The sequence below is a fragment of the Flavobacterium arundinis genome, from assembly GCF_038289855.1.
GTDB classification, from domain to species: domain Bacteria; phylum Bacteroidota; class Bacteroidia; order Flavobacteriales; family Flavobacteriaceae; genus Flavobacterium; species Flavobacterium arundinis.
On the sequence record NZ_JBBYHR010000014.1, the window covers coordinates 1 to 41,537 of the forward strand.

Here is a 41,537-nt window from a genome sequence, read left to right on the forward strand (position 1 = left end):
CTCTTCCCATCCCGAACAGAGTAGTTAAGCCCGCCTGCGCAGATGGTACTGCAATTTGTGGGAGAGTATGTCATCGCCTTTCTTTAAGAACCCTTCATCTAACGATGAAGGGTTTTTTGTTTTGGTGCGATGCGGTTCGCTCCGCCCGGGACATAGCCTTTTTTTAGAAACCCTTCATCGTTAGATGAAGTTTATATTCTTTTGAAAATTTATGTTGTTCTGTACCGTTCTCAGCGCGAGGGATAGCAGCGGCATCCCCCACTTTTTTCGGTGGGGATACAGCGGATAGCCCGGCCACTACGTTGGGTGATGAAAGGGTGTGGCGCGCCAAAGGAAAATATTGAGTGTTATCAAATAACCCGATTCTCTCTTAAAAAGTCTTTGCATGTCTCTTCAAGATCTGCTGCAACACCGGGTTTTATAGAGATGCCCGATGATTGGGTAGTCCAATGCTGGGCGGCAAGGCTTCCCGACTCCAGTATATCCATTGGCAGGATCGGGCTTTTATAAGGATCTATCAATATTTCGAAATTGATGAGCACCCGAATCCGTTGCTTACCCTGCCAGTCCTCATCGGTAAACGGTTCGGATGATACAAAACCCGAACCCATAATCCCTCTCGGCTCTTTTCCCAGTTTTATAATATAGGCTTTGTCGCTTATACGGATCGACCTGTGGCTCGCACAACTCCATGAATCTACAAATACCCCTGTGGCTTTCAGCTCAGCGATATCCTGTTTCAGTTCCGGCCACTTCCATTTATCAGGATTCCAGGCAAAGAGATACGACTTCATATAAAGTAAAATTTCATCTATACAATTTAATGATTTTAAACAAAAAAAGGCTTATGCTGAATAACAGCACAAGCCTTTAATGAAAGAAAATGGTTTTTACAGGAATATCCCGCCAGAAACTTCAATTCTTTGCCCATTGATCCAACGTGCCTCTTCGGTACATAAGAAAGCAACAACACCTCCAATATCATCCGGGAGTCCAACGCGGCCCAAAGCAGTGAGGCCTGATATATGATCGTTCATTTCTTTGTTGTCACGCACACGTCCTCCGCCAAAGTCAGTTTCGATAGCACCTGGTGCCACTACATTCGCTGCAATGCCGCGAGAGCCGAGTTCTCTTGCCAAATAGCGGGTAAGCACTTCTACAGCGCCTTTCATTGAGCCGTATGCTGACGAACCCGGAAAAGAAAAACGTGCCAATCCGGAAGCGATATTGATAATACGTCCGCCATCATTCAGGAAAGGCAACGCCTTTTGGGTCAGGAAAAACACACCTTTATAATGAATGTTAAGCGCAGTGTCAAACTGTTCCTCGGTTGTTTCCGCAAAGGGAGCATATAGCGCAGTGCCGGCATTGTTGATAAGGAAATCGAAGTTGGCGCTGCCTGTATTTTCTTTTAAATGCGTTGTTACTTGGCTGAAAAAGCTATCGAATGATGATACATTCCCAGCATCGAGCTGTAAAGCAATAGCTTTTTGACCAAGGGACAGGATCTCTGTAACAACCTTATCGGCTTCCTCTTTATTACTGTTGTAAGTTAAGATTACATCAATGCCCTTTTTGGCGAGGCTTATTGCCATATTCCTACCCAGTCCGCGACTTCCGCCGGTTACCAGTGCGATTTTGTTTATTGTACTCATTTTATTAAATTTTATAGTACAAAGGTCATCCAATTTGCTATGCCTCTAGTTGCAATGTTCAATCTATTATTTGCAAAAATCAAATCTGACTAAGTACGAAACGCAAGTGGTGATATACCGGATTGCCTTTTGAAGAAATTGGAAAAGTGTGCTACTTCCTCAAAGCCTAGTGAATAGGCGATTTCAGAAACGTTCCAGTCGGTTTGCTTAAGCAGTATTTTTGCTTCCTGGACAATCCTGCTGCTTATGAAATCTGTTGTGGTTTTTCCGGTATTTTCTTTAAGGACCTTATTAAGGTGGTTCACATGGATGGCCAGTTTTTCGGCATAGTCCTTTGCAGTGCGCAATTCCAGTTGCTGCGCTGTTGATGTTATAGGAAACTGCCGCTCGAGCAATTCCACAAACAATCCGGCAACGCGCGTAGTAGCCTTGTGCGAAGTATATAACGCAATATCCGGCTGTAGTTTCTGTCCGTAATGGATCAGCTCCAATACATAATTGCGAAGCAGGTCATATTTATAAGTATAATCTGAATCCAGTTCGGCCACCATCTTCTTAAATAAGGATTCCAATTCTTCTGCCTGGCTTTCATTTATTTGGAATACCGGATAACCTCCCGGCCGGAATATCGGAATTTCATCCAATGCAATACTATTGTGTGAAGCAGCAAGAAACTCATGTGTAAAGATGCAAAAGTAACCTGATTGCTCCTCATCCAGAGGAATATAGTTATAAGGTACTTTTGGCGACGCAAACAACAGCCCGTTCTTTGGAATGTCGATGACTTTATCGGCATATTCAGCACGGTTACTGCCGTTTATGAGGCTTATCTTGTAATACGTGCGCCGGTTATAAGGCATCGTTTTGGTTTGCTTTACCTGTTTCCGCACATTCGCCGTGCTGAACACATTGAAATGCCCGATCTCTTTATCAATTCCTTCGGGCAAAATGGCCGTCAGTTCATTGTCATTAGCAAATCCCATTTCCCTGTAAAAATCTTTTAGCGACATTATTTCCATCTTATTTCGTTTTGCATAATTCAAATATACTTATTATTTGCCCATTCCAATTCATTTGTACTTTTCGGACATTTAGAAATTTCAATTTATCCAATAGCGTAACTATTGTTCCATTAAGGTTTTAAAAATACCCATCAATGGGTATTTTGTGACAGTATTTTATCCATACTTTTAACATACGTTTAACTAATGCAATCAACGTTATGAGCGATGAAATTTTACAGTTAGCTATAATCCTGTTCTTACTCAGTATGATATGCGAAAGGATTGCCGATTTCCTGAAGCATTATTTATGTGGAAATAAATTTTTAGGGATAAATGATACGCTTACAAGAAATCCCGGAAACGACATCGAAGAGAAAGCCAGGGAGTATCGTATAATGAAAATAAATGTCTGGAGCGGCATCTTAGTAGCAGCGATAATAAAAGCTGATATGATAATGATATTCAGTAAAATGAAAAATCCGGGCGAAACTCTGGGATGGAATACTTTTGGACAATTCTATGAGGATCCACTGGATAAAGTGCTCCTTGTGCCGGGTATTCTTTTAACAGGCTGCTTTATAAGTTTCGGCTCTAAGTTCTGGCATGACCTGGTAGATATATTATACCAGATAAAAAATGCAAAGCGGGTTGCTTCGGACTCCGAAACATATAAAATCGATGCCACTACAGATTTGGAAAAGGCTGCAATAACATACCAGTCCTCTTTTATTCAATCCGCCTATATTGATGCTAAAATTATTTACATGGCCCATAAAAACGTGAAGGCCATCAGCTTGAAAAGGAATGAAAATGGTTACTATCTTGAGGTGACTGTTAGTAATGCAGACGCTCCAACAGATCCCTACTTTACCTACCGGTCTCCTGAGGGATTATACCACACAATTCCCGTAAAAACCATATTTCTGGGCGAAGGCGACATGATCATGGCGCATAACATAGACCTGTCTTCAAAAATATTTGATACAAACCAGTCGGGTAACTGGGGAACGCTCGGTATAATAGTGAAGCCTTTGGAAAAAAATTCTGCTAAGCGATACCTGCTTACCTGTTGCCACAATGTAATAAAGCCGCTAAGCAACCTTCCCTATACTGATGACCCGGCAAAAATTGTTACTGCTGCTACCACTGATAACAATACGAAAATCGGGATTGGGAAAGTATATAAAGCAGTACGGGACAGAGAAGCTGATGCCGCCTTGATAGAAATTGATCCTGCAATGGTAAACAAAATTTCCAAATATATCCCCAAAATAGGAACGCCCCTTAAACCGAGGATAGTGACTGATGACGATGAGAATAAGGTAATGGCTTATATGTTTGGCGCGAAGACCGGCCCCCAAAGTGGGCGTACACAAGGTATGGTGACCAGTGCGCACAGCACCATAAAAGTGACCTATAACAGTACGGAAGAATTTGAGATTATCAATACTATTGCTATTTCAAATAACGGCAAAGCTATTTCGGAGCCCGGAGATTCCGGCGCGTGCGTGGTAGATGGAAAATACAATGTACTGGGCATCGTTGTTGCAGGCAGTTCGGAAGTTACTTATATATTACCAATCAGGACTTTATTGTCAAAATTTGAAGTACAATTAGCTTAATAATAGACTTATGAAGAAATATTTACTACACTTGTTTGTATGCTGCTGCGTAGCGAACTCATTTGGTCAGGATGTGACTTTAGATAAAAATTTTAAAGATTATACTGCCGACCAGATTATTAAAACCATTACGGAAGGTAAAATAGCTATCCAGATAGATACTGCAACATCTGATATTGAAAAATTACAGATACGGGGGATTGATGGGGGATTTAAAGATATTCCTGCGGCGTTAAAGGTTAATGCTACAGGATATTACAGATACGAAAACGTAGACCCCCAGGCGGAAGGTGGTTCTTTTGATTTACAAATTACCAAGGGCGACTCAACAAAAACAGTTAAAGTAAAAGTTGATAAAAAGCTGGACGATAAACCCGGGAAAGGCTGTACTCCCATTACATTGCCGACTGGTAGTAAATGCAAGGCACGGGATTATGCCCATGATTTTGGTGAAGAAATTTCCAGTTATACCGACAAAACCATCGTTTACATTTATGACCTTGATCCAAAAGTGAAAAGTGCTTTTTGGAAAGTTCGAAAAAAGGATGGTGCGCTCCAAAAAGAAAGGGTGAAGTTCAACAGGGAAACACTTACCCCGGGAAAAGATGTCCAGTTCCGTATAGTAAATGTAAACAGGCTTATGTATGATGTTTCGGTTACCGACAGCCTTATTAGCTATGACAGCGAGCCGCCGGCACTGCTGAAAAGGATGCTTATTGGAGATGATACATTGCTTGGTGGGCTTATGGATACTTATGAGGAAGGAATTGATTCTCACAGTATGAACGAATCCCAAAAGAGCACATTCGAAACACTAAACAGAGACGTGGCGTGTTTTATTGAAAATTACAATATGCTTCAGGAAAAAATGCTGGATGCCTTCGACCCATGCGCAGAGTTTCCGTGCTGCTACTCGGTTGGTTATCTTGAAATCGCTAACAGGCTTGCCAATATCCGTAACCAGGCAGGCAAGTTACAGCTAATGATGGAGGAAGAAAAAAAGGAATTGGCTAAAAATGAGAAAAATGTTGCTGACTGCAAGAAGCTTGCTGAAGACCTCAAAAAGAAAACGGCCGAAGTTGCGGCTGCAAAAGCAATAGCGGCTCCGGCAGACGCAGAAGAAAAGAAAAAATATGATAAAAAAATTAAAGATTTAGAAGCCAGTGAAGCTGAGCTTACAAAGGGATCAGGGGAATGCGACGTTAAGAAGACAGATTATGAGGGTAAAATTGCCGCATCGAAAAATAACCTGTTGGAATTAGCTGCAGTCACTGCATCGGTGGCAAGCCTGCCTACAGATGCAGAACTGAAGGAAACCATTATTTTCCTGAGGAATATGACAGACCAAAATTCCTATTACTCCTTGGATTATATCCCGTTGGACGGGAATGTGCTTGACCTTTGGGTAAGGATAGCTAAAATGGATATTGCATCAAAAAAAGAGGCTCCTAAAAAAGATAGTCCTGAAGAGGGTGCCAAAAAAGAGGCAGCTTCTGGTGAAACGGCCCCCGAAGCAGGCACTAAAGTAAACGAATCCGGAAAAGGGGTAATGCAGTACCATATCAATATTCCTATACTATGGCGCCCCTTTGTAAATTTCAGCTCGGGCTCATTCGCTGCAATAGGCAGGAACCTACAGGAAAAAACCTATTCTTGGCAGGAGGTTGGCAACAACGGAGGGTACACCCTCACCGAAAGTGGTTATAGCAACCCTGCTGCAGGATTTTCGGCATTCGCCAACCTTGAATGGAAGGTAAGCTGTTCTGTAGGCTTTGGGCCTTCGGTAGGCGTGGGGATTACAGTTGAAGAAAAACCAAAGGTGGCCTATTTGGTTGGTGGTTCCCTGTTCCTGGGCGATAAGCACCAGCTGGCAATAACAGGCGGGGTAGCCTTCCTGCAGGTAGACAGGATTTCTAAGAACTTCAGTGAATCTGCTGCTAACCAGGTTGTTTATACTGAAACACAAAACCTGGATTATTACAAGGAATTTAAGGCGGGGCTGTTTGTTTCGCTAACCTATACCGTTTTCAACCTGACTAAAAAAAAGTAATATGAAATATATATACACCCTTCTTTGCCTTGCCCTAATAGCATGCAGTGACGAACCGGAACCTTTAAAAAGCGCACAGTCTATACAGGGCGATATTGCACTCGAAGCAACGGTGAACAATGCACCTGCCGATAATTATTCTTATGCGGAAGTGACCGCCATGATAACCGGCAGGCTGTCGGCAAGTGATCAGGTCATTTTTACGGCAGAGAATGGCCTTTTCGCCAATGGAGCTGCCACCTATACCGTTACGGCTGTTTCCGGCCAAGCCGTAAAGGCATATCTAAAATATGACAGAGCCGGACAGGTACGGGTTACGGCGGCGGCATTTGGTAAAACAAAAGAAGTATTCCTTAATTTTGTGCCTGCATGGCCCGATGCCCTCATGTTGAGTCCTGATACAGGCAGCCTCGCTTCTGAATACACATCGAATAGCCTTATAACCACACGCCTTTTAAAAAATACAGGTGTCCCAACACAGGGTCTCTTGATCAGCTATCGGGATTCCATTGCGGGAGGAGGATCCGTGGGGACATTTCTAAATAACACGCAGTCGGATGCTAACGGAAATGCAACAGTGCGCTACTGGGTGCAGGACACTACCCATCACGGCTTTGTTTACATAAAAGGCGAGATCAGCACACCAACCGGAGTAAAAAAGGCCGAAAACCGTATTTACATAGATTAGTTATTTCTTAATTTTTAAAATCTATGAATATATATGCTTTAAAAGGGCACAAGGTTCGTTGTTCTGATCTCGATAATGGTTACGAATACCAGCAGGAAATTGCCCGCAGGCATCTCGTACTGGGAGAGGTCTATACTATCGACAAAACTGAAGTAGGCAGTTCGTCTACAAAAGTAATGCTTCAGGAAGTGCCGGGCGTTTTTTTCAATTCGGTTTTTTTCGATGATGTTGTGCCGCAAGGTCAAGCCGATGACAAAGCACACCCGGACTATTGGCGTTACAATTAAATTGCCTGTTTCCCCCTGCTGTTTGTCACATTACCATCCCATTTTATTGCTGCCCCTGCTGTAATTTTACAATATTAAACAGATAGTCATGATACGGACTGCATTTACAGCGCTTTTCTTCACGATAACCACATCAGCATCAGCACAGGGGAAGTATGCCGAAGTTAATGGGCTTAAATTATATTACGAGATACACGGTAGCGGCAGCCCGTTAGTACTGCTCCATGGTGGCGGGTCGACAATTGAGTCAAATTACGGGCGCATCCTGGCACAATTGGCCCTTACGCATAAAGTTATTGCCGTAGAGCTGCAGGCGCATGGCCATACTCCTGATAGAGACAGGCCATTAAGCTTTGAGCAGGATGCCGACGATGTTGCTGCATTACTAAAGAAACTTTCTATAACTAAAGCTGACATCATGGGCTTTAGCAATGGCGGCACTACAGTCATACAGGTAGGCATCCGTCATCCGGAGATAGTAAATAAGCTCATACTGGCCTCTGTCATCTACAGCCGCGAAGGTATGTTTCCCGGTTTTTTCGACTATATGAAAACTGCAAAGTTCGAAGACATGCCCCAGCCGCTAAAGGATGCCTACCTCAAAGCCAATCCCGGAAATACTAAAGGGTTGCTGGTAATGTTCAATAGGGATGTAGAGCGGATGAATAATTTTAAGGACATCAGCGAAGAAGCTGTAAAGTCCATCCAGGCAACGGCGCTGGTCATTAACGGGGACAAAGATGTTGTGCAGAATGCCCATGCAGTGAGATTATCGCAGCTGCTCCCAAATGCCAGGCTGCTGATAGTGCCATCCGGACATGGTGACTACATTGGCGAAGTGTGCGCGCCCGATAAGGACAGCAAAATGCCCGACGCCGTTGTGGTTACGATAAATGAGTTCCTTAAGTAAACTTTATCCTCCATTTAACCTATCACTAACACAGGTACTTTGTTTTTTAGCGGAACTTTATAAAAAAGGAATAGTATTTCCAATAAAAAATAATACGATGAGTAAAGTACAAAATCTTTTAGCGGGGCTTGGCGGAGCTATCGCCCTGAATATCCTTCACGAAAGCTTAAAGAAAACAGGCAGCGACATGCCCCGCGTCGACCTTTTGGGTGAAGAAGCATTACAAAAAACGCTGCAGCATTTTGGTGGAGGCATAGACGATGATAACACGCTATATGCTGCTACACTGGCCGGCGATGTAGTAAGCAATTCCTTGTACTATAGTATGATAGGTAAGGGCAATCCGGATTATATTTGGGCAAGGGCAGTGGCTTACGGCCTTGCCGGGGGTGTAGGCGCGGTAACACTTCCAAAGCCAATGGGTCTGGACGAAGAGCCGGTAGCCCACAGCAACAAGACCAAAGTGCTAACGGTTAGCTACTACCTCGCCGGTGCATTGGTAACTGCAGGTATATTGGCTGCTTTGGCTAAAAAGAATCAGTAAAATTTTTAGGGCGTGCCGGCTCCGTGCCTGCGCCGTCAGGCTTTCGGCTGTATCTGCCTTCGTGCCTCGGCAGGATGCCGCCTCTATCCTTCACGCGAGCTTCACTCAGACGTATTATGCTGCATGGCTAATTTTTCCTTAAGCATTCTTGCCGCCTGCGTATAGCCGCCTTCACTGCCGTCTACAAAATGGATGTGGCCATCTTCAAGATTGCGCACATAGCACGACATGATAGATGCAGTACTAACGTGTAGCCCGTAAAGAACCGCGCCATCGGCTTCCATTTTATCAAGTAGCTTTTGCAGCGCTTCCCGTTGTTTTGAAGATCCGGTTATCACGGTATTTATCTTTCCGTCGATAACCAGCGTGTCCGACATTTCCACCAGGCTTTTCAGGTACTTTTTGCCTCTTTTGGTACTAAACCAAAAATAACCATACAGCCCCACCAGCCAGGTGCTTAACAGCCTGAACCATTGTATGCCGCCCAGCCGTGCCCGCATTTCGGTGCCCAGTCGGCTAAAGGTGGTTTTTAGTTTCAGCTTCGCGACCGATATGGGCTGCCTGTTTTCGGGCGGGCCATACAGCTCGTCCATCTTTTCGAGTACTTTACTGAAAACCGTGGGCTGGTGCTCCACATTGCGCGAGACAACCAGCAATGTTACAATTTCTTCTTTGTCAAAAGGTGGGGGTATTTTGTCCCAACGGCACTGCATACCGGTAAGATCCAGTTCGGCTGCCTCTTTTCCATTACCTGAAAGCAGGTAGTCGTCTCCCTTAATTATTTTTTCTGCATAGTCCAGCCCGCTGCCCAGGACAACAGGGATAAAAAAGGTTTTAGAACTGCTGAATTTAGCAATAGTGACGGAATGCCCATTGGCATAAATTTCCCTTACGGATACCGTACCGGTGCGGAGATCGAGGTTAAAGTTGTTCAGTGTAGTTATCCTGTAAAGCGCGAGTGCCTGCATTACTTTATTGATAAGGCTGCCGGGAATGAGAAAGGTAGCGCCATCGCCCCCAAAAAAGAAAGGTACGGTAATATCCATACCGTATGCGATATTGAGTACCGATACAATACTGCCGGTAGCAATCAGGTTCACATCTTCGTGCCGCCCTGTCAGCACCGCCTGGGTAGAACTTTTGATATCGGTGATCACTACATGCCAGTCGTCGGGAACACGGCTAAACAATTTTTCGTTTGCGATCAGGCTGCTCAGCCGCATCGTGTTTAAATGTAGCGCAGAGTAAAATTGTTCGGTAGAGGCTTGCATTATTTGCTATTAGGGTCATTATAAAAATAACCAAATAAACCCAAATGAAATCTAAAGTTATGTTAGATTTTGAAAAGCTGCCTTCCTCTTTGGAGTGCTGTTGGTTACAATAATTCCAGCACCCGTTCCAGGGCCATACCGCGCGAACCTTTTATCAATATGGTTTTGTTTTTTAAACCGGTTGGCGGAAAATGATTTTTAAGATCGTCATAGCTTTCAAAAAAGTGCAAATGGGATTTTTCGACACTGTTAGCATAAAAATCCTTACCTACAAAAAAGGTTTCAATGTCATCCCGGTCGGCCAATAGTGCCGCAATCTTCCTGTGTTCGTCAGGGCTTTCTGCGCCAAGCTCGAACATGTCGCCCAGGATTGCCACTTTTTCGCCTTCCATCTGCCTGAAATTGGCAATAGCAGCGGCCATGCTGCTTGGGTTGGCATTATAGGCATCGAGTATGATCCTGCAGCCATTTTTTTCAATAAGCTGCGAACGGTTATTCGATGGGACATAACCTTCTATTGCGGATTTTATTTTTGCATCGCTCACTTTAAAATAGACCCCGATGGCTATAGCGGCGCTTATATTGGCAGCATTGTATGTCCCAATAAGATTCGATCGTATTTCCATACCGTTATACAGGATCGTTACCATTTCGTTTCCGGTAATGCCTTCTATCCTCACATCGCAGTTGTAGTTTTCAACAGCAAAAGTAAACCGCGGAAGTTTTGCAGTTTTCTCATTTTGTATGGCATCATCCAGGTTCACGAAGGCCATTTTTGTGTTCTGCTCAAGGTGATGGTAAAGTTCACTTTTTCCTTTTATAACACCTTCATAACCACCAAATCCTTCAAGGTGCGCTTTCCCAAAATTTGTAATATAGCCAAAGTTTGGTTCTGCAATGCTGCATAAAAATCCGATCTCTTTCTGGTGGTTGGCCCCCATTTCAACAATGCCAATCTCGGTTGCTGCCGTAAAGGAGAGTAGGGTAAGAGGTACCCCGATATGGTTGTTCAGGTTGCCAACGGTGGCTTTGGTAGTGTACTTTTTCGAAAGCACGGCATTAATAAGTTCCTTGGTGGTTGTCTTGCCGTTACTTCCGGTAAGGGCTATAACAGGCAGGCCGAGTTGTCTTCTGTGATAATTGGCTAGTTGCTGCAGGGCTTCAAGGCTGTTGTTTACAAGAAGCATCCTGTCATCCGATTTGTATTCCGGGTTATCGATTACTACATATTTCGCCCCTTTGCTAAGTGCTTCTAACGCAAACGAATTGGCATCAAAAGTATCGCCCTTCAATGCTACGAATAAGCTTCCGGGTTCTATTTTCCGGGTATCTGTCGAAAGGGCGCTGCATTGCAGAAAATAGTTGTAGAGTTCCTGGATTTCCATGAGAGTGTATAAAAAATAAAAGCCCTAAGATAGGGCTTTTATTGAATTTTATTTTAAAACTAATTTAGTTTCTTGCTGATTTTTTGCCTGATTTAGGGCCTACTTTAGACATTGCACAACGGAAACCGATATAGTCGGTAGCCATATCCTGAGGGAAATACCTCCTTTGTGCAGGGTCAAGCCAGTAAGCACGGTCTCTCCATGAGCCACCTTTATAAACCCTTACATTATCATTGATAAGTGTAGTCCTTTTTGCAGATTTGTCATAAGCCCTTACCATGTTTCCTAAACTGTCTTTAGTTACAAGGTGCTTAGGGGAGTGGTACATCCTTTCGGCATCTTTGCTGGCAGCTGTAGCTTCTTCATCAGAAGTTCCGAAGTCGAAATAACGTGTAGACTGCCTGTCACCATCCTTGAAGTTCCTGTTATCAGATTTGGTGTAGTTCTGCCTTAGGTACGTATCGTCAGATGTTACCTGAGTCTGTGCAATTTGTCCCGGCAGGTTCCTGTATTGTATCCTTCCGTTAGAAAGCGTGTCATATTCAATAGTCTCAGAAGTTACAAGTTCAGCCCTTCCGTCTTCGCCTATTTTGTTTTTCATATAAACGTTACCCCTGTAGTAGTTGAAGTCGTTTGCTTCATCATCCACTATCGGACGGTAAACGTCAGCTACCCATTCTGCAACGTTTCCTGCCATGTCATAAAGGCCGAAGTCGTTTGGTGGATAAGATTTTGCAGGCGCAGTGATATCTGCGTTGTCATCAGACCATCCTGCAATTCCGCCGTAGTCACCTTTACCTTGCTTAAAGTTGGCCAGCTGGTCACCTTTAGACTGTCTTTTAGAGTTACGTGTGTACTGGCCTTTCCAAGGGTATTTTTTATTACCCCTGTACAGGTTGTACTCACGATTGCCTACAAGTGCAACAGCAGCATATTCCCACTCAGCTTCGGTTGGAAGCCTGTACTCAGGAAGTATAAGTCCTGAAGTCCTTTGTGCATATACGTTAGTAGCGCCTTCTTTGTTTGCCAGTTTGCCTCTTGGCCCTTTTAGTACGATTTCCTCGTTGCCACCCATACTTTTGGTTGGGCTCTCAAGATACGATTCCGTGCTGAATGTAGACTCTGCACTTACATCGGTAACTTTAGCATCCCTTTTCAGGTAACCTTCTTTTTCAAGAACAGCCTCATTCACACGGTCTGTCCTCCATTTGCTGAACTCAACAGCCTGGATCCAGTTAACGCCTACCACAGGATATGCGCTATACGCAGGGTGCCTAAGGTAGTTGTTGGTCATGGTTTCGTTATATCCAAGGGCGCTTCTCCATACCAATGTATCAGGAAGTGCACCTACATAGATGTTTTTATAATTTTCTTCAGTAGGAGGGAAAACCCTCTTCAGCCAGTCAAGGTATTCCATGTACATAACATTGGTAACCTCTGTTTCATCCATATAGAAAGACTGGACGTGCTGTTGTGTTGGAGTGTTGTTCCAATCGTGCATAACATCATCCTGAACCCTACCCATGGTAAACGTTCCGCCTTCCACTTCTACAAGTCCGGGAGCAGCATCCTGCTGTTTGTACTTGGAGTTGTGCTGGAAACCACCTTTCTTGTCGTTGATTTTCCAACCCGTAGCAGTGGAAGTGTTACCGCTGTTGCCTTTCTTGCTGCATCCGGTAAAACCAACAGTTATCGCTAGTGCGATTAACAATTTTAAAGCCGTGATTTTGTTAACTTTCATCTTTCTGTAGGTAAATAAATTTCGTGGCGCAATATAATAATTAACCATTAAACTGCAACACGTTTTGAAAATTTTTAATTAAATTCCAAAATTAAGTTAAATGTCTTTTTCAATAACGGTCTTTTTAAAGTAATATTGCAGGTAGATTGTATAAAAAATTTTGCTTTTACAGTAATATATCACCGCGATCTGCGTTTTGTCAATGATGAAAAAGAGATTACTATTTTTTGTACTGCTTAGTTCTTTATTGTCTTTCGGGCAGCAAAGGGGTGAAGTGGTTTTGGAATGGACGGATAATGTAAAGTCCATCATTGGTACTGCCCAAATTTCCATTCCCCAGTTTCAAAACGAAACTACGAGCTACGATGCTTCCAAAAACCAGCTTTTCTACCAGAATAACCTGCCCGTTAGTGCGCCGGCCAATCCAAATTCCCTTACGATTACCAATATAGTTTATGAAAGCATTACCGCGGCACAACTCGGTACGCTGTCAACAGCGCTTCCCGCATCCATAAATGCAAAGCTTGCTTCTTCAAAAGCCAGGGAACAATGGTATGCCTCGGTTACGCTTTCTCCTATTATTAAGGAAGGAGGCAGCTACAGGCGTGTGAAATCGTTTACCTACGCATTCGATTTTAATGCCGGGCGCCCTGCATTCAGGGATGGGGCCGATTTTGATGTGGTTACGAACTCAGTGCTTGCAACCGGCGACTGGTACCGTTTTTATGTTGAGAAATCAGGGGTATATAAGGTTACACGTTCCTTTCTGCAAAGTTTAGGGATGAATGTAAATGTCGATCCGCGCACCATCAAAATATACGGCAACGGCGGAAGGATGATCCCGCTGCTCAATGCTACAGAATATCCGTCCGACCTTGCCGAGAATGCAATTGAAGTTATTGGGGAAGAAGACGGCTCTTTTGGTAACAGCGATTATATCGTATTCTATGCCGAAGGGGTGGATAACTGGAATGAAGAAAGCGGTACCCACAACAACCTGTTTGCCAATAAATCTTTCTATTATGTAACCGCGGGCGGTGCAAACGGCAAACGCATAACCCAGCAGGGACAGCCATCAACTACTGCTAATGTTACCACATCATCTTTTGATGAGTACCTGTATCATGAAAAAGACCTTGTAAATATTGCAAGGCTCGGGCGCAAATGGCACGGTGAACAGTTTAATGTAGAAAACGAACAGGATTTTGATTTTAATATACCCGATATTGAAAGCGGCCCCGCAACAGTAATTGTAAGTGCTGCGGCATTTTCCAAGACGCCAACCTCAATGGTTGTTACTGCTAATGACCAAGCGGTAGGTACGATCACTTTCGGCGCGACTCCTGATGATAATGGAGCGATCGATGGAAGCCTTACGGGTACGTTCACTCCCTCAGGCAGCGCTATAACCATTGGACTTAACTTTAACAATAATGGTGTGCCCGGCTCTAACGCCTGGCTGGATTATATTATACTGAAAGCGAAGAGAAAACTACAGGGTAACGGCAGGCAGTTTCGTTTCCAGTATAATGATGCGGCCACCAATGTAGGGGTGATACAGTATAATATGAATAATGCTTCAGGAATAAGCGAGGTATGGGATGTTACTAATATATACGATGCTTCCAAAATTATAAACGATGGTGGCCAAAGCCAATTCTCGTTTAAAGCAGCGCTTGGCGAGGTACGGAAGTATGTGGCCGTTGTGCCTTCGGATTATTATAGTCCGCTTAAGGAAGCCAGGGCAAAAGTGGCCAACCAAAACCTCAAAGGTACTATATTCCGCAATGCACAAGGCGCTTTTGAAGATGTGGATTACCTCATTGTGACACCTTCGTTCCTGAATGCTTCTGCCGAAAAGCTGGCAAATTACCACCGTGTAAATTCCGGTCTTAATGTAAAAGTAGTCAACCTCGAAAATATATATCAGGAATTCTCATCAGGCAAACAGGATATCGCCGCAATAAGGAACTTCATTAAGTATATTTATTTTAACGCGTCATCAAATTCCGAAAGGATAAAATACGTCAACCTTTTTGGGGATGCCTCTTTTGATTATAAAGACAGGATACCTAATAACAGCAATATAGTGCCTACGTTCCATGGTTTTGACGGCTTTGGTACCACTGTGCCCAATTATTCGGAAGTGAATACATTTGTCTCAGACGACTTTTTTGTTCTGATGGACCCTAACGAAGGCCGTATGCTTGGGGCAAATACAGATAATGGCGCGCCGGATATTGCTATTGGGCGAATGCTGGTAAATGATAAGACTCAGGCCGATGAAATGGTGAATAAAGTGCTGGAATACCAAGCGGCTGAGTCTTATGGCAGGTGGCGAAATGAATATGTAATGATAAGCGATGACCTTGATAACGGAGGTGGACAGTTTGTACCAAAGCTTGAGGAAGTGGCCCTGGCACTTACCACTAACAGGCCTTTTGTAAACATCAGGAAGATACATTCCGATGCGTATGTGCAGGAAGCTTCTGCCGGCGGTCAGCGCTATCCGCAGGCAAAAGAGCAGATTATGAGGGCGATAAACTACGGAGCAGTCGTGGTTAACTATCTGGGGCATGGCGGCGAGGACGGCATGGCCGGCGAGCGTATTTTCGAAAAGAGTGATGCGCAAACCCTTACCAACCGTTATAAATATCCCTTGTTCATAACGGCTACCTGCCAGCTTACAAAATTTGACAACCCCTTTCGCCCAACAACAGGCGAATATTTATACTGGAACCCTGCAGGCGGTGCTATAGCCATGATAACGACCACAAGATCTATATATGTGAGCGCTGCTTTTTCTTTCAATGTAAAATTGTCCGAAAAGCTGTATGCCTTTAATGAGCCGGAATATCCTACTATGGCCGAAGCGCTCAGGATGACAAAAGTCGCACTGAACAGTTCGTATGTGCGATGTGTCGCCTTCATTGGTGACCCCGCGCTCAAACTGGCGATTCCACAGGCAAAGATAGTTCTGACCGAAATTAACGACCAGCCTGTTAGCCCAACTTCCGACGTACTCCAGTCGCTAGCCTATGTAAAATTAGGAGGAAATGTTACCGATGAAGGCGGTAGCCTGCTCAGTAATTATAATGGAGAGCTCGAAGTGACTGTTTTCGATAAACAGATGAACCGTTCAACGTTGGATAACGATCATGTAGGCCAGGTTACCCCTTTCACTGTGCTTGGTGAAACTATTTTTCGTGGAAATGCAACGGTAACTAACGGACGTTTCGAGTTTGGGTTCATTGTGCCAAGGGATATCCGCATACCCGTGGGCAGCGGACGGGTGAGCTTTTATTCCAAAAAGAATAATGCACTGGAAGATCATTATGGCTACGATACGGCAATAAAAATAGGCGGCGTAAATGTAAATGCTACGGCAGACACTGCGCCTCCAAAAGTGAGGCTCTATATGAACGATGAGTCGTTCATCTCAGGGGGAATAACAAACGAATCGCCCATATTGCTGGCATTTCTTGAAGATGAGCACGGTATAAATACCGCAAGCGGTATAGGTCACGATATTATTGGGATACTGGATGGAGATGAGACCAATCCGTTCATCATGAACGATTATTACGAGACCGAACTTGATAACTATACGAGAGGAAAAGTGAGATTTCCTTTTACCAACCTTGAAAAAGGCCTGCATACCCTTACCTTTAAGGCGTGGGATGTATATAACAACCTCGTAACTGCCGAAATACAGTTTGTGGTGATAGGTGATGACGTGCTCCAGCTGGACAAGGTGCTCAACTACCCGAATCCTTTTGTTAGCTACACCGAGTTCTGGTTTACCCACAACAGGCCTTTTGAGCCGTTAGACGTGCAGGTGCAGGTGTTTACGGTGACGGGTAAGATCGTAAAGACCATCAACCAGTCGGTTACTACGGATGGCTTTTTGTGCCGCGACATCAAGTGGGATGGGCGTGATGATTTTGGCGACCGGATAGGTAAGGGAGTGTACATATATAAACTCACTGTCAGGTCGGCTTCAGCAAATAAAACAGCTGAAAAATATGAAAAACTTGTATTGCTATAAAAAACGTTATATTTGTTACCTTTAAAATTTTTAATATAAAGAATGAAAAAGATAATTTTATTTGCCTTGTGCCTTTTAGGTGTACAGTTGGCCAAAGCCCAAAGCGACAGGGTAATTACTACAGGAGTTCCGTTTTTGTTGATAGCAGCCGATGCAAGGGCTGCTGCAATGGGCGACCAGGGTGTTGCTACATCATCTGATGTTTATTCCCAGCAGTGGAACCCTGCAAAATATGCTTTCGCACTCAAATCGCAGGGGCTTTCCGTGAGCTATACGCCTTATCTTACCGATATTGCCAATGACATTTCCCTCGGGCAGGTAACCTACTATAACAGGTTTGACGAAAGGATGGCTTTCGCAGGAAGCCTCCGTTATTTCGGATTAGGGGATATAGAGCTGAGGCAAACAGGCGACCCTAACGAGGTTCCTGTGACAAGGAATCCTAATGAACTTGCAGCAGATTTTTCATTTGCGCTGAAGCTGGACGAGCAGTTCTCCATGTCGGTGGCTGCCCGCTATATACGGTCGAATTTAAGGATACCTGAAGCATCAGGGGGTGGCGATTCAAAAGCGGCAAGTACTTTCGCTTTCGACGTTGCCGGTTTCTACCAGTCCGAAGAGGAGGCGTACAGCGATTTTAACGGACGCTACAGGTTGGGTATCAACTTCCAGAACCTTGGTCCAAAGATCAGCTATGATAATGACCCTACGCTTAGTTCGAACTTTCTTCCGGCCAACATGAGGCTTGGTGGCGGATTCGACTTCATTTTTGACGAATACAATAAAGTTGGTTTGAATGCCGAGATCACAAAACTATTAGTGCCAACTCCACAAAATCCTGATAAGAACGGCGACGGTGAGATAACTTCTGAAGAATATCAGCAGACCAACCAGGAGTACAACGATATCAACTGGGTTTCAGGAATGTTTAAATCCTTTGGCGATGCGCCTGACGGTTTAAGCGAAGAGCTTAAAGAAGTTACCTATGCGCTGGGTGCTGAATACTTGTATCAGGATTCGTTTGCGCTTCGCCTCGGTTATTTTAACGAAAACCAGCAAAAAGGTGCGCGTAAGTTTTTCTCGCTGGGTGCAGGCTTTAAGTACACTGTCGTTAAAGTAGATGTGTCTTACCTGTTCTCTGCATCACAGGTGCGCAATCCGCTCGAAAACACACTTCGTTTCTCGCTTACCTTTAACTTTGGCGACGATTACGACGAATATTAGTCAATGGAAAAAATCAATATAACTGCCTCCTTTACTGTTTACGATTCGGTATCCGATCTGCCCGAACCGATACAGTTGCTGATGCAAAAGGCGCTTGCCGTGCGTAAAACGGCCTATGCCCCTTATTCAAAATTTCGTGTAGGCGCTGCCATACAGCTCGATAATGGCGAAGTGGTAATAGGTTCCAACCAGGAAAACGCAGCATATCCGTCGGGCCTTTGTGCCGAAAGGGTAGCGGTATTCCATGCGGGTGCAGCGTATCCTGATGCTAAGATACTTAGCCTTGCCATTACCGCAGCAGCCGATAATAAAGTGGTAGATACCCCAATACCGCCCTGTGGTGCCTGCCGCCAGGCCCTGGCCGAATATGAAATGAAGCAGGATGTGCCGATAGAAATCTACTTTATGGGAGAAACAGGAAAAGTATACAAATCCGATTCCTTAAAAAACCTGCTCCCGCTGGTATTTGACAAGGAATATTTATAATATAGTAAGAGAGGCGAAAGCCTCTTTTTTATTGATTTTTGCCACGAATTCCACGAATTTCCACAAATTTAATTCTCAGGTACAGGAAACGCAGTGTCATCGCGAGGCACGAAGCGATCTTTCCAGGGATAATGAATGGCTGTGCAGAAAGATCGCCACGTCGTTCCTCCTCGCGATGACACTGCGTACTACTGCGACTTTACGGCAATTCGTGAAAATTTGTGAAATTCGGGGCTAAAAAAGCGAACAACTATGCAGGCACGGGTGACTCCTTTGGAGAGGGTTGGGGTGAGGCCTAAAAAAACACAAAATACTTCCATTAAATTTTCAGTTATTAAAGGGAAGTCTTATTTTTGCATTTCGCAAATTTGTGTGAGGAAACTTTTTGCGGTCCAAAAAAACATTTTTTACAAAAATCACATTAGCACAATAATTGAGTAATGAAAGAAATAACAAAAGAGGTTTATCTGAAGTGGTACGAGGATATGCAGTTTTGGAGAAAGTTCGAAGACAAGCTTGCAGCCCTTTACATTCAGCAAAAAGTTAGAGGTTTCCTTCACTTATACAACGGGCAGGAGGCAGTATTGGCGGGCGCATTGCATGCTATGGACCTGTCTAAAGATAAAATGATCACGGCTTACCGTAACCACGTTCAGCCGATAGGTATGGGTGTAGACCCTAAGCGTATCATGGCAGAGCTTTTAGGTAAAGCTACGGGTACATCCAAAGGACTTGGCGGCTCGATGCACATCTTCTCCAAAGAGCATGGTTTCTATGGAGGGCACGGTATCGTTGGCGCACAAATCCCGGTGGGTGCAGGTATGGCTTTCGCCGATAAATATTTTAATACGGGCGGTGTTACCCTTACCTATTTTGGTGACGGTGCTGCACGCCAGGGATCGCTTCACGAAGCCTTCAATATGGCAATGCTGTGGAAGCTTCCTGTAGTATTCATTGTAGAGAACAACGGTTACGCCATGGGTACCTCGGTAGAGCGTACGGCAAACCACACCGATATATGGAAACTGGGCCTTGGCTACGAAATGCCATGTGGGCCGGTGGACGGAATGAACCCTGTGAAAGTTGCTGAGGCGATGCACGAGGCAATGGAGAGGGCAAGAAGGGGCGACGGGCCAACTTTCCTTGAAATGAAAACGTACCGCTACCGTGGCCACTCGATGAGTGACGCGCAGCACTACAGGACGAAAGAAGAAGTGGAAGAGTACAGGAAGATCGACCCGATCATTCAGGTGCTTGAAATTATAAAAGAGAACAACTACGCCACCGAAGCAGAGATAGAGGCAATGGACCAAAGGGTGAAAGACCTTGTGGACGAATGCGAGAAATTTGCAGAAGAGTCGCCATACCCGGACCTTAGCGTGATGTATGACGTTGTTTACAATCAGGAGAATTACCCATTTTTACCCCATAAACTACAATAACGATGGCAAAGATCATTACAATGCCGCGCCTTAGCGACACCATGACCGAAGGTACTGTGGCTACATGGCTTAAAAAAGTGGGCGATACGATAAAAGAAGGCGATATCCTTGCAGAGATTGAGACTGATAAAGCCACTATGGAATTTGAGGCTTTTGATGCAGGTACTTTATTATATATCGGAATCAAGGAAGGCGAAACCGCTGCCGTTGATTCGGTACTGGCAATTATCGGTAAAGAAGGCGAAGATTACAAAGCGCTTCTTGATGGTAAGGCTACACCTGCCGGCGATGCTGAAAAGAAGGAAGAGCCGAAACAGGAAGAAAAGCCTGCTGAAAATAAAGCCGAAGAAAAATCTGAGGACAAACCTGCTGAAGAGAAGAAAGCCGCACCTGCTGCCGGACTTCCTAAAGGTGTGGTAGTAGTTACCATGCCGCGCCTAAGCGATACCATGACCGAAGGTACTGTAGCGACATGGCTTAAAAAAGAAGGAGATGTTATAAAAGAGGGCGATATACTTGCGGAGATCGAAACTGATAAAGCGACGATGGAGTTTGAATCATTCAATGCAGGTACACTTTTAAAAATAGGAATACAGGAAGGCCAGACCGCTGCTGTTGACAGCCTTCTTGCTATCATTGGACCTGCCGGTACTGATGTGTCGGGTATCACAGGCAAAGAAAGCGCTGCTCCTGCTACTGAAAGCAAAAGCGAGGACAAGCCTGCTGAAGATAAAAAAGAAGAAGTTGCAGCTGCAGCCGCACCTAAAGCCGAAGAGCTTGCAAAGGCTGCTGATGGCGGAAGGATATTCGCTTCCCCGCTTGCCCGCAAAATGGCCGAGGAAAAAGGCGTTAGCCTCAACCAGGTAAAAGGCAGCGGTGAGAACGGACGCATTGTACGGAAAGATATTGAGAATTACACGCCACAGGCTGCACAGCCGGCACAACAGGCCGCACCTGCACAACAACAGGCTGCTGCTCCGGTATATGTGCCAACAGGCGAAGTAGCTACCGAAGAGGTGAAAAACAACCAGATGCGTAAAACGATAGCGCGCCGCCTGGCCGAATCGAAATTTACCGCACCGGAGTACAGCCTTACGATAGAGCTTGATATGGATAACGCGATAGCAAGCCGTAACACGATCAATGCAGTACCTGATACCAAAATATCATTCAACGATATGGTGATCAAGGCGAGTGCAATGGCATTGCGCAAGCACCCACAGGTGAACACACAGTGGAAAGACGATGTAACCATCTACAACAAGCACATCAGCATTGGCGTTGCCGTAGCCGTAGAAGACGGACTTGTAGTTCCGGTACTTAAATTTGCCGATAACATGAGCCTTTCACAAATTGGTGGCGCAGTAAAAGACCTTGCCGGAAAAGCGAGGAACAAAAAACTACAGCCTGCCGAAATGGACGGAAGCACATTCACTGTTTCCAACTTAGGTATGTTCGGTATCCAGGAGTTTACATCCATCATCAACCAGCCGAACTCGGCTATCCTTTCAGTGGGTGCTATCATACAGAAGCCTGTTGTAAAGAATGGCCAGATCGTTGTTGGCAATACCATGATGGTAACGCTTACGTGCGACCACCGTACAGTAGACGGCGCCACAGGGGCACAATTCCTGCAAACGCTGAGACAGTATATAGAAAATCCGGTAACGATGCTGGCATAAGCCAAAACAACCCGGTTATTAATACAATACCCGTTCTGGATTTCAGGGCGGGTATTTTTAATTCCTATAATTCGTTAGCAAATTAATTCCCTACGGGAAATTCGACATGGGGTGGTTATATTGCTACCGAAATAGATCCCCTACGGAAAATACTAAATTCAGTTAGTGTCAGCGCCTATCGCGTAGCGATTCAATTTCGGTAGCACCAGATTGGGGAATAAGTGAGTTTCCCGTAGGGAATTAATTTAGGTTAGGAACAATTTTTGCACTGCATATTAAAAATGAAAGGGATACAATGAACCTGTTTAACGACACCGATATTTTCACAGGCAGCAAACCAAACAAAAAAATATTCGACCTGCCGGATACCGACCTAATGCTTTTCGAAGGCTTTTTCACAAAAGAGGAATCAGACTTTTATTATGAAAAGCTGCTCCACACTACAAAATGGAAAGAGGCAGACCTCACCATTTATGATAAGACACACATTATCCCAAGGATGGTTTCATGGTACGAAGATAAAACCAACCCCGGCGCCGACCCAACCGGAAATGACTGGACACCCGAACTGCTTGCTATTAAAGCCAAAGTAGAAGATGAGGTGTCTTTTAAATTCAACGCCGTTTTGCTGAACCTGTACCGTAATGGTAAAGACGGCGTGGGCTGGCATAGCGACCGCACGGAGAATTTCGGCAAGGACAAGGTGATTGCCTCGGTCAGTTTTGGTGAGACACGGCCTTTTCGCCTTCGCCATAAAACCCGTAAAGATATCCCGATGGTCGAGATACCGCTCACCCATGGTGCACTGCTCCTCATGGCCGGTACCACGCAAACGCATTGGGAGCATCATATCCCGAAAACCGCTAAGAACATCCTCCCGAGGGTTAACCTTACTTTCAGGCAGGTGAAGCGAAATATTGTCCTGTAAGCAATAGAAAATTTAATAAATGATGCTATTATGTTTTTTCTTACTTTAGCTAAGTAAAACAATCATTTATGAAAAAAGCATTATTGCTGTCGTTGCTTTCTTTAGGCTGTATAACTATTTCGTTCGCACAGGGCAAATCTTCAAAACCGTATAAAGTTGAAGAGAAAAGTGTAGCCGCTACCCTTAAATACCTTGCATCCGATGAGCTGAAAGGCCGCCAGCCGGGAACCCCCGAGATGGAGATGGCTGCAAAATACCTGGAGCAGTTGTTTGTAAAGAATGGTATCAAACCCTATTTTGCCACATACAGGGACACACTGAAAAATTACCCAAAAACCGCCTACAACATCGTGGGCTTCCTTGAAGGTACAGATCCGGAACTGAAGAAAGAGTTTGTAGTGATTGGGGCACATTATGACCACATCGGCTTAGCCAAACAAGCAGTCAATGGTGATGATATCTATAATGGCGCCGATGATAACGCAACAGGGACTACCACTGTAGCCGAACTGGTAAATTATTACGGCCAGTCAAAATCAAACAAGCGCAGCATTTTATTCTGCTTTTTCTCTGCCGAGGAAGCAGGTCTTCTGGGCAGCTACCATCTTTCGAAAAAATTAAAAGAGCAGGGTTTCAATATTTACACGATGCTGAATTTTGAAATGACAGGCGTTCCGCTTGGAGGCGATATGCTGGCTTTCATTACAGGGTACGGAAGGAGTAATATGGCTGATAAATTCAATGAATATGCCGGTAAAAAGATCATTGGTTCGAATGAGTTCGAAATGAAATACCAGCTATTCAGGCAGTCGGATAATTATCCGTTCTTCGTGGAATTTAATGTGCCTTCGCATACGCTGAGTACGACCGAAATGAGCACGTTTCCATTCTACCACCAGCTTGATGATGAATTTGAAGCGATGGATACTAAGCACATGACTGCGTTCATACAGCAAATGATACCGGTAGTGGATAAAATGGTGAATGCCAAAACAAAAGAGATCGTGTTGAAAAAATAACGTTACCCGGTTAGGCTAAACAGGTGATTATGGTTAACGAACAGTCGGTTAAGGAAACTATAGGATTTCTTTCGGGAGACAAGCTCAAAGGGCGCAAACCCGGTACGCCGGGGATAGAGCTGGCAGCAGGGTACCTCGAAACAAAACTCATGGATGCTGGCATACCGCCTTACTTCAAATCCTACCGTGATGCGATTAGCTACGAAGGAATAGACACCTGTAATATCGTTGGGTGTCTTGAAGGGCGTGATCCGTTGCTTAAAAATGAATATGTAGTCATTGGAGCCCATTACGATCACATAGGAACAGCCCTGGCCGCTGACAGTAAGGGGGACATTATTTTTAACGGGGCCAATGATAACGCATCGGGAGTAGCGGCAGTACTGGAACTGGCAAAATATTTTGCTTCCAATAAAAATAATTATCGCAGCATCCTTTTTTGTTTTTTTACTGCGGAAGAATATGATAAAAGAGGCTCGATACACCTGGCGGAAAAGCTACAACAGCAGGGCCTGACGCTCTATATGATGCTGAATTTTGAAATGATAGGCATGCCACTAGAGGATGGCCTGGTGTACATGACCGGGTTTAGGAAATCAAATATCATTGAAAAATTCAATGAGTATGCAGGTAAAACCTTCTTCAGGCGGATAATGCCGGGAAGTATTGATGTTTTTCTGAATATGGACTCGGATAATCATTCGTTTTTCAAAAAATTTAAAGTTCCTGCCCATACCGCTACTACTTTTAACCGCCAGAATTATATTTTTTACCATAATCTTGATGATGAAATGGAGAACATTGATGTAGCGAATATCACAAGAATAATAAACGAGATGCTGCCCGTTATCGCAACAATGGTAAGCACAAAAGATAAAGAAATCATCCTTAGATAATAATGAAAAATATCATCATTACGGGCACGAGCAGGGGAATAGGCTATGAGCTGGCATTACAATTTGCCAATGCCGGGCATAATGTGCTTGCCATATCGCGAAAGATGCCGCAGGCTCTCCTGGACAATCCTAACATAACCTGCCTGAGCACTGACCTTTCGGAAGAGAATGGGCTTCATAATATAAAAGACTTTTTAGAAAGTGCATGGCATAAAGTGGATATCGTGATCCATAATGCCGGCGCACTTATCCTCAAACCGTTTGCAGAGATATCGGCGCAGGAATTCGAATACATTTACAAGGTCAACGTGTTTGGGGTTGCTGCACTCAACAGGCTTGTGCTTCCTTATATGCAAAAAGGCGGTCATGTGGTTACTATAAGCAGTATGGGCGGTGTACAGGGAACCGTTAAGTTCAGCGGGCTGTCGGCTTACAGTTCCAGCAAGGGGGCGGTGATAACACTGTCAGAACTTCTTGCCGAAGAATACAAAGAGCAGGGGATAGCCTTTAATGTCCTGGCTTTGGGCGCGGTAAATACCGAGATGTTGCAGGAAGCATTTCCCGGGTATCAGGCACCTTTATCTCCGGTTGAAATGGCCGATTATATTTATAACTTTGCCCTTACGGGTAATAATTATTTTAACGGGAAGGTATTGCAGGTTTCCGCAAGTACACCCTAAATTGTAAGTGTGAAGAATGTCTTAGCCCCATATTTGCCGGAGCATGCTGTCGACACGGTTTTCGAAATGATAAAGCTGTATGGCGTCCATTTGAAGATCGTGAACGAGCGGGTTACAAGGCATGGCGATTACCGGCGGGACGAAAGCGGCTACCACAAGATTACTGTCAATTCGAACCTGAACAAGTACCGTTTCCTGATTACGCTGATACATGAAATAGCCCATTTGGCAGCGTTTGAGAAATACGGCCGCAATATAAAACCGCATGGCGATGAATGGAAACTGACCTTCCAGAAGCTGATGGTTCCGTTCATAAGGCCCGAGATATTCCCGAACCAGCTGCTGCCTTTGCTGGCACGCCATTTCAGGAACCCGAAGGCAAGCAGCGATACCGACGCATCTTTATCACTGGCGCTGAAGCAGTTTGACGAGGCAGAATCTGAAAAGACGTACATCTTCCAGATCCCGTACGGAAGTACGTTCAGGATATACAATGGGAAAATATTTAAAAAAGGGGCCCAGCGCGTAAAGCGTTTCGAGTGCCTGGAGGTAAGCACAGGCAGGATGTACCTCTTTAACCCCAATGCCGAGGTGGAATTGCTGCCGTAGTGTTAAATGAAAATTAAACACTTTTGAAATGTGGCGATTTATTAAAATCTTTACTCAACAAAACAACATTAGCCAGTAAAATGAACAAAAACTATTATGCAGTATTAATGGCCGGAGGTGTGGGTTCACGTTTTTGGCCGGTAAGCACTGCGCAGTTCCCAAAACAATTCCATGACATGCTGGGTACGGGAGAAACCCTGATACAAAAAACATTCAGCAGGCTGTCGCAACTGATTCCCGAGGAGAACATACTGATACTTACCAACGAGATATACAACGACATTGTCCTGCAACAGCTCCCGCAGGTAAAGCAGGAGCAGGTGGTACTTGAACCGGCAATGCGCAATACGGCGCCATGCATATTATATGCTGCATTAAAGATAAAAAAAATAAATCCTGATGCTGTGATGGTAGTTGCCCCGAGCGATCACTGGATCGAGGACGAGCAGGCATTTATAAGCAACCTTCAGCAGGCTTTTGATTATGCTCAGAATGAAGATGTGCTCATGACACTGGGCATACAACCTACTTTCCCAAATACAGGCTATGGATATATAGAATATGGCACACAGGATAATAATATTATAAAAAAAGTATTCCATTTCAGGGAAAAGCCTGATTATGAAACGGCCAAAACATTCCTGCAAAGCGGTAACTTCCTTTGGAATGCAGGAATATTTATATGGAGTGTAAAATCGGTTCTGCATGCATTCGAGAAGTTTCAGCCCGGTATGTATTCGCTTTTTGAAAGCGGGTATGACGAGTATAACACCCCTGCCGAAAAAAGCTTTATTGAGGAAAACTATCCAAGATCAGAGAACATTTCAATAGATTATGCGGTCATGGAGAATGCCGAGAATGTATTTGTAGTTCCTGCTGCCTTCGACTGGAATGACCTTGGTACATGGGGCTCGCTGCACGACAAGCTTGATAAGGATGCCAATAATAACACCGTTGTAAATGCGAAGCTTTTTATAGAAAATGCTTCCAACAACATCATAAGGACCGATGCCAATAAAATCGTGATTGTAGACGGCCTGAATGACTATATTATTGTAGATAAAGAGAACATCCTGCTAATCTATCCTAAAGAAAAAGAGCAGGAAATAAAGAAAATTACCGAAATAGTCACTAAGAATTCATAAATCACAATCCGTAAGGTTTTTGTGTTAAAATTTGTAATCGCCTGATTGCCATCTGCAAAGAATAGTTACCTTAGCCATTCAAAAAATTGCGATGGATATAAGATTACCTGCCAAAAAAGTGTTATTAGCCATAATAATGCTTGTTTTTTCTTTGGATTGCATTGCCCAGTTACCCGTATTTACTTTGGATGCAACTCCTGTCGCCCAAACATGCCTGGGTAACGGATCGCTTGCCTTTACGGTTACTGGTAACAATCCGGCAGCGTCCATGGATTATGCGGTATACCTCCTTCCCGATACCACAACCGCTGTAGCAATAGTAACAACTCCTAATGTTGGCGGCCTTGTTGCCGGAAATTACCTTGTGGTGGCTACACAATCTTTAGGAGGCGAATCCAACACTGCTACTGATACAGTAACGATAGGTAATGCTATCGTTCCGCTAACATTTTCCCTTACCCCAACGCCCGTCAGATGTGGTAACGATGGCGCTATAACAGTTAATGTGCTTACCGGTGTTGCAGTTTCTTACGAAATTATGAGCGGCCCTGTTACGGTAGCGCCGCAGCCTTCAAATATATTTAACGGCCTCCCTACAGGAACGTACCATGTGAGGGTACACGATAATTGCGGTGAGGCAGTGGTGATAACATTGCAGCTTGTCCAGGCAAATACCGGGCTAAGCATTGCCCCCGTAGTATTTGCCGCTGGCGAATTGCCGGCATGTGGCGTGATCACGATAGCGCATAACATACAGGTGACGGCCTCGGCTTTTCAGGTTTTTTATCCGCTTACCTGCCAGTTTACGGTATTTCCTCCGGGTGGTGGCGCACCTATAGTCACTACGCAGGTAATAGCAAGCGGCCCTGTGGGAGGCGCCCCGGTTTCTGTAGATATTCCTTTTTACTATGGCCAGCAATATGCCTACAATATTAAGGTTACCGATGCCTGCGGGAACATATATACGCGAAATAATGTAATTGTGAACAAAACACTTTCGTTGGAAGTGCAGCAGGCAGCAGCCAATTGCGGCGACAATGCCTTTACTATAAAGGCGGACTATTATGTAGGCCCCATTACCCTGAATTTCATAACCGCTCCGGCAGGTTTCAACCCGGTCGCTTTTAATCCGGGACACCCAACGTTCGGCGCAGGCCCTGTTCCGTATGGCGATGTAGATACCAACCCGGTGCCCCAGGGAAATTATACCGTTCAGCTTACCGATGCCTGCGGGCACACCGCGACCCAGAGCTTTGTAGTGGAAGACCCCGAAGTAACGCCGCAGGTAGTGCCCCAGGTTTTAGGCTGTGATGCACAGGGCTCGGTTTCTATCGAGATCCCCGGAAGGACTATAACTTCTGTAATAATAACAGCCGCGCCCACTGCTTATCCCGGTACGTTGGATGATGATGTTTCGGAGTTTATAACGCCCACCGGTTTCTTCATGGAAGGACTTCCTTTGGGGCATTATGCAGTTACCGTTACCGATTCGTGCGGAGATGTTTACGAGGAGCAGTTTGACCTGGCCGCTACCGCAGTGCCGCTCTCAGTTTCGCAAAACCCCGGCTGCGAAACCGGATTCGGGTCTATAAGGCTCACAGCACCCGACACGACCATGGTATCCGTGAGGATAACTGCCGCGCCTCCTTCATTTACAAGTACTCTACCGCTTATTGTGACAGGAAATATTGCCACAAACGGGCGTTTTTATATGAATTCCCTGCCCGAAGGCGCCTATACTTTCGAGGTTATTGATAACTGTGGCGCTATAACCAACCAGAATGTTGTAATTGAAGGCTACCATATACAGCTAAATGATGTCGCGATTGTGCCAAGCTGCGGGTCGTTTGCCCTTAGCCTGCACCATACGAGTAACGGCAATAACCTCCAGACCTTCTGGCTACAGCGCTATGATCCTGTTGCCGGGGTATGGGAACACCCTATTAGCGGTGCCGATTATGTTGAAGGTGCGACACCAAACACAAATACGGCCTATTTGCTTAACAACAATGCCAACAATATAAACATAGCTGCTACCGGCCATTTCAGGGTAATCAAGCTGGCCTATATATGGAGCAACGGCAGTGCGGCCAATTTCCGGTGCCTTGAACAAATTTATGAATTTGACTTTGAAGGTGGGCCTGTAATTACCGATGCCTACAGCTTTCCTTGTGCTGGTGGCCTGACGGAAGTGATCATAGTTGCCGAAGGCGTGCCACCGCTTACTTACAGGATAACATTAAAGAACAACCAGCCTTTTGTGATTAACAACGGGACATCCAACCTCTTTTCAGGGCTTCAGCCTGCCACCTATAATTTTCAGGTGACCGATGTGTGCGGCAACATACGCAACATACAATTCGATATCAATTCGCTGGACCCGATAGAACTTATTGCTGAAGGTTTTTGCGAAGGAGAAGCCAGTTCACTGTCGGTAGATGAGTTTTCGTTCCTTAACTACCAATGGTGGAAAGCCGGCGCTCCCGGAACGATACTGAGTACCACAGGCACACTCAATTTTCCGGCATACAATTCAGTTACACAGGCAGGCACTTACTTCGTGAGCATCACCTCGCCAACGGTAGGCTCATGCATCAACCAGGTGCTGCAATACCAGGTGCTTCCTAATACACTTCCTGCTGCGGGCCAGGACGACAGCCTTTCTTTTTGTAATGACGGGCAGGCGCTTAATCTCGCCAGCTACCTTTCTGCACCACACGATGCCGGAGGTACATGGGAAGACACAGATACTACAGGTGCGCTCTCCGGAAGTACGTTCAATACAGCAGGTGTTGCGCCCGGAATGTACCGGTTTACTTATAAAGTAACAGGCTTATGCGATCTGGAAGATGAAGCGGTTATCTCCATAGAGCTTAAAGCAAGGCCGCAGACACCGGTTATTGCTCCGGTTGCTCAGGTTTGCGAAGGCGCTACAGTACAGTTTTCGGTTGCTGCGGTTACGGGCGCCACATATCAATGGACAGGCCCCAACAATTTTACATCAACACAGCAAAACCCTGCAATTGTCAATAGCACCACCGCCAATAGCGGAAATTATTCACTGGTTATTACCGTTAACGGATGTGCCTCCCCACCGTCAACAGTGGCAGTAACGGTCAATTCTGTGGCTCTTGCGGGGCAGGATAACAATCTTTCCTTTTGTAATGACGGCCAGGCGCTCAACCTCGAAGATTTTCTTTCATCCCCCCACAGCAATGGCGGCACATGGGCCGACGTTGATAATAGTGGCGCACTGGCAGGAAGCATGTTCAATACTACAGGCCTTGCCGCTGGAACCTGGCATTTCAGGTATACGGTAACCAGCGCCTGCGGTAGTTCCGACGAATCCGTTATAACCATTACCCTTAAAAACCGGCCACTGGCACCTGTTATCGCACCAATAACTGCGCTATGCGAAGGTGGCACGATACAGTTTTCGGTTACTACAGTTCCCGGTGCAGCATACCAATGGACAGGCCCGGGCAATTTTACCTCGGCACTCCAAAATCCGGTAATTGCTAACAGTACAGCCGCGCACAGCGGTACCTATTCGCTCACAGTTACTACAAATGGCTGCGTTTCGCCGCCCTCGGCAGTGGTTGTTACAGTTAATACAATCCCTCAATTTACATTAGCAGGCAACACACAAATATGCGAAGGGCAGGGTTCGGTGCTTTCTGTTATTCCGGGTAATTTTACGCCTAATGCTGTTGTGTATACATGGTACCACGACGGGGGCCAACTGGACGGTATTGTAGCTAGTGCGATAGAAGTATCTGAAACTGGCCTTTATAAGGTTGAGGTTAGCAGTAACGGGTGTACGTTGTCAAGGGAAATTTCTGTAGTGCAAAACACAAATGCATTTACAGTTGAGCTGGAATCGGGATGCCGTAATACAGAATATGTCATTACTGTTGCCAACCTTTCCGATATGCCGGGCGCTTCGTTCGCATGGACAGGCCCGCAAGGATATTCGCATACAGGGCAGGAGGCTGTTATTACCGACGGTGCATCAGGCGAATATTTTGTCGAAGTTACCAATGCTGAAGGCTGTAGCCAAAATGCCTCAATAGTTGTAGGCAATACCAGCTGCTTTATACCACGGGGCATTTCGCCGAATGGCGACGGGCTTAACGATTCATTCGACCTTTCGAACCTTGACATCAGGCATATAGAAATTTTCAACAGGTATGGGCTTCAGGTATATGAAAAGGACGAATATATCAGTGAATGGCACGGGCAATCCTATAGGGGAGAGCTTCCTACGGGTGTCTACTACTATGTACTCACGCTATCGGCAGGAAAAGAAGTAACCGGATGGGTGTACCTGCAACGCGAAATAAAGTAACCACATTAACGCAACCTTTTACAGTGCCGAAGGACTTATCTATAATGTTACCTGTTATGAAAAGCCTTTAAAATTTAGTATAGGCCTAAAACATAATGATTTGAAAATCAATGTTTTTTATTTTTATTAAATAATTTTTATGTTAAAATTCGCTATTGTGGGGTGTGATTTTAGCATTTCGGCTGTTATACAATTGTTAAAGCCCTCTTCCGCGATTAGCCGAATAGGGCAATGGCACGTTTTTATAGACTGTACCTTTGTTTTTTACCGCAGCAATATTTCTTTTAAAATAGTAACATCACGCGAATATTCAGTGGCATCAATAGCGATACCATTGTTGAAAAATAAAACCAACTTAAATAAACATTATGCAGAAACAACTATTTTTTAAATTATGCTTGCTGCTTAGCCTTTTTTGGGGGCTTCAGTCGTTCGCGCAGCTGGATCCCTTTACAGTCGAGGCGACCCCTACACCGCAGACCTGTTTAGGCAATGGTACCCTGACTTTTGCATTAACCGGAAAAACACCCGGTTCCGCAATTGCTTACGAAGTTTATTTGTTGCCAAACACAACTACGCCGGTTACGGTAGTTACAACAAATACGGTGAACAGCCTTGTGGCTGGGGATTATCTTATTATTGCCACACAATCGCTTGGCGCTAATACGAATACAGCGACCGATACAGCAACTATCACCAACGCGATACAGCCATTAACATATGTCATTACACCAAGGCATGTACGCTGTCCGGGCGATGGAGGGCTTACTATCAATGTAACTTCCGGTACAGCCGCCAGCTACGAAATTATTTCAGGGCCCGTTACTGTACCTCCCCAGACAAATAGTAATGCATTCAACAATCTGCCCGTAGGCACCTACCAGGTTAAGGTTACAGATACTTGTGGTAATGCAGTAGTAGTTACAGTGCAGCTTACGCAGGTGCCAACAAGTGTACTTATAGACCCGCCAAATTTTGTAGGAGGGGAGCTTCCTGCCTGTAACCAGATTTCGGTAGACCATTTTTATGGCACGGTATCCGGTAACCAGATATTTTTCCCGCTTACTTTTGAATATACAGTATTCCCTCCGGGAGGTGGCGCGCCCATTATAGTTACACAGACAGCAGCATCAGGGACGAATGACAACAACCATGTCTTAGCCAATCTTCCTTTCTTCCATGACCAGGAATACACGTACAATCTTAAAGTAACCGATGCCTGTGGCAATGTGTTTGTCCGGAATGGCAATATCATCGATAAGAAATTTGATTTTGAGGCGCTTCCTAAAAACGAAAGCTGCCACAATTTTTATTTTACCCTTGCGCCAAGTGTGTTTAAGGCCCCATACACGGTATCCTTTATCAGCGCTCCGGCGGGATTTAATCCCACGAGCTTTAATGCTGCTTACCCTACGCACAGTGGCCCGACTACAGATTACGGATCCGATTCCAATCCTGTTCCTTTGGGATCGTATACTATAAAAATAACCGATGCCTGCGGACATTCCGAAACCCATATACTGGCACTTACAGATGAAGCTACCCCATCCGTAGTAAGCACCGTAAGCGCCTTAACCTGCCTTGGTCAGATAGGCATTACCGTGGGAAGCAGGAACATCGCTACTGTCATAATTACAGAGGCCCCGCAGGCATATATAGATGCCCACCCTCCCGGTTTGCCGGATGATGTGTCAGAATTTATTATACCGGGAATGGGATTCCTTCAGGGGAACCTCCCTATGGGGACTTATAAAATTACTATAATAGACGAATGTGGCGATCAATATGAAGTAACAGAAACAATACAGCCTTCTGCTGCCGACCTGGTGCTGAATGATAACCAGCGTCCCGGCTGTGCCTTGGGCAACGGGTCTGTAAGGCTTAGCACATCGGAAAACGATCTGGTATCTGTTACGATCATTGGATTTCCGGGATCGGGATTTGAAGGGCCTTTGGATGTTTCTGCCAATATTAACCCCGTGGATGGCGACTTTTATATGAATTCGCTGCCGGCAGGTAGCTACACGTTCCAGACGGTTGATAACTGCGGAACATCACGAAATAAAACGATAACAATACAGGGTTTCCAGGTTGTGGCTAACGATGTAGAATTGATACCCAACTGCGGATCGTTTAATGTTAACCTGCACCATACCAGCAACGGCTCTAACCTGCAGTCATTCTGGCTCCAGAAATATAACGAAGTTACAGGTGCATGGGGACATCCGGGAACCGGGGCGCCTTATGTGGAAGGATCATTGCCTTCAAATGCCAACTCGGTTTTCCTTACCAACAATACGACCAATATCAACCTTGCTTATACCGGCGAATTCAGGATACTCAAGGTATTTTATGTTTATAGCAATGGATCGGCGGCTAATTTCCGTTGCTTCCAGGTAATCGACACTTTCGAATTTGATGGTGCGCCGGTTATCGATGGCGCCTACAGTTTTCCTTGTGCCAACAACACCTCTGAAGTAATAATAGATGCCAGTGGCGTTGGTGCGCTTACCTATGAGATCACTACCAAAAATGGCGATCCGTTTGTCGTTAACAACGGGACATCAAACCTTTTCTCCGGGTTGGAGCCGGGAACGTATAATTTCAGGGTAACTGATGTTTGCGGTAGTTCACAAAATTTCCAACTCGACATCAATGCGCTTGCGCCAATCGAAATACAGGCAGACGGATTCTGCGAAGGCCAGGACAGTACACTCTCCGTACAAAATTTTACCTTCCTTGACTATGAATGGTATAAAGAAGGCGCTCCGGGAACAATACTAAGTACGACTAATGTGCTGGATTTCCCTGGTTTTGATGCTGCCGATGCAGGAGAATACCACGTAACGATATCATCAGATAATCCGGGTTCGTGCATCAACCAGACGCTTGATTATACCATTGTGCCGAATGCTTTGCCAAATGCGGGTAACAACAGCACTATTTCATTATGTAATACAGGCAGTTCGCTCAACCTTGCGACATACCTCAGTTCCCCTCACGATGCCGGAGGGACATGGGCAGATGTAAGCGGTTCGGGTGCATTTGCAGGTACAACATTCAATACTGCGGGTGTAGCCCAGGGTACTTACCAGTTTACCTATACTGTTACCAGCGCTTGTGGCGTTGACGACGTGGCGACCATAAGCATACAGCTTAAAGACATTCCGGGTGCACCTGTGGTACCGCCAATCGGCACGCTTTGCGAAGGCGCTACTATAAACCTTACCACTACTGCGGTAGCGGGCGCGGTTTATGCATGGACAGGTCCTAACAATTTTACATCAGCACTGCAAAACCCAGTAATCGCAAATGCCACAACGGCCCATAGCGGAAATTATTCGCTTACGGTTACTGTAAACGGCTGTGCGTCCTCAACAACTACAATAGCTGTACAGGTTAATGCAGTCCCTGTAGCAGGTAATGATAACAATATCTCACTATGTAATGATGGCGATTCGATAGACCTTGCAGGCTATCTTAGCACACCTCACGATGCGGGAGGCACATGGACAGATATGAACGGTACAGGCGCTTTAACAGGCAGTACGTTCAATACCGCAGGCGTTGCCGCCGGAACCTACCAGTTTAAATATACAGTAACAGGATGTGGCCCGGATGATGAGGCCATTATAACTGTAGAACTTAAAAACAGGCCTGCCGCACCGATAGTGGCAACAGTTCCCCCGGTATGCGAAGGCAGCGATGTACAGCTTTCGGCTACAGCCGTACCTGGCGCAGTGTATGCATGGACAGGCCCGGGCGGATTCACTTCTGCTGCACAAAGTCCGCTTCTTGCCGGTGCATTACCGGCCGCTACAGGTAATTACTCGCTTACCGTAACGGTCAATGGCTGTACTTCGCCTGCATCTGTTGTTGCTGTTGTGGTTAATCCCGCCCCTCAATTTACTATAGACGGAAACGCGGCAATTTGCGAAGGCCAAAGTTCATCGCTTTCTGTAGTTCCGGGTAACTTTAATTCGAACGATGCTACTTTTAAATGGTATCAAGACGGTGTGCTTCAGCCGGCAGCAACTACCGCTAATATTGAGATATTCGAAGCGGGTGTTTATGAAGCGGAAATAGAAGTTAACGGATGCAGCACTTCCGGACAGTTTGAAGTTATTCTAAATACCAATGCCTTTACTGTTACACTTGAGGCAGGATGCATTGACTTTAATTATATCATCTCTATTGTGAACGTTAATGATATTCCGGGTGCGAGCTTCGACTGGACCGGCCCAGATGGGTATACCTCTACAGGCGAGTCGGCAGATATTACAAACCTTGCCAGTGGCGACTATGCTGTGAAGGTTACCAATGCCGATGGCTGTAGTGCAGAAGCGTCGATAACCATTGATAATACAGGTTGTTTCATTCCAAGGGGTATATCTCCTAATGACGACCAGTACAACCAGAGCTTCGACCTTACCAACCTTGACGTTAGGGATCTTATGATCTTTAACCGTTACGGAATAAAAGTATATGAGAAAGAGAATTATAAAGATGAGTGGTTCGGCCAGTCAGAAAAAGGTGACCTGCCAACAGGCACTTACTTCTACGTTGTTACCCTTTCAGAAGGGAAGCAGGTGACAGGCTGGGTGTACCTTCAAAGGGAGGTGAATTAAAAACTCCCTAAAATTAACGAAGCCCGTTCCTGAAAAGGAGCGGGCTTCTTATTTTTAAATATATCAAAATGTATTTACAACGCGTATAAACTGCGCCTTATATCAAATAATTATTTCTTGTGGTCTTCTTCCTCGCTTTCGGCAAGCAGGCTTTCGCGCACTTTCTTGAAAAGGTCTGAGGAGTAAACAAATTCGACAATCGATTTATTCCGTGTTTCGAGGATTTGCGTGTTGTCGCCTTCCCATTCTTTAATACCGTTTTTAAGGAAAACGATTTTTTCCCCAATCTGGAGTACCGAGTTCATATCGTGCGTATTGATTACCGTGGTAATATCATATTCTTTGGTGATTTCCTGTACCAGCTCATCAATAACGATAGATGTCTCCGGGTCGAGGCCCGAGTTGGGCTCATCACAAAAAAGGTATTTAGGGTTGTTTACAATAGCCCTCGCAATCGCTACCCTTTTCTGCATACCTCCCGAAATCTCATTGGGAAATTTTTTATTCGCATCTTTCAGGTTTACCCTGTCCAGTACTTCGTTTACCCTGTCTCTTACTTCCTTGGTCCGTTTTTTGGTAAACATCTTTAACGGAAATCCCACATTGTCCTCCACAGTCATAGAGTCGAATAGTGCGCTTCCCTGGAAAACCATCCCTATCTCGGTACGCAATGCCCTTTTTTCATCAGGGTTAAGTTCAGAGTAGATCCTGCCATCGAATGATATAGTGCCGGAATCCGGTGTATGTATACCAAGAAGCGTTTTTAGCATTACCGTTTTACCGGAACCGCTTCGCCCTATGATGAGGTTGGTCTTTCCGCTTTCAAAAGTGGTAGATATTCCTTTCAATACCTCAGCATCCCCAAATGATTTCTTTATATCTTTTACTTCTATCATCAGCTTAACATTAATTGGGTTAGTATGTAATTGATCAGGATGATGGTAACACTGGTCCATACGAACGATGTTGTACTTGCCTTACCCACCTCAAGCGCCCCGCCTTTCATGTAAAATCCATGGAACGAGGGCACAGTAGCCAGTACCATACCAAACAGCAATGTTTTAAAGAATGCGTAGAATATATGGTACGGTATAAAGTCGGTCTGCATACCCTGGATAAATTCTTCACTGCCAATAAATCCGCCGTAAACCCCTGCAACATAGCCGCCAAACATTCCGAGGAACATGGCTAACGATATTACAAACGGGTAAAGGATAAAGGCCACAATTTTAGGGAATACAAGGTAGTTCAGGGAGTTAACCCCCATAACTTCCAGTGCATCGATCTGTTCGGTAACACGCATGGTACCTATACTCGAAGTGATATACGATCCTGCCCGCCCTGCCATGATGATGGAAATAAAGGTAGGTGCAAACTCTAATATTACCGACTGTCTGGTTGCAAATGCAATAAGCATTTTCGGGATCAGCGGGTTGGTAAGGTTCAATGCCGTCTGTATTGCAACAACCGCCCCGATAAAGAACGAAATGAATGCTACGATGCCAAGTGATCCTATTATAAGGTCGTCGACTTCCTTAAAAATAAGCGGCTTCATAACCTTCCATTTGGTTGGTTTGTTGAAGACCTCTTTCAGCATCAGGAAATAACGGCCTATCTGGTGTAATGCTCTAATCATTTATACTTAAAAATAATGGCTAAAGTACCGAATTGTACCCAGTATCTAATATTAGTTAATAGTTTTTTAATACTTTACTTATTAAAAATTTTGCCCTTCATTTTATCCCAGCGGTACCTCCGGATAAATTTTGCCTGCTCCCGGGTCACAAGCATAGCTTTCCCCTGGCTCTTTGCTTTCAGGAAGCCGTTGATATAATCAATAAAAAGAAAAGGCTTCTTTTTCCGTAGGGCAAGCTTGGCGCCTGCGATAGCCGTTATCATGAAACCGTAACCCAAAGCATAAAAAGCCTCGCCCTGCTTGTAGCGCGCTGCTTTGTTGTAGCTGGCTCCCGTTGGCTTCAGGTGCTTTACTTTCAGGCTTTCGATAGTTATTACTTCCCATCCGTAAAATTTGGCAAGGAGCTCATCTGCAGTATCCCAGCCCATAGCCGGCTTTAGTTTGCCTATCTGCAAAAAGCACTCTTTCCGGTAGGCTTTAAATGCCCCGCGGATATGGTCTTTATCGGTGAGGTTTTCCAGTATCCAATGTCCATCCTTTTCAATGTAGGCAAATCCTCCAGCCATTCCTGCCTTCTCATTGCCAGTAAAAGCGTTCAGTATTATTTCGAAATAATTTTGGGGCAGAATAAGGTCGGCATCCAGTTTTACAATAACGTCATAATTTTCGTCCAGTGTTTCATAACCCGTATTGAATGCCTGTATCACCTTGCTTCCCGGCAGGTGTATGGCATCCGATTGTTTATTTACCAGGTGCAGCCATGGGTGTTGGGCGGCAAATTCAGAAACAATGGCTGCCGTTTTATCAGTCGAATTATCGTTAACTACAACAGCTTTTGCAGGAAGCACAGTTTGCCCTGCCAGTGATTGAAGCATAGCGCCAATGAAAGAAGCCTCGTTGTAAGCGGGTATAATAACGTAATAATTCATTTTGTAGCAGAATAGGTGCAAATATCCTTATTTTTGTGGAAGAAAAGCGAAACATTGGATAAAAAGGTTATTGTAATTATTGTCATATACAACGGTATGCGATGGATCGATAAAAATATCACATCGCTGCTGGCATCATCATATCCGGTGAGCATTATAGCTATTGATAATAATTCAACCGATGATTCTGTTGCGCTTTTGGAAAAGTACCCACAGGTTGAGCTTGTCAAATCCCCCGATAACCTGGGTTTTGGCAAAGCCAATAACATCGGTATGAAAATGGCGCTGGAGCAGGGTGCTGATTACGTTTTCCTCCTCAACCAGGACACATGGGTTTTTGAAGATACAATAGGGAGCCTTGTAGGAAAAATGAAATCAGATGCCGCCTTTGGTATAATCAGCCCTATGCATTATTCAGGGAATGGAGTGGATTTTGATAAAAGTTTTGAAACGTATTACGGCAGAAAGACCGCAGCGCAAAAAGGTATAACGGTTGTCCCGTTCGTCAATGCGGCAGCCTGGCTGGTTAGCAGGGAATGCACAGCGAAAGTGGGTTATTTCGAACCGCTTTTCGGGCATTATGGTGAAGACCGGAATTACTGCGACCGTGTTAAGTATCATAAATTCCTTATCGGAATTGATCCGGATTCTAAGATCGTGCACGACCGTGTAATAACCCGAAGCTTTAATAAAGACCTTACCCAAAGCAAATACAAAATACTGGCAACGCTCATCGACCCAAATCACAACCTAATCAGCGCTTACGCACAGGGACTGAAAGAAGCGCTTGGCCTGCCTAAATATTTCGGCAAGTTTTATAACAGGGCAGAAGTAAAGCAAATGCTGGGAGAATTACTGAAATACTACAGGAGCTTTATATTCAAACCGGGGCAAATCCTTGCTGCCAGAAAACGTGCCTTGTAATGGAAAAGCAAAAAGTAGCACCCATAAAGCAGGTCGTGTGGTTTGCCATTATCAACTATTTGGGTACAGCCATAGGTGTGGTTTCTTCGCTGCTCATTTATCCCAGGAATTTTGAGTTCCAGGGTATCGTGCGTTATATCGACAGTATTTCGCAGTTGTTATTCCCGGTAATGGTTTTGGGTGCCAGCCAGTCGCTTATTAAGTTTTACCCTGCACTCAACGAGCAGCGTCAAAAACAGCTGTTCCTGTACAGCATTTTTTCGGTTGGGGTTGTCGGTACTATGGTATTTATTGGCATAATGCTGTATGAGAACCTCGGCGAACCCGAATATAAAGGCCTTGTCTATTTTGCTTTCCCGATAGCTGTTGCCCTTGCATTCGTAGAGTTGTTTAAAAAACAACTCCAAGACCTGCAAAAGATCGCGTGGCCTGCCATGTTCGAAAAGCTGATACCCAAACTGGTGCTGCCCGCCGCCTTTTTACTACTGGTTTATAATGTTGTAACACGCGATGCCGCACTGTGGATCTATATGTGCGGGTTTGTTCTCATATTATTTTTAACAGCCATCTATTTATTTAATCACTATAAGCCGGGATTCAATTACCGCTTTAAAACACTGTTTGGCGAAATATCGCGCAGGGAGTATTTGCGCTACAGCCTGTATTCCCTGGTCGGAAGCCTGGGCTCATTGCTGGCTTTCCGTATTGATGGGCTTATCATCCCGAAAATGATATCGATGGAAGCCAATGGCGTATTTAGCATCGGGGCTATACTGGCAACAACGCTACAGATACCTGCCGTGGGTATGTTTGCTCTCTATGCGCCCATCATTTCCAATTACCTCAAAAACCACAATATTGCCGAGCTTAATGTAAAATACAAAGAAATTGCCCGGCTGTTATTTTTCATTGGGGCATTGTTGTACGGCTGCATTTTTATTGGAATCGAAGACCTGTTCCGGCTTATGCCCGATTACGACAAGCTGAAAGCCACCATCCCGATTATTGAGATCCTTGGTTTTAGCGTGCTTGTTAATATGGCTACAGGATTTAACGGCGAAATTATCACCTATTCAAAATACTACCGCTTTAACCTTGTGGCGGTGCTGCTTCTCATTGGTGTAAACGTATCGCTAAACATCTATTTCATAGGTGCCGGGTACGGTATCACGGGTGTGGCCTGGGCTTCCTTTATCAGCATGACGCTGTTCAATATCAGCAAACTGCTGTTCATTTACAACAAATTCAAACTGATCCCCTTCGATAAAAAGTTTTTTGGGATGGGTGCTATCTTCGCTGCTACAGGGACGCTTATATATTTTCTTCCCAACAGCGCATCGCACCTTATTAATCTCATATATAAAACCGGCCTTTATATGGCAGTTACAGCAGTAGTTGTTTACAGGCTCAGGCTCGTCTACCAGGTAAATGTTTCTGTAGATAAAGTTTTGGACAAAATAAAAAGATAGATTTTTTGGGCGTGTCCTTCCCCCGCTAAGGCCAACGCATAGGCCGGGCCATCAGCTGTATCCCTCCGCAAGCTACGGGGATGCCGCATCTGTCCCTCACGCAAACGTCCAACTCATATTTTCGATCCACATCATCCATACGAAAAGACCCCAAAGGTTTTTTGAAAACATAGGTGTTCGGAAGACAAAAGTTCATTGAAATATTTTCATATATTAGATTTATAAACTTGATTATGCCAAAGAAAATAAGCGTAAGTTCTTTGTTGAAACTAATAGACAAAGATGTT

30 protein-coding genes and 1 rRNA gene are annotated in these 41,537 nt (G+C 44.8%); 22 read left to right on the top strand and 9 right to left on the bottom strand.

What is annotated here, in order from left to right; all coding sequences use genetic code 11:
- A 5S ribosomal RNA gene (gene rrf, locus AAEO56_RS18725) occupies positions 1-82 on the top strand; the annotation flags it as partial.
- Positions 83-350: 268 nt separating this feature from the next.
- Here the strand turns inward: rrf and AAEO56_RS18730 are convergent.
- The 3 genes from AAEO56_RS18730 to AAEO56_RS18740 all read right to left on the bottom strand — a co-directional run bounded on the left by AAEO56_RS18730 (position 351) and on the right by AAEO56_RS18740 (position 2,674).
- Entirely contained in the window at positions 351-794 is a 444-nt protein-coding gene (locus tag AAEO56_RS18730) for a hypothetical protein (protein ID WP_341698610.1), read from the bottom strand.
- A gap of 96 nt (positions 795-890) precedes the next feature.
- Positions 891-1,655, bottom strand: a complete 765-nt coding sequence (locus tag AAEO56_RS18735; protein ID WP_341698611.1) for an SDR family NAD(P)-dependent oxidoreductase — start codon at positions 1,653-1,655, stop codon at positions 891-893.
- An 89-nt stretch (positions 1,656-1,744) separates the two neighbouring features.
- Positions 1,745-2,674 (bottom strand): helix-turn-helix domain-containing protein, encoded by a 930-nt coding sequence (locus AAEO56_RS18740; protein ID WP_341698612.1) that lies wholly within the window; start codon positions 2,672-2,674, stop codon positions 1,745-1,747.
- A 203-nt stretch (positions 2,675-2,877) separates the two neighbouring features.
- On the opposite strand from AAEO56_RS18740, the gene AAEO56_RS18745 reads away from it, so the two are divergent.
- From AAEO56_RS18745 to AAEO56_RS18770, 6 genes are all read left to right on the top strand, one after another.
- A complete protein-coding gene (locus tag AAEO56_RS18745; RefSeq protein WP_341698613.1) occupies positions 2,878-4,281 on the top strand; it encodes a chymotrypsin family serine protease in 1,404 nt (467 codons plus the stop codon).
- A 10-nt stretch (positions 4,282-4,291) separates the two neighbouring features.
- Positions 4,292-6,331, top strand: a complete 2,040-nt coding sequence (locus tag AAEO56_RS18750) for a hypothetical protein (RefSeq protein ID WP_341698614.1) — start codon at positions 4,292-4,294, stop codon at positions 6,329-6,331.
- A gap of 1 nt (position 6,332) precedes the next feature.
- Positions 6,333-7,019, top strand: a complete 687-nt coding sequence (locus AAEO56_RS18755; protein ID WP_341698615.1) for a hypothetical protein — start codon at positions 6,333-6,335, stop codon at positions 7,017-7,019.
- A gap of 23 nt (positions 7,020-7,042) precedes the next feature.
- Positions 7,043-7,306: a hypothetical protein gene (locus tag AAEO56_RS18760; protein ID WP_341698616.1), complete on the top strand. Its 264-nt coding sequence runs from the start codon at positions 7,043-7,045 to the stop codon at positions 7,304-7,306.
- Positions 7,307-7,394: 88 nt separating this feature from the next.
- Positions 7,395-8,216 (top strand): alpha/beta fold hydrolase, encoded by an 822-nt coding sequence (locus AAEO56_RS18765; RefSeq protein ID WP_341698617.1) that lies wholly within the window; start codon positions 7,395-7,397, stop codon positions 8,214-8,216.
- A 97-nt stretch (positions 8,217-8,313) separates the two neighbouring features.
- Positions 8,314-8,760: a hypothetical protein gene (locus AAEO56_RS18770; protein ID WP_341698618.1), complete on the top strand. Its 447-nt coding sequence runs from the start codon at positions 8,314-8,316 to the stop codon at positions 8,758-8,760.
- A gap of 101 nt (positions 8,761-8,861) precedes the next feature.
- Here AAEO56_RS18770 and AAEO56_RS18775 read toward each other — a convergent pair whose 3' ends face one another.
- The 3 genes from AAEO56_RS18775 to gldJ form a co-directional block, all read right to left on the bottom strand.
- Positions 8,862-10,031: a DUF3095 domain-containing protein gene (locus AAEO56_RS18775; RefSeq protein ID WP_341698619.1), complete on the bottom strand. Its 1,170-nt coding sequence runs from the start codon at positions 10,029-10,031 to the stop codon at positions 8,862-8,864.
- A 104-nt stretch (positions 10,032-10,135) separates the two neighbouring features.
- Positions 10,136-11,416 carry a UDP-N-acetylmuramoyl-tripeptide--D-alanyl-D-alanine ligase gene (locus tag AAEO56_RS18780; RefSeq protein WP_341698620.1) on the bottom strand — a complete coding sequence of 427 codons (1,281 nt, stop codon included), beginning with the start codon at positions 11,414-11,416 and terminating at the stop codon, positions 10,136-10,138.
- A 64-nt stretch (positions 11,417-11,480) separates the two neighbouring features.
- Positions 11,481-13,157 carry a gliding motility lipoprotein GldJ gene (gene gldJ, locus AAEO56_RS18785; protein WP_341698621.1) on the bottom strand — a complete coding sequence of 559 codons (1,677 nt, stop codon included), beginning with the start codon at positions 13,155-13,157 and terminating at the stop codon, positions 11,481-11,483.
- 202 nt (positions 13,158-13,359) lie between these two features.
- Between gldJ and porU the strand changes: the two genes are divergently transcribed.
- The 13 genes from porU (at position 13,360) to AAEO56_RS18850 (ending at position 36,292) form a co-directional block, all read left to right on the top strand.
- Positions 13,360-17,205: a type IX secretion system sortase PorU gene (gene porU, locus AAEO56_RS18790; protein WP_341698622.1), complete on the top strand. Its 3,846-nt coding sequence runs from the start codon at positions 13,360-13,362 to the stop codon at positions 17,203-17,205.
- Between the two features lie 42 nt (positions 17,206-17,247).
- Positions 17,248-18,429, top strand: coding sequence for a type IX secretion system outer membrane channel protein PorV (gene porV, locus AAEO56_RS18795; protein ID WP_341698623.1), 1,182 nt, complete (start codon positions 17,248-17,250; stop codon positions 18,427-18,429).
- Positions 18,430-18,432: 3 nt separating this feature from the next.
- The gene (gene cdd / locus AAEO56_RS18800; protein ID WP_341698624.1) at positions 18,433-18,915 is read left to right on the top strand and encodes a cytidine deaminase; all 483 of its coding nucleotides are present in this window, start codon (positions 18,433-18,435) and stop codon (positions 18,913-18,915) included.
- 440 nt (positions 18,916-19,355) lie between these two features.
- On the top strand, positions 19,356-20,357 hold the full coding sequence (pdhA, locus tag AAEO56_RS18805; protein WP_341698625.1) for a pyruvate dehydrogenase (acetyl-transferring) E1 component subunit alpha: 1,002 nt from the start codon (positions 19,356-19,358) through the stop codon (positions 20,355-20,357).
- Between the two features lie 2 nt (positions 20,358-20,359).
- Positions 20,360-22,039, top strand: coding sequence for a pyruvate dehydrogenase complex dihydrolipoamide acetyltransferase (locus AAEO56_RS18810; RefSeq protein ID WP_341698626.1), 1,680 nt, complete (start codon positions 20,360-20,362; stop codon positions 22,037-22,039).
- Between the two features lie 295 nt (positions 22,040-22,334).
- Positions 22,335-22,967, top strand: coding sequence for an alpha-ketoglutarate-dependent dioxygenase AlkB family protein (locus tag AAEO56_RS18815; RefSeq protein ID WP_341698627.1), 633 nt, complete (start codon positions 22,335-22,337; stop codon positions 22,965-22,967).
- Positions 22,968-23,035: 68 nt separating this feature from the next.
- On the top strand, positions 23,036-23,986 hold the full coding sequence (locus AAEO56_RS18820; RefSeq protein WP_341698628.1) for a M28 family peptidase: 951 nt from the start codon (positions 23,036-23,038) through the stop codon (positions 23,984-23,986).
- Between the two features lie 29 nt (positions 23,987-24,015).
- The gene (locus tag AAEO56_RS18825) at positions 24,016-24,882 is read left to right on the top strand and encodes a M20/M25/M40 family metallo-hydrolase (RefSeq protein WP_341698629.1); all 867 of its coding nucleotides are present in this window, start codon (positions 24,016-24,018) and stop codon (positions 24,880-24,882) included.
- Between the two features lie 2 nt (positions 24,883-24,884).
- Complete coding sequence (locus AAEO56_RS18830; protein WP_341698630.1) at positions 24,885-25,562, top strand: SDR family NAD(P)-dependent oxidoreductase; 678 nt, start codon at positions 24,885-24,887, stop codon at positions 25,560-25,562.
- Between the two features lie 9 nt (positions 25,563-25,571).
- Positions 25,572-26,171 carry a SprT-like domain-containing protein gene (locus AAEO56_RS18835; protein ID WP_341698631.1) on the top strand — a complete coding sequence of 200 codons (600 nt, stop codon included), beginning with the start codon at positions 25,572-25,574 and terminating at the stop codon, positions 26,169-26,171.
- An 80-nt stretch (positions 26,172-26,251) separates the two neighbouring features.
- Positions 26,252-27,316, top strand: coding sequence for a mannose-1-phosphate guanylyltransferase (locus tag AAEO56_RS18840; protein WP_341698632.1), 1,065 nt, complete (start codon positions 26,252-26,254; stop codon positions 27,314-27,316).
- Positions 27,317-27,407: 91 nt separating this feature from the next.
- Positions 27,408-31,664 (top strand): gliding motility-associated C-terminal domain-containing protein, encoded by a 4,257-nt coding sequence (locus AAEO56_RS18845; protein WP_341698633.1) that lies wholly within the window; start codon positions 27,408-27,410, stop codon positions 31,662-31,664.
- Between the two features lie 368 nt (positions 31,665-32,032).
- Positions 32,033-36,292 carry a gliding motility-associated C-terminal domain-containing protein gene (locus AAEO56_RS18850; protein WP_341698634.1) on the top strand — a complete coding sequence of 1,420 codons (4,260 nt, stop codon included), beginning with the start codon at positions 32,033-32,035 and terminating at the stop codon, positions 36,290-36,292.
- A 110-nt stretch (positions 36,293-36,402) separates the two neighbouring features.
- Here the strand turns inward: AAEO56_RS18850 and AAEO56_RS18855 are convergent, their stop codons facing one another.
- The 3 genes from AAEO56_RS18855 to AAEO56_RS18865 all read right to left on the bottom strand — a co-directional run bounded on the left by AAEO56_RS18855 (position 36,403) and on the right by AAEO56_RS18865 (position 38,857).
- On the bottom strand, positions 36,403-37,188 hold the full coding sequence (locus AAEO56_RS18855) for an ABC transporter ATP-binding protein (RefSeq protein WP_341698635.1): 786 nt from the start codon (positions 37,186-37,188) through the stop codon (positions 36,403-36,405).
- Complete coding sequence (locus AAEO56_RS18860; RefSeq protein WP_407934972.1) at positions 37,188-37,928, bottom strand: MlaE family ABC transporter permease; 741 nt, start codon at positions 37,926-37,928, stop codon at positions 37,188-37,190. The genes AAEO56_RS18855 and AAEO56_RS18860 overlap by 1 nt, the downstream gene beginning before the upstream one ends.
- 74 nt (positions 37,929-38,002) lie before the next feature.
- On the bottom strand, positions 38,003-38,857 hold the full coding sequence (locus AAEO56_RS18865) for a glycosyltransferase family 2 protein (RefSeq protein WP_341698636.1): 855 nt from the start codon (positions 38,855-38,857) through the stop codon (positions 38,003-38,005).
- Positions 38,858-38,890: 33 nt separating this feature from the next.
- On the opposite strand from AAEO56_RS18865, the gene AAEO56_RS18870 reads away from it, so the two are divergent.
- Both AAEO56_RS18870 and AAEO56_RS18875 read left to right on the top strand, forming a co-directional pair.
- The gene (locus tag AAEO56_RS18870; RefSeq protein WP_341698637.1) at positions 38,891-39,781 is read left to right on the top strand and encodes a glycosyltransferase family 2 protein; all 891 of its coding nucleotides are present in this window, start codon (positions 38,891-38,893) and stop codon (positions 39,779-39,781) included.
- Complete coding sequence (locus tag AAEO56_RS18875) at positions 39,781-41,250, top strand: lipopolysaccharide biosynthesis protein (protein WP_341698638.1); 1,470 nt, start codon at positions 39,781-39,783, stop codon at positions 41,248-41,250. The genes AAEO56_RS18870 and AAEO56_RS18875 overlap by 1 nt, the downstream gene beginning before the upstream one ends.
- Positions 41,251-41,537: the final 287 nt, after the last annotated feature.

Bases quoted from the DNA above. Each gene is read 5' to 3' on its own strand.
- AAEO56_RS18730 (WP_341698610.1), bottom strand. From the start codon at position 794: ATGAAGTCGTATCTCTTTGCCTGGAATCCTGATAAATGGAAGTGGCCG.
- AAEO56_RS18735 (WP_341698611.1), bottom strand. From the start codon at position 1,655: ATGAGTACAATAAACAAAATCGCACTGGTAACCGGCGGAAGTCGCGGA.
- AAEO56_RS18740 (WP_341698612.1), bottom strand. From the start codon at position 2,674: ATGGAAATAATGTCGCTAAAAGATTTTTACAGGGAAATGGGATTTGCT.
- AAEO56_RS18745 (WP_341698613.1), top strand. From the start codon at position 2,878: ATGAGCGATGAAATTTTACAGTTAGCTATAATCCTGTTCTTACTCAGT.
- AAEO56_RS18750 (WP_341698614.1), top strand. From the start codon at position 4,292: ATGAAGAAATATTTACTACACTTGTTTGTATGCTGCTGCGTAGCGAAC.
- AAEO56_RS18755 (WP_341698615.1), top strand. From the start codon at position 6,333: ATGAAATATATATACACCCTTCTTTGCCTTGCCCTAATAGCATGCAGT.
- AAEO56_RS18760 (WP_341698616.1), top strand. From the start codon at position 7,043: ATGAATATATATGCTTTAAAAGGGCACAAGGTTCGTTGTTCTGATCTC.
- AAEO56_RS18765 (WP_341698617.1), top strand. From the start codon at position 7,395: ATGATACGGACTGCATTTACAGCGCTTTTCTTCACGATAACCACATCA.
- AAEO56_RS18770 (WP_341698618.1), top strand. From the start codon at position 8,314: ATGAGTAAAGTACAAAATCTTTTAGCGGGGCTTGGCGGAGCTATCGCC.
- AAEO56_RS18775 (WP_341698619.1), bottom strand. From the start codon at position 10,031: ATGCAAGCCTCTACCGAACAATTTTACTCTGCGCTACATTTAAACACG.
- AAEO56_RS18780 (WP_341698620.1), bottom strand. From the start codon at position 11,416: ATGGAAATCCAGGAACTCTACAACTATTTTCTGCAATGCAGCGCCCTT.
- gldJ (WP_341698621.1), bottom strand. From the start codon at position 13,157: ATGAAAGTTAACAAAATCACGGCTTTAAAATTGTTAATCGCACTAGCG.
- porU (WP_341698622.1), top strand. From the start codon at position 13,360: ATGATGAAAAAGAGATTACTATTTTTTGTACTGCTTAGTTCTTTATTG.
- porV (WP_341698623.1), top strand. From the start codon at position 17,248: ATGAAAAAGATAATTTTATTTGCCTTGTGCCTTTTAGGTGTACAGTTG.
- cdd (WP_341698624.1), top strand. From the start codon at position 18,433: ATGGAAAAAATCAATATAACTGCCTCCTTTACTGTTTACGATTCGGTA.
- pdhA (WP_341698625.1), top strand. From the start codon at position 19,356: ATGAAAGAAATAACAAAAGAGGTTTATCTGAAGTGGTACGAGGATATG.
- AAEO56_RS18810 (WP_341698626.1), top strand. From the start codon at position 20,360: ATGGCAAAGATCATTACAATGCCGCGCCTTAGCGACACCATGACCGAA.
- AAEO56_RS18815 (WP_341698627.1), top strand. From the start codon at position 22,335: ATGAACCTGTTTAACGACACCGATATTTTCACAGGCAGCAAACCAAAC.
- AAEO56_RS18820 (WP_341698628.1), top strand. From the start codon at position 23,036: ATGAAAAAAGCATTATTGCTGTCGTTGCTTTCTTTAGGCTGTATAACT.
- AAEO56_RS18825 (WP_341698629.1), top strand. From the start codon at position 24,016: ATGGTTAACGAACAGTCGGTTAAGGAAACTATAGGATTTCTTTCGGGA.
- AAEO56_RS18830 (WP_341698630.1), top strand. From the start codon at position 24,885: ATGAAAAATATCATCATTACGGGCACGAGCAGGGGAATAGGCTATGAG.
- AAEO56_RS18840 (WP_341698632.1), top strand. From the start codon at position 26,252: ATGAACAAAAACTATTATGCAGTATTAATGGCCGGAGGTGTGGGTTCA.
- AAEO56_RS18845 (WP_341698633.1), top strand. From the start codon at position 27,408: ATGGATATAAGATTACCTGCCAAAAAAGTGTTATTAGCCATAATAATG.
- AAEO56_RS18850 (WP_341698634.1), top strand. From the start codon at position 32,033: ATGCAGAAACAACTATTTTTTAAATTATGCTTGCTGCTTAGCCTTTTT.
- AAEO56_RS18855 (WP_341698635.1), bottom strand. From the start codon at position 37,188: ATGATAGAAGTAAAAGATATAAAGAAATCATTTGGGGATGCTGAGGTA.
- AAEO56_RS18860 (WP_407934972.1), bottom strand. From the start codon at position 37,928: ATGATTAGAGCATTACACCAGATAGGCCGTTATTTCCTGATGCTGAAA.
- AAEO56_RS18865 (WP_341698636.1), bottom strand. From the start codon at position 38,857: ATGAATTATTACGTTATTATACCCGCTTACAACGAGGCTTCTTTCATT.
- AAEO56_RS18875 (WP_341698638.1), top strand. From the start codon at position 39,781: ATGGAAAAGCAAAAAGTAGCACCCATAAAGCAGGTCGTGTGGTTTGCC.